Raw genomic sequence first — 56,013 nt, 5'->3', positions numbered from 1 at the left:
CGTCGGCCATGGCTGCCGGTCCGTCGATGACCAGGGACAGCAGGATCAGCGGGACCGGGACGACGAGGGCCGACCACACGGTCAGGGACAGGCCTCCGGTGGCACCCGAGGCGCGGGAGACGACGTTGCCGATCGCCCACATCAGGGCGCCCGTGAGGCACAGCGCCAGTGCGATCGCGGGGACGTGGCCACCGCGACCGACCCCGACGACGACCAGGCCGACCACGCCGAGCACCACGCCCGCCGTCTGCGCCCGGTTCGGCTTCTCCCGGAGCGCGACTGCCGCGATCACGATGGTGAGCACGACCTGCGCCTGCAGCACCAGTCCGGCGAGACCGGGCGGCATCCCGGCGTCCATCGCGACGTAGAGGAAACCGAACTGGCCCAGCGACATGAAGGCGCCGACGGCGGCGATGGTGCGCCAGCCGACCGGCGGCGGGTCGAGCAGGAAGACGGCCGGCACGATCACCGCGAGGAAGCGGGCAGCCAGGAACAGCAGCGGCGGCACCTCGCCCATGCCCCAGTCGATCACGACGAAGTTGAAGCCCCAGATCACGGCGACGAGGGCGGCGAGGGCCTGGTCCTTGCGAGTCACCTGATCAGCATGGCGGCGCCAACCGTGAAGCACCAGCGAATAGTTCTGCGCCTGATCATGTAGCGTTGCTGCATGATTGATCTGGATGCCCTGGCCGGCCTGCGCGCCGTCGCGACCCACGGCTCCGTGGTCGGAGCGGCCAGCGCGACCGGATTCACCCCGAGTGCGATCTCCCAGCAGGTCAAGCGCCTCGAGCGGCAGACCGGCGTCCCGCTCCTCGAGCGGGTCGGCCGGGGCGTGATGCTGACCAGTCACGGACAGCACCTTGTCGACGCCGGCGACCAGGTCCTCGCCGACCTCGAACGGCTGGAGGCCAACCTCCAGCAGCGCGCCGGCGTCGTCGCCGGCCGGATCCGTCTCGCTGCGTTCTCCACGGCGATGCGCGGACTGATCGCGCCGATCGCCCGGGAGCTCCGCGACGCCCACCCCGATCTCACCCTCACCCTCACCGAGCGCGAGCCGTGGGACGTCGTCGACCTCGTCGCGAGCGGTCAGGTCGAGCTCGGGATCGTGCACCGGTGGGGCGGGGTCGCGCTCGCCGTGCCCGACCACGTCGTCGCCACCCGCGTCGCCAGCGACGTCGCCGACCTCATCGTGCACCGTGACGACCCGCTCGCCCGGCGCTCGCGAGTGACCCCGCACGACCTCGGCGACGTCGGCTGGATCGCCACGCCCGAGGGCACCATCTGCCGCCAGTGGCTGTCCCGGATGTACGACGGCACCGGGCACCTGCCGCAGATCGCCCATGTCTCCGCCGAGTTCGACTCCCACCTCGCCCTGGTCGCCGCCGGGCTGGGGGTGGCCCTCATCCCACGGATGGGTCGGGCGCCGCTCGGGGCCGACCTGGTCGCCGTACCCGTCCACGACCCGGAGCCGATCCGTCTGGTCGACGCACTGCACCGGCGCACGATGGCCGACTCCCCGGCCGTCCAGGCGGTGCTGGCGGCCTTCGCCGGGCTCAGTCCTGCGGCGGGTCGATGACGGGCGGACCGGCGGGCGCGCTGACGGGCGTGGCGAAGGCAGCGTCCAGCACCTCACGCGCGAAGTAGGTCGCTCCGGCCACCGCCGCGGGCATCACGGCGATCCCGCCGAAGGGCACCAGGAAGCAGGCCTGCACGCTCACACCGAAGCCGAGCATCGCCCGGCGGTGCTCCTTCATCAGCGCCACCCGCGCAGCGCGGTCCATCCCGCGTGCCTCGAGCGGACGCGAGACGAGCTCCCCGGCGAGCAGCCGTCCGGCGACCACCAGGCCCAGCGCGGCGCCGACCACGGCGCCGACCAGCGGCAGGAGACCGATCGCGAAGACGAGGACGGCCGTCGCGATCCCCAGCACGACCAGGGTCAACCCGTCGACGATGCCGCGGATCCAGCCGACGCCCTTGTCGGGGACCTCGCCCCCCAGGGACAGCTCGACCTCCTTCCAGATCTTCTCGTAGAAGGGGTCGCCGACCGCGAGGGTCAGGCCCGTGAAGGTCACCACGGACAGCATCGCGGCCCCGACGAGGACGAGCACGAAGAGCACCCCGCGGAAGACGGACTGCACGGCGTCGTTCCAGTCGTCGGCGAACGGCGTCGCCCAGTCGATCGCGTCGTCGGCGTACATCACGAGCACGACCAGCAGGGCCATGATGAGCACCCCGACGATCAGGGCCGGGATGATGCCGAGCAGCATCAGCCGAGGGCGCTCCCGCCACAGGCGCATGCCACGGAGCAGGAACCTCGCTCCGTCACCGAAGCCCATGATCAGTACAACGCGGACGCGAGGGCCTGGCGGCCCTTGAGGACCCGCGGGTCGTCGTTGCCGACGGCGCCGAAGAGGCCGAGCAGGTGCTCGCGGACGCGGTCACGGTCCTTGCCCGCCGTACGCCGGATCAGCTCGACGAGGCGCGCGAAGGCGTCCTCGACGTGGCCGCCGAGCAGGTCGAGGTCGGAGACGAGGGTCTGGGCGTCGATGTCGTCGGGGCTGGCTGCGGCAGCGGCGCGGGCGGCGTCGAGGTCCGCGCCCTGGGTGCGCTGCAGCACCTTGGCCATCGCGAGCCCGGCAGCGGCCTCGTGATCGGCCGGGTTCGCGTCGACGAGCTTCTGGTACTCCGCGACCGCGCGGCCGATGTCGCCCTCGGCGAGGGCGTCCTGGGCGGGGGCGTAGCGCGGGTCCAGCTCCGGCTCGCCGTCCTCACCCTCGGCGGCGGCAGCGGTCGGGGCGCCGAACGCGTTGGGCTGGTGCCGTCCGGCGATGCCCTGCGAGGTGAGCTGCTGGGCGAGCTGGTTGAACAGGGCGCGGATGTCGTCGATCGGCGCGGCACCCGGGATCGGCTGGCTCGCCGGGCGTCCGTCGAGGATGACCAGCATCAGCGGCACCTGCGGGATCTGCATCGCCTGGGCGATCTGCGGCACGGCGTCGACGTCGATCGTGGCGGCCAGGAACCGGCCGTCGTACTCACCGGCGACGGTGGCGACGTCCTCGGCGAGCTGCTCGCTCTCCGGCGACTGGCTCGGTGAGTGGAAGACCAGCACGACGGGAGCCGTCATCGAGGCCTCGAGGACGCTCTGGAAGTTGGCCTCGTCGATGGCGACGGAGTACGCCGACCCGCCCCCGGCTGCGCTGGCACCGCCGCCACTCGGGGCACCCCCACCGGCTGGCGGCGCAGGCCGCGAGAGCGCCGAGAGGTCGATGGCTCCGGGACGGGAGAACGGCTGCTGCGTCATGGCGCCAATCCTACGAAGGGCCGCGCACCCCGGCTCAGTCGGGGACGCCTCAGTTCGGGACGCGGGGACCGCGCAGGCCTGCTCGCTGGACCACGCGCTGGATCGACAGGTCGCGTTCGTCGGGCCGACCGACGTACTTGATGTCGCGCAGGCCCTGCTCCTGCGCGGCCGACTCGAAGCAGAAGTGGCCGAAACCGAGGACGCGCCCGTGCAGCGGCTTCTTCACCGAGATGTCGAGGATCCGGCTGAGCGGCATCGTGGCCAGGCTCTGCGAGAGCACCCCGTGGACGCGGAACACCCGCATGTTCGTGATGACGAACCGGTCGCGGAGCACCGCGAGCCAGCCCCAGGACGCGTGGGACAGCAGGACCACCGCGACGATGATGAAGAACCAGCCGACCTCGACGGCCACGAACCAGCTGGCGACGAGCAGCAGCAGGGCGGCGATGCCCTCGGCGCCCGGGCGCAGGTAGGCGAACCAGTGGTGGGTCACCTCGTCGACGACGACCTCGCCCTCGTCACGCAGGAGGTGCTTGGAGATGTTGGGGTCGCCGAGGCGGAGCACGACGCTCGAGACGAAACTCATCGCGTACCCGCTCCGCTCCCGTGGGTCAGCCGAAGGCGCCGACGAAGTCGATGACGCCGGTGAATGCCTCGGTCGTGATGTCCCACCCGTTGGTGGCGGCGCTCTTCGAGGTCGTGGCCAGGCCGCTCGGGTCACTGAACATCCAGAACCCGAGGAACACGATCGCCACGAGGACGATCACCTTCTTGGCGTTCATGACGAGGGCGTCTCCATCCTGGTGCTGGCGTGCCGACAGCGGCACAGCTCGACACATTGGTACCAAACGCCCCATCTGTTGCGTGGGAGGCGCACCGTGCCGGCCCAGCCGTCAGCAGGTCAGGCGGGCCGTCAGGCGGGCGGGCAGGCGCCGGTCAGGCCGTTGCCAGCCGTGCCGGAGGGCACTCCCCCGCCGAGCCAGGCGTCGAAGAAGGCGTCGAGGTCCTCACCCGAGACGGTCTCGGCCAGCGCCTCGAACTGGGCGATCGCCACGTTGCCGTCGTGGTGGTCCGCGACCCAGGTCCGCAGCAGCTCGTTGAGATCGGCCACGCCGATCCGGCCCTGCAGGGCGGCCAGCACCATGGCACCGCGGTCGTAGACGGCCGAGTCGAAGATGTCGTCGCGCCCGGGGTTGCGCAGGTCCAGGGTCCACAGCGGCGAGGAGGCGAACCGGCAGCTGTCGTCGTACTGCCGCTTCAACCAGCTCTTCACCGACGGGCCGGTCCGGGCCGCGTCGTAGGCGACCTCCGCGAAGGTCGCGAAGCCCTCGTTGAGCCAGATGTCGCGCCAGCGACGCACCGAGACGCTGTCGCCGAACCACTGGTGGGCGAGCTCGTGCACGATCACGCCGGGATAGATCCACGAGCCGTACGTCGGTCGCGTCTGGTTCTCGAGCGCGAAGCCGACGGGGAGCTTGGTCACGACGCCGCCGGTCGTGGCGAAGGGGTAGTCGCCGAGCCAGTTCTCCAGCCAGTCCGTCATGTTCGCGGTGCGGCGCAGCATCTGCGTGGCGCGAAGCCGGTCAGCGCTGCCGAGCCGCTTCGAGACGAAGTTGTAGTAGCGGATCCCGTGGCCCGACAGCCCGGTCTCGCGCGCGAAGTCACCGGCAGCGAAGAAGGCGAGGTAGGTCGCCATCGGGTCCTTGGTCTGCCAGTGCGTCGTCGCCCGGGTGCCCTTGACGACCCGGCCGAGGTAGCGGCCGTTGCTCGCGACCAGCTTGTTGCGCGCCACGGTGACCCGGATGTCGAAGCGCGCCTTGTCGCTGGGGTGGTCGTTGGAGGGGAACCACCAGGGCGCCATGTGCGGCTGGTTCATGGTGACGACCTCCTGGCCGTCCGCCAGCCAGTTGGCCTCGCCTGCGTAGTCGTAGCGCGCGGGCTGGCCGCGATAGGTCAGCTCGACCCGGAAGATCGTCCCGCTCGCCACCGCCCTCGGCAGGGTCACCCGGACCTCGTGGTCCGTCGACCTGGTCGTCCGTGCGACGCGGCCGTCCACCTTGGCGCTGGTCACGGGCAGCAAGAGGTCGAGGTAGACGCTCGTGAGGTCCTGGGTGGCCCGCATCGTGACGACGGTGCGCCCGGTGAGCGTGCCCGAGGCGAAGTCGTAGTCGACGTTGACGTTGTAGTGCTGCGCGTCGGTGCCGCCGTTGCCGTCGTGGGGCCAGTAGCTGTCGATCCCCTTCGGCGACCCGACCGTCGACTGCCGCTCGGCCGCCGTCGAGGGGCCCGACAGGGCCGGGACCAGGAGGAGCAGGATCACCACGAGAACGGTCCGCCAGCGCATCGGCTCAATGTACGTGAAGAAAACCCGTTGCTCAGCCGAGTCGGGTCAGGGACCATCGATTCGTCGCCCGCACCAGCGGGCCCGTCGAGAGGAGCTGACATGTCCATGACTGTCGCCGGCCTGCCCGCAGACCGAATCCTCTCGACCCACAGGAGCACCCGAATTGTTCCCGGAGAACCTCTCCACCCAGCCTGATCGCGAGCTCGACCCCGAGCTCGACCCGCGTTTCGTCGTCGACTTCCAGGTCTACGACGACCTCGAGCCGGGCCAGCGATGGTCCACCTGGCTCGACGTCGAACCGCTCTCCCGCGGCCCCGAGCCACGGCCCGACTGGGTCGTGACCTCCCAGGGTGCGGTCGACACCGACCTCGGCATCCTCAAGACCGGCAAGGAGGCCGACGTCTTCCTGCTCGACCGCACCGACCCTCACGACCCGGTGCAGTCGGTGGTGATGGCGGCCAAGCGCTACCGCGCACCGGAGCACCGCACGTTCCACCGCGCGGCGTCGTACACCGAGGGCCGCAGCATGCGCCGATCCCGTGACGAGCGGGCACTCAAGCGCAAGAGCACCTTCGGTCGCGAGGTGGCGGCCGGCGAGTGGGCCGTGTCGGAGTGGACCGCCCTCAACCGGTGCTGGCAGCTGGGCCTGCCGGTGCCCTACCCGGTGCAGATCGAGGGCACCGAGATCCTGATGGAGTGGATCACCGTCGACGGTGAGACCGCACCCCGGCTGGCACAGACCCGGCCGGAACCGGGCCTGCTGGCGTCGTACTTCGAACAGCTGCGCGAGGCGATGGTGACCCTGGTCGGGGCCGGACTGGTGCACGGTGACCTGTCACCGTTCAACATCCTCGCCGCGGGCGAACACCTCGTCGTCATCGACCTGCCCCAGCTGGTCGACCTGGTCGGCAACGCGCAGGGCTTCGACTTCCTGCTGCGCGACTGCACCAATGTCTGCGACTGGTTCAACCGGCGCGGGCTGGCGGTCGAGGCCCAGGAGCTGTTCGGGGAGCTGATGGCGCACGCCTTCTGAGGCGCCTCAGGCCAGGAACGACCGCACCAGGTCGTGGTAGCCCGGCGGCTCGAGCAGGAACGAGTCGTGGCCCCACGGCGAGGCGACCTCGGTGTGGTCGACCTGGACGCCCCGCGCGGCGAGCTCGTCACGGATCCGCAGCGAGTGCGCGGTCGGGAACCGCCAGTCCGAGTCGAAGGAGACCAGCCGGAACCTCGTCGAGGGTACGACGTCCGGGTGCGCCCCGAAGGGATCGAAGTAGTCCATCGGACGGCTCAGGTGCAGGTAGGACAGCGCGTCGAAGCGCTGGAGGAAGCTCTCGCCCTGGTGCTGGAGGTAGTGCTCGACCTCGAAGTCGGCGTCGAGCCGGTGCTCACCGGGAGCGCCGCGTCGGTCGCGGCCGAACTTGTCCTCGAGCGAGCCGGGCGAGACATAGGTGATGTGCGCCATCATCCGGGCGATCTTCAGGCCGTGGTGCGGCTGGACACCGTGCTCGAAGTACCAGCCGCCACGGAAGTCGGGGTCCTCCATGATGGCCGCGCGCGCCACCGCGGAGAAGGCGATGTTCTCGGCGGTGAGCCGAGAGCTCGCCGCCACCATGACGGCGCGCTCGATCCGCTCGGGCTCCTGGAGGGCCCACTCCAGGACCTGCATCCCGCCGAGCGAGCCGCCGACCGCTGCATGCAGCCGGTCGATGCCCAGGTGGTCCAGGAGGCGTCGCTGCACGGCGACCAGGTCTGCCATCTCGAGGTCCGGGAAGTCCGGACCGTACGGCCGACCGGTGACCGGGTCGAGGGAGAGCGGCCCGGTCGTGCCGGAGCATCCGCCGAGCAGGTTGGAGCTGATCACGAAGAACCGGTCGGTGTCGACGGCCCGGCCGGGGCCGATGAGGTTGTCCCACCAGCCGGGCCGCCGCGCCCCCTGGTGGACGCCGGCGGCGTGGGCGTCGCCGGTGAGCGCGTGACAGACGACGACCGCGTTGTCCCGGCCCCGGGCGAGGCGGCCGTAGGTCTCGTAGGCGACCTCGACGTGAGGGAGCGCGCGACCGGTCGCCAGGACCAGCGGGTCGTGCTCGTCGGCGAGCACGACCCGCTGGGTCTCGACCTGTCCGTCCTTGGTCAACGCGATCGTCCGAGCGTTCTCACTTCGCTGCGGCGAGCGCTTGGTCGATGTCGGCGATGAGGTCGTCGACGTGCTCGATGCCGATCGAGAGCCGGACGAGGTCCTCCGGCACGCCAGCTGCCTCCAGCTCCTCGGGGGTCAGCTGCGAGTGGGTGGTCGTGGCGTTGTGGACGGCCAGCGACTTGGCGTCGCCGATGTTGACCAGGTGGCTGAACAGCCCGAGCGACTCGATGAAGCGCTTGCCGCCGTCGCGACCCGACTTCAGGCCGAAGGAGACCAGGCCGCCGTAGCCCCGTCCGGTGAAGTAGCTGTCCGCCACGGCCTTGGAGGGGTCGTCCTCCAGGCCGGGGTAGGACACCCAGGCGACGGCGTCGTGGGACTTCAGGTGCTGGGCGATGGTCAGCGCGTTCTCGCTGTGGCGCTCCATCCGGAGGTGGAGGGTCTCCAGCCCCTGCAGGAAGAGGAAGGAGTTCAGCGGTGCGATCGCGGCACCGGTGTTGCGCAGCAGGACGGTCCGGGCACGGATGATGTAGGCCAGCTCGCCGACGGCGTCCGTCCACACCACGCCGTGGTAGGCGCTGTCGGGCTGGGTGAGGCCGGGGAACCGCTCGGAGTGCGCCGCCCAGTCGAACTTGCCGGAGTCGACGATGATGCCGCCGATCGAGGTGCCGTGGCCACCGATGTACTTCGTCGCGGCGTGCACGGCGATGTCGGCTCCGTGGTCGAACACCCGGGCCAGGAGCGGAGTGGTCGCGGTCGCGTCGACCACGAGCGGGATCCCCTGCTCATGGGCGGCGTCGGCCCAGGCACGCACGTCCACGACGTTGACCTTGGGGTTGCCGATGGTCTCGGCGAAGACCAGCTTGGTCTTCTCGTCGACGTGCTTGGCGAGCTCCTCGGGCTTGTTCGGGTCGACGAAGCGGACCTCGATGCCGTACTGCGGAAGCGTGTGCGCGAAGAGCGCGAAGGTGCCGCCGTACAGGGTGGAGATCGCGACGATGTTGTCGCCGGTGTAGGTCAGGTTGAGGACCGCGTAGGTGATGGCGGCCGAGCCCGACGCCGTCGCCAGCGCGCCCACGCCGCCCTCGAGCTGGGTCATCCGGTCCTCGAACACCGACTGCGTCGGGTTCATGATGCGGGTGTAGATGTTGCCGGGCTCGGCGAGGGCGAACAGGTTGGCCGCGTGCTCGGTGTCGTTGAAGACGTAGGACGTCGTCTGGTAGATCGGCACGGCTCGCGAGTTCGTCGCCGGGTCTGCCTCCTCCTGGCCTGCGTGCACGGCAAGGGTCTCGGGACGGTAGGTCATCGTTCACTCCTGTCATCGGCGCCGCGTCGAGCGGGTGGTCAAAATGTACTGAGCGACTCGTCATTGCGGGACGCGTCCAGGTGGTGGGACCTCCACTACGGTGCGTACGTGAGGCCCACCCGTTCCCGAGGCGTCGTGGTCGAGTCCCGGACGCCGACCGACCAGCAGTGGCAGGACCAGGCCGGTGCCGCCGCCGAGGCCCACCTTCCCGGCCTCGACGTCAACCGCGGCACGCTCTACTCCCCCGCCGACCTGTACGACCGCCCCGGCTACGCCGACACCTTCGACGCCCGCGCCTACGCCTGGGCCCGCGAGGCGTGCACGCCGGCCGAGGCACTCGCCGAGGTGCTCCACGACCAGGCCATCGACAACGCGCTCGCCGCCTGGGTGCGCGAGCGGTCCCTGGTGGGAGTCATGGGCGGCCACGCCGCCGACCGCGGCACGCCGGGGTACGTCGACGCGGCGCGCCTCGGCGCGCTGCTCGGTCGCGGCCACGTCGTCGCCACCGGTGGCGGCCCGGGAGCGATGGAGGCGGCCAACCTGGGCGGCCGCTTCGCGACCACCTCGCCCGAGACCCTGACCGAGGCGCTGCGACTCGTCTGCGCCGTGCCGTCCTTCCGCCCGTCGATCGACGCGTGGGTCGAGGCCGCCCGCCGCGCCATCGAGCTCGCCTCGGAACCGGAGGCCTCGCTGGGCGTGCCGACCTGGCACTACGGGCACGAGCCGCCGAACCTGTTCGCGACCTCGGTCGCGAAGTACTTCCGCAACGCCCTGCGCGAGGCGATCCTGCTCCAGGTCTGCGACGCCGGGATCGTCTTCCTCCCCGGCGCCGGCGGGACCGTGCAGGAGGTCTTCCAGGACGCCTGCGAGAACTACTACGCCGCCGAGGAGGACGTCGCGCCGATGGTCCTGGTCGGGCGCGAGCACTGGACCGGGCACCTGCCGGCGTGGCCGCTGCTGCAGGCGCTGGCCCGCGGACGCGCGATGGAGGCGCACATCCACCTGGTCGACACCGTCGAGGAGGCCGCTGCGCTGATCGGCTGAGGGCAGCGGCGAACCGGTCAGGCTGCGCGAGCCCAGCGGGCAGCGCGCACCGCGGCGCGGGCGGCGTGCTCGTCGATCACGGCGCGGTAGTGCGTCAGGAGCTGTTCGTTGATCGCGGACCAGGAACGGTCCTGCACAGCGCGCAACGCGGTGACACCCATCCGTTGCCGCAGCGCGGCGTCGCCGACCAGGCGGTCCACGCTCGCCGCGAGGTCCGCCCCGTCCCCGGGCCGGTAGAGCAGTCCCGTCGCACCGTGGGCAACCACGTCCACCGGCCCTCCCGCCGCCGGGGCGATGACCGGGACGGAGGAGGCGAGTGCCTCCTGGGCCGACTGGCAGTAGGTCTCGTAGCGACCCGTGTGGACGAAGACGTCGAGCGAGGCGTAGGCGCGGCTCAGGTCGTCACCGTGCAGCAGGCCGAGGAAGCACGCCCGCTCCCCGAGCACGCCACGCAGGCGCTGCTCCTCGGGTCCGGCGCCGACCACGACGAGAGCCAGCCTGGGGTCGTCGGCGATGTGGGCGAGAAGGTCCAGCTCCTTCTCGGCGGCCAGCCGGCCGACGTACCCGACCAGGAGGCGGCCGTCGGGAGCCAGGCGCCTGCGCAGCTCCTCGTCACGGTGCCGCGGGTGGAAGGCGACGAGGTCGACGCCGCGTCCCCAGCGGTGGACGTCCGGGACGCCCAGCTCACGCAGCTGGTCGATGCTCGCGGTCGAGGGGGCGAGGGTCCGGTCGACGTGGTGGTGGATCCGACGGGTCAGCCCGGCCATCGCACGGGCGCCGCCGGGCAGGTCGTAGCGCTCGGCGAAGCCGACGAGGTCGGTCTGGTAGATCGCGACGGTGGGGATCCCGAGCTCCTCGGCCGCACGGGAGGCCTGGTAGCCGAGCGTGGCCGGTGAGGCGATGTGGACGACGTCGGGGCGGTACTCGAGCATCACCTGGCGCAGCCGGCGCCGGGTCTCCAGCCCCAGCCGGAAGTCCGGGTAGAACGGGAGGTTGGCGCCGCGGGCACGACGCACCCGGAAACCCGCATAGGTGTCCGGCCCGGTCGGGGCGACCAGCTGGGCCTGGTGCCCCTCGGCAGCCAGGTGCTCGAGCACCCGGCGCACGGAGTTGGTCACGCCGTTGACCTGCGGGAGGAAGGACTCTGACACCACCAGTACCCGGAGCTTCATGTCACGGACGCTAGGAGCGCGGTGACAACAGCCCGTCACGGGCAAAGGCGCGTCGGGCGACGGTCGGGTGAACGATCGGGGATCCGGAAAACCTTCACCAACCATGACGTGACCCAGGTCACCCGAGCGTCGTTGGCGCCTTGTGGAGATCTCTCGCCGTGACCTGATCCGGAACACCATCGCCGCCGGCGGCCTCGCCGCAGCGGCCACTGCCCTGCCCGGCGTCCTGCGCCCGGCCGCCGCCGGCGCGGCACCGAACGCCGTGCCGAGCGCGGTGCCGAGTGCTCTGCCGACCAACGGCACCGTCGCGACCACCTACGCGACCGGCACTCCGAACGCGAAGGGCTACGCGCCCGTCATCAGCGTCTCCGGCGAGGCGCACGGCGTCCGGTCCGGCCTGGGGGTGCTGGCCGACGACGCGCGCGCCGGTGTGCGCCAGGGCCTGCTGGCCTTCGTGCAGCTGAGCGACGTCCACATCGTCGACGCCCAGTCGCCGCTGCGACTGGAGTGGACCGACCGGCTCGACGACCCGAGCCCGCTGCCCGCGACCGGGCTGCTCTCCTCGTCGTACCGCGCGCAGGAGATGCTGACCGGCCAGGTGGCCGACTCGATGGTGCGCGCCATCAACCGGATCACCGAGGGTCCGATCACCGGCAAGCCGCTCGCGCTGGCGATCCAGACCGGCGACAACTCCGACAACTCCCAGCTCAACGAGATCCGCTGGAACATCGGGGTCCTCAACGGGGGTTCCGTCCGGGTCGACTCCGGCAACCTGAACAAGTGGGAGGGCGTCGCCGACAGCACTCCCGGCACCTACGACACGGCGTACTGGCACCCGCACGGCAACCCGCTGGGCAAGCAGGTCGACCGGCCGCGTGCCGAGTACGGCTTCCCCGTCGTCCCCGGTCTCCTCGACGCCGCCCGGCGCCCCTTCCAGGCCGAGGGCCTCGACATCCCGTGGTACTCCGTCTTCGGCAACCACGACGGCCTCGTCCAGGGCAACTTCCCCACCAGCACCCTGCAGCTCAACCTGCTGGCCCTGGGCGCCCTGAAGATCATCTCGCCGCCGCTCGGGCTCAACCCCGCACAGATCTTCGACGACCTGCTGAGCAACCCCGCCGCGCTGCTCACCAACCTGCTCGGCGGCGCCGGCAACACGATCGTGCGGGCCGTCCAGCCCGACCTCAACCGTCGCCTCCTGACCCGCAAGCAGGTCGTCGAGCAGCACTTCGTGCTCGGTGGCGCTCCCTTCGGTCACGGATTCACCGCCACCAACCGCGCGCAGGGCACGGCGTACTACCACTTCGACAAGGGCCCGTTCCGCTTCATCGTCATGGACACCGTCAACCCCAACGGGTACGCCGACGGGTCGCTCGACAAGACGCAGTTCACCTGGCTCTCGAACCTGCTCGCCCAGTCCGTCGGCAAGGCGGTCATGGTCTTCAGCCACCACACGTCCGACACGATGGGCAACCCGCTCATCCTCACCGGCGGCAGCCTCGACCCGCGCGTCACCGGCGGCACCGTGCTCACCAAGCTCCTCGAGCACCCGCAGGTCATCGCGTGGATCAACGGCCACACCCACACCAACAAGATCACGCCGCGGCCCCGCACGGGCGGTGGCGGACTGTGGGAGATCACGACCGCCTCGCACATCGACTGGCCGCAGCAGGCCCGGATCATCGAGATCGCCGACAACACCGACGGCACCCTGTCGATCTTCACCACGATGGTCGACCACGCCGGTCCCGACTCGGCCGGGGCCGGCACCGCGACGGCACCCCAGCTCGCCGGGCTGTCCCGTGAGCTGGCGGCCAACGACTGGCACGACCACAGCGGTGGCGTCGGCACCCCGGCCGACCGCAACGTCGAGCTGCTGGTGCCGAGCCCCCTGGTCTGAGCTCCCGGCTCGGGCCCAGCCCTGTGGGATCCTCGGGCATGACCACCGAGTCCCGCACCGGCATCGACCGCGCCCTGGTGCTGACCTACGCCGCCGTCGCCCTGCTGGCGTTCGTCAGCACCCAGATGACGCTCGTCGCCCACTTCGCCGACGGCCGCGGCCTCACCGACTTCGTCACCGACCCGCTGGAGACGCCCGCCGGTGTCTTCTTCGGGATCGACCTGCTCGCGGTCGCCCTCGTCGGCCTGGTCTTCATGCTGGCCGAGGCGCGTCGCATCGGACTGCGCCACGCGTGGATCTACGTCGCGCTGACCTTCCTCGTCGCGATCAGCGTGAGCTTCCCGCTGTTCCTGATGGCGCGGCAGCGCCACCTGGGCCACCGGGGCCACCTGGGCAGGGACGGCTCAGGTCACTCCGTGGCAGCGAGCTGACCGCAGGCGGCGTCGATCTCGTCGCCGCGTGTGTCCCGGATGGTGGTGCTGACACCCTTGGCCTCGAGGCGGCGTACGAACTCGTCGGTGTCCTTGTCGAACGAGCGGGTGTACTGCGAGCCGGGGACCTCGTTGAGCGGGATCAGGTTAACGTGGACCCAGCCGTGGCCGCGCTCGTTGAGCACGTCACCGAGCAGGTCGGCACGCCAGGCCTGGTCGTTGATGCCGCGCATCATGGCGTACTCGATCGAGACGCGACGCTTGGTCTTCTGGAAGTACTCGAAGGCCGCGTCGACGGTCTCCGCGACGGAGAACCGGGTGTTGATCGGCACCAGCTCGTTGCGCAGCTCGTCGTCGGGGGCGTGCAGGCTCAGCGCGAGGGTCACCGGGATGCCCTCGTCGGCGAGCTGCTTGATCCGCGGCACGAGGCCGACCGTGGAGACGGTGATGCCGCGCGCCGACATGCCGTAGCCGTCGGGGGCCGGCTCGGTGAGGCGTCGTACGGCGCCCACGACGGCCTTGTAGTTGGCCAGCGGCTCGCCCATGCCCATGAACACAACGTTGTTGACCCGACCCTCGCCACCGGGCACCTCGCCGCGCTCGAGGGAGCGGGCACCGGCGAGCACCTGCTCGACGATCTCCGCAGTCGACATGTTGCGCTGCAGGCCGCCCTGGCCGGTCGCGCAGAACGGGCAGGCCATGCCGCAGCCGGCCTGGCTGGAGACACACATGGTGGTGCGGTTCGGGTAGCGCATGAGAACCGACTCGACCAGGGCGCCGTCGAACAGCTTCCACAGGGTCTTGCGGGTCGTGCCTTTGTCGGCCTCGAGCACGCGCAGCGGCGTCATCAGGTGGGGCAGGAGCGCCTCGACCAGCTCGCCGCGCTGGGCGGCCGGGAGGTCGGTCATCTGCTCCGGGTCGTCGACCAGGCGCGAGAAGTAGTGGGTGGCGACCTGCTTGGCACGGAAACCCGGCAGGCCCATCTCGACCAGCAGGTCCTTGCGCTCGCCGGGAGTGAGGTCGGCGAGGTGCCGCGGCGGCTTCTTGCGTCCACGCGGTTCGGCGAGGACGAGGGGAAGCTGGCGGGGCCCCTCAGGCTGGTCGGACATCGCCGCCGATTCTACGCGTCGCGCTTGTACAGCACCCAAAGCACGAGAGCGGCGACACCCACCACCACGACGACCGTGGTGACCATGCCGAGCAGCATGTAACGCGCGAAACGCCGGGTGCGGTGGGGCACCAGCATCCCGATCGGCACGACCAGCAGCAGCACGACGAACGGGAAGAGCTCCTCGGCCCGCTCGTAGCCGGCCACGCTCTTGACGATCGTGGCGTACAGACCGGGGACCACGATCACCGAGACCATGCCGGTGAAGAAGCCCGCGAGCGGGAAGAAGACCGGGTGGCCCCGGTGGAACCAGTCGGGTCGACGGGACCGGTCGGTCGCGTCGTCCGTCTCGTCCGCGACGACGCGGCCCTCGGATACCTGCTTCATGTCGGGGCGATCGTATCCGGCAGGCGGGCGTCGCGGTGAAAGACCGGGCCACTGGCACGCCGGGCCCTGCTTCTGTGACAGTGGCCGGGTGAGCGAACCGCACCCCTCCCTGACCTACAGCAGCTATCTCGCGCTCGACGAGGTCCTCGCCGCGCAGCACCCACGTTCGGACGAGCACGACGAACTGCTGTTCATCGTGATCCACCAGGTCTACGAGTTGTGGTTCAAGCAGATGCTGCACGAGCTCACCGGACTGCAGCGACGCCTCGAGGCCGGCGACACCCCGCGCGCGCTCCACACCCTCGGACGGGTGCGCGCGATCCTCAAGGTCGCCGTCGCGCAGGTCGACGTGCTCGAGACGATGACCCCGCGCGAGTTCACCAGTTTCCGCGGGCGGCTGGACGCCTCCAGCGGCTTCCAGTCCGAGCAGTTCCGTGAGCTCGAGGCCACCCTCGGACGCCGGGACAGCCGGATGTTCGAGCACTACCCCGAGGGCAGCCCGGGCCGGGAGCGGATCGAGACCGCCATGGCCCGCCCGTCGGTCTTCGACTCCTACCTGCGCTACCTGCTCACCCAGGGCTACGCCGTGCCCGCTGGCGCGATCGAGCGCGACCTCACCCAGCCGTGGGAGCCATCGGAGGACGTGCAGCAGCTGCTGCTGGCGGCGTACGGCGACGAGGGCGGGGCCGCGCAGGTCGCCGAACGCCTGGTCGACCTCGACGAGGGCCTCCAGGAGTGGCGCTACCGCCACGTGAAGATGGTCGAGCGCACCATCGGCGCCAAGATGGGGACGGGCGGTTCCTCGGGAGCGCAGTACCTCTGGAGCACCGTCACCCACCAGCTCTTCCCCGACCTGTGGGCCATCCGGAGCCAGATGTGAGCCTGGCGGCCCACTACTCCCGTTTCCGGGTCGCCGAACGCCTGCTCCTCACCGGGCACAGCCACCAGGCCTGGCCGGACGTCGCCCGCGAGGGCGTGCTCGAGGCGTACGACGACGCCGCCCTCGCCGTCGGCGAGAAGTGGGGTCGCGCGGAGCTGCGCGCCGAACGGCTCCGCGACGGGGTTCGGGACCTGCTCGGGGACCCGTCCGGCGAGGTGGCCCTCGGCGGGAGCACTCACGAGCTGCTGATCCGCTTCCTGTCCTGCCTGGACCTCCGCACCCGGTCGCGGCTGGTCACCACGGACGGCGAGTTCCACTCGGCCCGTCGTCAGCTCGACCGCCTGGCCGAGTCCGGTGTCGAGGTCGTGAAGGTGCCGGCCGCACCGGTCGACACGCTCGCCGAGCGGCTGGCGAGCGAGGTGGACGGACGCACCGCGGCCGTCGTCGTCTCGTCGGTGCTGTTCGAGACCTCACTGGTCGTTCCGCACCTCGAGGCGGTGGCCCGCGCCTGTGCCCGGACCGGCGCCGAGCTGCTGGTCGACGCCTACCACCAGCTGGGCGTGATGCCCTTCGACATCAGCGCCCTCGCACTGGCCGACGCGTGGATCGTGGGCGGCGGCTACAAGTACCTCCAGCTCGGCGAGGGCAACTGCTTCCTGCGCCTCCCGGCCCACGCCGCCGGCCTGCGTCCGCTCGTCACCGGGTGGTACGCCGAGTCGGGCGACCACTTCGCCGGGGCGACCTACGACCCCACCAGCCACTACCGGGCCAGCCGGGTGCTCGACTTCTTCGCCACCCACGGCCTCACTCCCCCGGTGCTGCGCCGGACCGCACTGCACCAGCGCGGACTGCTGGCCGCGGAGTTCGACGCGCTCGGGCTCCCCGACGAGGTGGTCACCCGCGACCGCGACACCCCTGCCGAGGGGTTCGGTGGGTTCCTCGCGCTGACCAGTCCCCGTGCCGCCGAGCTCCAGGCAGCCCTGGCCGCGCGCGGGGTCAGCACCGACAGTCGCGGGCAGCACCTGCGGATCGGCCCGGCGCCGTACCTCTCGGACGAGCAGCTGAGGACCGCGATCGGCCTGCTCGGAGAAGTCGCGGCTCAGAAGACGGCGTAGTGCAGCAGCAACCAGATCGGGGCGATCGTGGCGAGCAGCGAGTCGAGCCGGTCCATCAGGCCACCGTGGCCGGGGATCACCTGGCTCATGTCCTTGATCCCGAGGTCGCGCTTGATGACCGACTCGCACAGGTCGCCGAGGGTCGCCATGACCACGGTGATCAGGCCGAGGGCCACACCGATCCACCAGTCGCCCTCGAGGAGGTACACGACCAGCGCCACACCGGCACCGACCGTGGCGATGGCCGAGCCGGCAAAGCCCTCCCAGGACTTCTTCGGCGAGATGACGGGCGCCATGGGGTGCTTGCCGAACAGGACGCCGGCGACGTAGCCACCGATGTCGGAGGCGATCGTGACCAGGATGAACGTCACGATGCCCTGGACGCCCTTGTCGTCGAGCCCGCCGCCCGTGCGGCCGCCCTCGGCGAGCATCAGCGCCACGAACGAGCCCAGGAAGGGCACGTAGACGAGCGCGAAGACCGAGGCGGTGGCGTTCTTGACGTAGCCGTCCACGCCACGGCGCAGCAGCCAGAGCATGATCGCCAGCGCGCTGACGGCCGTGGCGGTCACCAGGGCCGGCGCGCCCCACAGGTAGGCGACGACGACCATGACGACGCCACCCACCATGAGCGGCTGCTCGGGCAGGTCGATGTCCTTGGCGAGCAGGCCCTTGCGCAGCTCCCACACCGCCACGACCACGGCGATCGCGACGATCGCCATGAAGGCGGGCTTCCAGAACGCCAACGAGGCCGCGATCGCGCTCAGCAGCACGACCGCCGAGGCGACCGCAGCCTTGAGGTCGCGCCCGGCGCGCCCGTGGTCCTTCTTGGGCGCTGCCGGGGTCGGGGCCGAGGAGTCAGGCGGTGTCGACGATGACATGTGGGAATCGGGAGCGATCGAGGATCAGACCTCGAGCAGCTCGGCTTCCTTGAGCTTGAGCAGCTCGTCGATCGCGTCGGTGTGCTTCTTGGTCATGCCGTCGAGACGCTTCTCGGCGCCCGTGACGTCGTCCTTGCCGACCTGACCGTCCTTCTCGAGCTTCTCGAGGTTCTGCTTGGCCTTCTGGCGCACCTGGCGCACCGCCACCTTGCCGCCCTCGGACTTCTCCTTGGCCAGCTTGATGAACTCCTTGCGGCGCTCCTCGGTCAGCTCAGGGAAGACGCAACGCAGCTGCTTGCCGTCGCTGGAGGGGTTCACGCCCAGGTCGGAGTCGCGGATGGCGCGCTCGACGTTGCCGATGGCGCCGACGTCGAAGGGCGCGATGATGATCGTGCGCGCCTCGGGTGCCGTGAAGGACGCCAGCTGCTGGAGCGGCGTCGGGGAACCGTAGTAGTCCACCGTGATCTTGGAGAACATGCTCGGGTGGGCGCGGCCGGCCCGGATCGCGGCGAACTCCTCGCGGGTCGCCTCGACCGACTTGCCCATCTTCTGGTCGGCCTCGTTGAGGATGTCGTTGATCACCAGTTCTCCTTCGTGGTTCAGCCCGCGCTGACGCGCGTGCCGATCTTCTCACCCTGGACGACCCGCAGGATGTTGCCCTCGGGCTCCATGCCGAACACGATCATCGGCAGCTTGTTCTCGCCGCAGAGCGCGAACGCCGTCTGGTCCAGGATCCGCAGGCCCTGGCTGATGGCGTCGTCGTAGCTCAGCTCGTCGTACTTGGTCGCCGTGGGGTCGACCTTGGGGTCGGCGCTGTAGACGCCGTCGACGCCGCTCTTGGCCACCAGGACCACGTCACACCTGCTCTCCAGCGCACGCTGGACCGCGACGGTGTCGGTGGAGAAGTAGGGCATGCCCATGCCGGCGCCGAAGATCACGACGCGGCCCTTCTCCATGTGGCGGATCGCGCGGCGGGGGATGTAGGGCTCGGCGACCTGACCCATCGTGATGGCGGTCTGGACGCGGGTCTCGACGCCCAGCTTCTCGAGGAAGTCCTGGAGCGCGAGGCAGTTCATGACGATGCCGAGCATCCCCATGTAGTCGGCACGGACGCGGTCCATGCCGCGCTGCTGCAGCTCTGCGCCGCGGAAGAAGTTGCCTCCGCCGGTCACGACAGCGATCTGGACGCCTGCATCGACGACCTGCTTGATCTCACGGGCAACGGCCTGGACGACGTCAGGGTCGACACCGACCTTGCCACCTCCGAAGACCTCACCGGACAGCTTCAGGAGGACTCTCTTGTAGCCGGGCACCAGGGTCCTTCCATTCGACGTCGGGGAGCGCACCCGAGGTTACCGTGACGGGGTCGAGCGGCACCAATGCCCTTGCCCGTCACACACGGTCTCGTCAGCGGATTCGCTGCACCCTCGTCCGGAAGTTGCTGCTGTTGTCGCCGTCGATGTCGGAGTCACGCGTGCGGTTGATGTGATCGACCTTGTTCTCCCCGCCCTGCACGGGCTTGGGGTCGATGATCGTGTCCCGCTCGAAGGCATGTGACTTGTCGTTGTTGCGGTAGTAGCGATAGAAGGCCCAGTACGTCGCTGCGCCGCCGACCGGACCGGCTGCGAGGAGCCAGACCGGCGACTCGGACGCCTGGACGAGCGCGAGCACGATGTCGGCGCTCATGCCGTCGCCACCAGGAACGCGCCGGCGGCGCCCTCGAGGAAGGTGCCGACCGTGAAGGCCGCGAGGAGGAGCTTCGGCTGTGAGACCGGGATGCTGCCCATCGTCTCTCCCGTCCGTGCGTTGACCGCGATGTAGTGCAGGATGCCGTTGCTCTCCTGGCGGTAGGAGTAGAGCCACACGGGCAGGTACATCGAGATCCAGCGTGAACCACCGACGTCGATCTGCTCCTGCTCCCAGCGCACACCCCGGTCGAACCTGCCCAACGAGGCAGCCACCTCCGAGCGTCCGATCGAGAGCAGCTGGTCCTCCAGGACCGGCTGGAGCGCCTCCACGTTGACGTCACGCTTCTCGCTGGTGAACCCGACCAGGTAGCTGGCGTTCCACTTGACCGCGTTCTTCGTGTCGAACGGCAGGATCGTGTTGACGATGTTGTTGGTGTTCTCGCCGCTGAAGTCGGCGCGCTCCACCGATCCCTCGATGGTCAGGTCGTCGACCGTGAAGCTGACCTGGCGGGCCACCTGGTAGACGTCGGCGTCGTAGTAGGTGACGCGGTTGTCGCCCTGCTTCTCGGTCCAGCGCCGGGTCTCGATCTCGCCCTTGCCCCAGTACTGCGACTCGGCGCGCGCGTCGATGACGAGGTAGGGCAGGTAGACGCCCAGGACGTTCTCCGGGACGAACTCCTTCTTGAACCTCTTGTGCGCGAAGAGCCGTCGCTTGGAGGCGAACTCCCGGATCTTCTCGACCGCCTCGTCCTTGGTCAGCCGGAACGGAAGGACCGCGTCCGGAACCGCACCGTTGGGGATCTGCTGGTTGACGTTCAGCGTGTGGCGGCACCAGTGGCAACGCGCGTTGAGCGCATGGGCGGTGTCCACGACCACCTCGGCACCGCAGGCCTCGCACTTGAAGGTGACCATGTCGGCGGCATCGGCCTGGATGTCCTCCGCCCCGCTGGCGATGACGGTGCCCTCGAGGTCGTCGATGCCCTCACCGAGCCCGAACTCCTCCTCGACGCGGGCCTCGTGCCACTCGTTGCGGCAGAACAGGCACACGAGCATGCCGGTCGAGGCGCGCAGCCGCACGTCGCTCGACCCGCACTTCGGGCACCGGTTCAGCCCGTCCTTGAGCGATTCGTTGACGGTCTCGATGGTGGGTGTGGGCTCGGGCTCCGCCTTGGCGGCGGCGAGCTCCTCCTCCAGCGACATGGGCGGCCCGTCGAAGGTGGGCCGCTGGGGGTCCACGGACTCCTGTGACATGTCAGAGACCGAGCGCCTTCGCCTTTGCCGCGTCGTAGTCGGCCTGGGTGATCAGTCCGGCGTCGAGCATCTCCTTGGCCCGCTTGAGGACAGCCATCGGGTCGTCCGCAGCCGGAGCGGCGGGCGCCGCAGGAGCGGCAGGAGCCGCCGGAGCCGCGGGCGGCGGCGTCACGGGCTGCTGGAGGCCGCCCACCCCCATGCCACCGGTCGCCATGCCCATGCCGATCAGGCCACCGGGACCGGCGTTCTCGCCCGCGGCCTCGATGCCGGCGGCGACGGACGCCTGCAGGTTGGAGTTGCCGCGCGAGCCGGACAGTGCGTCGGCACGCTGGACGTTCTTGAGCAGCTCACGGGTGTTGGCGTCGTACTCGATGGAGATGATCGCGGTCTTGACGATCTCGATGCCGCGGTCGGTCCGCCACTGGTAGTTCTGCTCCACCGCGGCCGACAACGACTGCGCGAAGCCGATCGAGTCCTGCTGCAGGCGAGCGATCCGGTTCCCCTTGGCGGGGTCGTTGGTGTACATCGAGAAGGCCGGCGCGAGCGATCCGACGACCTCGTTGAACAGCTGCTCACCGGCGGGGTTGTCGATGTCGGTGAAGTCGAAGAAGGCCCGTCCGCCGATGACCTCGGCCGGCGCGAAGTTGCGCAGGAACGTCAGGGGGTCGGTGATCTTCAGCGTGTAGGTGCCGCGCGTGATGGCGCCGACCTGGGTGTTGAGGAACGCGTCGTCCCAGTAGATCTCCGACTGGGTGCCGAACTTGTTGTTGGGCAGCTCCTTGAGCGTCACGAAGACAGCCGTCTGCTGCGTCGAGGGTCGCCCGCCGAACTTGAAGCGCTCCCAGCTCTGCTTGATCACCGAGTCGACGAGTCCGCCGCCGGAGAAGACCGACTGGGAGGCCGGCTCGTCGGAGTTCCAGATGTAGGCGCCCGGCTCAGCGGCGAACCCGGTGAAGGCGCCGTCCTCGAGCAGGACGAGGCCGTAGCCCTCGGGGACGACGATCTTGGAGCCGTTGGTGATGACGCCGTCGGAACCGTCGGTGTTGCTGCCGCGGCCGGCGTTCTGTCCCTTGGCGACCGCAGGGAACACCGCGACGGTCGAGGTGATCCCGTCCGGGACACCGTAGAAGTCGAGCCACTGGTCACCGAGGGTGCCGCCGATGGCGCCGATCGCAGCCTGAATGAGTCCCACTTGTCGCTCTCCTTCACCTGACACGTTGATGCGCCCGCGAAAGCGCGGGGCGCACGTGACCGACACCTGTCCCTCTGCCGGGCTGGTCAAACCTACTCGGAGACAGCGACGGCCGGCACCACTTTCGTGGTGCCGGCCGCGCGGTGTGCTTCGTCAGCTGACGCTCAGGCGCCGACCTCGAAGCGGGCGAACCGCTTCACGGTGGTGCCGGAGGCGTCGAGGACGGCCTTGACCGACTTCTTCGACTCGGAGACCGACTCCTGCTCGAGCAGGACGATCTCGCGGAAGAACCCGCCGATGCGACCCTCGACGATCTTGGCGACAGCCGCTTCCGGCTTGCCCTCCTCGATCGTCTTCTTGGTGAGGACGTCCTTCTCGGCGGCGACGATGTCGGCCGGGACCTCGTCACGGGTGAGGTACTGCGCCTTGAGGGCAGCGACCTGCATCGCGGCACCGCGGGCAGCAGCCTCGTCGCCGTCGTAGGCGACGATGACGCCGACAGCCGGCGGAAGGTCGGCCGCACGCTTGTGCAGGTAGACCGCGACCGGACCGTCGAAGTAGGCGACGTTGCCCAGTTCGATCTTCTCACCGATGGTGATGGCCAGGCCCTGGACGACCTCGCCGACGGTGCTGTCCCCGAGGGGCAGCGCCTTGGCGGACTCGGTGTCGGTGGCCTTGCCAGCGTCGATCGCCTCGACGATCTGCTGGGCAGCGGCGATGAAGTCGGGGTTCTTCGCGACGAAGTCGGTCTCCGACTTCAGCTCGATGAGTGCCCCGCCGGCGCTGGCGACCAGACCGGAGGAGGCCTCGCGCTCGGCGCCACGAGCGGCCGCCTTGGCGGCGCCCTTGACGCGGAGCAGCTCGACAGCCTTGTCGAAGTCGCCCTCGGTCTCGTCGAGCGCCTTCTTGCAGTCCATCATCCCGGCGCTGGTCAGCTCCCGGAGCTTCTTGACGTCAGCAGCAGTGAATGCCATGAAATCCTCTATCGCTCTCGTACGTGGGTGAGTGGTTGCTCAGGCCTCGGCCGGAGCGTCGGCCGGGGTCTCCTCGGCAGCGGGAGTCTCCTCAGCAGCCGGGGTCTCCTCGGCAGCGGGGGTCTCCTCGACGACGGCCTCGGCCGCCTCGCTGGAGGCACCGATCGCCTCGGACGCCGGAGCGTCCTCGCCCGGCTCGCCACCGGTCGCCTCGACAGCGACCTTCTCGGCGTCACCCTCGAGGAGCTCGCGCTCCCACTCGGCCAGCGGCTCGGTCGCCGTGGCGGTGGCCGCACCGGCACCGGAGCGAGCCATCAGGCCCTCAGCGGCAGCGTCGGCGATCACGCGGGTGAGCAGGCCGACGGCGCGGATCGCGTCGTCGTTGCCCGGGATCGGGAAGTCGACGAGGTCCGGGTCGCAGTTGGAGTCCAGGATCGCGATGATCGGGATCCGCAGCTTGCGAGCCTCCTCGACCGCGAGGTGCTCCTTGTTCGTGTCGACGATCCACACGGCAGAAGGCGTGCGGGTCATCGAGCGGATGCCACCGAGGGTGCGGTCGAGCTTGACGTGCTCGCGCCGCATGAACAGCAGCTCCTTCTTGGTGCGACCCGAGCCGGCGACGGCGTCGAAGTCGACCTCGTCGAGCTCCTTCAAGCGGCTGATCCGCTGGTTCATGGTCTGGAAGTTGGTGAGCATTCCGCCGAGCCAACGCTGGTTGACGTAGGGCATGCCGACGCGGGTCGCCTGCTCGGCGATCGCCTCCTGGGCCTGCTTCTTGGTGCCGACGAACATGATCGTCCCGCCCTTGGCCACGGTCTCCTTGACGAAGGCGTAGCTGCGGTCGATGTAGGCCAGCGACTGCTGCAGGTCGATGATGTAGATGCCGTTGCGGTCCGTGAGGATGAATCGCTTCATCTTCGGGTTCCAACGACGGGTCTGGTGTCCGAAGTGGACGCCGCTCTCGAGGAGCTGGCGCATGGTCACGACAGCCATGATGTGGTTCTCCTGTGTGGTTTTCAGTTGGGCCTGTCGTCTGCGCGTGATCCGACTGCCTGATGCAGACTGTGAAGTCTGGGTCTCAGGCGGACTGAGGATCGACGCCCACGGGCGGATGAGTCCCGACAGGGACTCGTCGTGGTCTGCGGACGAGCGAATTCCGGTCCAGGGCGGACCGGTCCCGCCAGCGTACGGCGTTCGACGCCTGCCGGACCAATTCGGGCCACCAGCCGTCCACACGGGCGTCGGGGGCGTCGGTTGTCCACAGGCAACGCCGTCCGGGTCGGCTGCGGGCTCCGCGGGGCGCAGGATCGGGGGATGCGCCCGTTCCACCGCACGTTCCTCCTCCTGCTGAGCGTCCTGCTGCCCGTCCTGCTGACCCTCTGCCCCGCCGGAGCCCGGCCGGTGCTCGATGACGACCCGGTCGGGACCTGGCCCCTGCGCACGCACCCGGGCGACCCCGAGGTGGTGCGGCGATTCGAACCGCCCGCCGGCCCCTACGGCCCGGGCCACCGCGGAGTGGACCTTGCCGCACGGGTCGGCCAACCCGTCCTGGCCGCGCTTCCGGGCCGGGTGAGCTTCGCCGGCCGGATCGCCGGTCGCGGGGTGGTCGTGGTGAGCCACGGCCCGACGCGCACGACCTACGAGCCGGTCGCTGCGGAGGTGGGCGTGGGGACGACCCTCGCCGCCGGCGAGGCCCTGGGTCACCTGGAGCTCGTCGGCTCCCACTGCTTCCCGCGTGCCTGTCTGCACTGGGGGTGGGTGCGGGGCGAGACCTATCTCGATCCCCTGCGCCTGGTCGGCGCCGGGCCGGTCCGCCTCCTGCCGCTGTGGCGACTCACGCCCGCGGGTGGGCCTGCTGGTAGGCCTTTCGGAGGCGGTCCGTGGTGACGTGGGTGTAGCGCTGGGTGGTCGCCAGCGAGGCGTGGCCCAGCAGCTCCTGGACGGAGCGGAGGTCGGCTCCGCCCTCGAGGAGGTGGGTCGCGGCCGTGTGGCGCAGTCCGTGCGGACCGAGGTCCGGGGCGCCCGGGACATCGGCCAGGCGGCGGTGGACGAGGGTGCGGACCGCGCGCTGGTCGATCCGACCGCCGCGGGCGCCGAGGAAGAGGGCCGGCCCGGAGCCCGGCCGTGCCAGGTCCCCGCGACCTGATGCCAGCCAGCGGTCCAGCGCGGCGGCGGCGGGGTGGCCGAAGGGCACGGTCCGCTCCTTGCGACCCTTGCCGAACACCCGCACCACGTTGCGGTCCCGGTCGACGTCGTCGATGTCGAGACCGCACAGCTCGCCGACCCGCATGCCGGTCGCGTAGAGCAGCTCGAGCATCGCCACGTCCCGGATCCCGCCGGCGCTGCCGTCGTCGGCCAGTGCGGCCGCGGTCGCGATCAGCTCCCGCGCCTCGTCGACCCGCAGCACCTCGGGCAGCGTGCTGTGGGCCTTCGGGGAGCCCAGTGCCGCACCGGCATCCACCGGTGCCCTGCCGGTCCGGGCGAGCCAGCCGGTGAACACCCGTGCGGCCGTGGCCCGCCTGGCGATGCTGGTCCGGGACAGTCCGCTGCTCTGCTGGCGGGCCAGCCAGCTGCGCAGGCTGCGGAGGTCGAGGTCGGCGACGTCGTCGATCCCGAGCCGGGCAGCGTGGTCCAGCAACGAGGAGATGTCGCCCAGGTAGGCCCGGATCGTGGCCGGTGAGAGGTCCCGCTCGGCGCTGAGGTGGCGCTCGTAGTCGGCGAGGGTCCGCGACTGCGCCTCGGAGAGCTCACCGCGCTGCTCGCTCGTCTGCTCGGCCACGCCCTGATCGTATGCCGCGGACCGCCTCGTCAGGTCCGACCGAGCCGGGTCACCCGCCAACCGGTCGGGCACAGCTCGACCAGGCCGTCCTCCTCCATGCCCGCGAGGAGCCGGTCGGCCTCCATCACACCGATGCCCGCGACGAGGGCCACCGACTCCGACGGCGCCGGGGCGGCCACCGGCACGGCATCGAGCACCTGTCGGGCCCGCACCGAGAGATGGTCGCGCGGCTCCTCCGGCCCTCGGGGCTCGGCGACGAGGTCCTGGCCGGACGCCCCCACCATCTCGAGCACGTCCTCGCCTCCCGTGACCAGTGCCGCACTGCCTCGGCGGATCAGCTGGTGCACGCCCTCGGACGCCGCGCTGTCCAACGGGCCCGGTGTCGCCATCACGGCCCGGTTCAGGCGTTCGGCCCAGTTGGTGGTGTTGAGCGCACCGCTGCGCACCGCCGCCTCGACGACGACGGTGCCACGGGCGAGAGCCGCGATCAGGCGGTTGCGGGCGAGGAACCTGATCCGGAAGGGCGATGACCCCGGTGGCGACTCCGAGATCACCGCGTGGTGCTCCGCGAGGTGCTCCAGGAGCTGCCGGTGCGCGGCGGGGTAGGACCGGTCCACCCCGCAGGCCAGCACCGCGACGGTGGGGGCACCAGCACTGATCGCTCCCCGGTGCGCGGCATAGTCGATGCCGAAGGCGGCCCCGCTGACGATCGGGCGACCCGCGCTGCCCACCACGGCGGCGAGGTCCGAGGCCACCAGGTCGCCGTAGGTCGTGGAGGACCGGGAGCCGACCACGGCCACCGACTCCCCCAGCCCGTCGAGCCGCAGAGGTCCCCGAACCCACAACCCCACCGGCACGCCGCCGCGCCCCTGGAGGACCCCGGCGCCGGCGAGATCGTCCAGCTGCGCCGGCCACTCCCGGTCCCCGGGGATGACGAACCTGATCCCCCGCTGGGCGGCGTGGTCGAGCACCTGCTGCGGGGCGACCGAGGCGAGCCGCCCGGCGGCCGCCGTGAACTCCTCCCTCAGCTCGGGCCGGGTGCGCAGCACCCGGAGGAACTCGGTCGGGCCGAGCTCGCGGACCAGCCCGAGCGAGCGGAGGTCCCCCGGTTCGGCCACCAGGTTGATCGTGGCACGGGCCAGTCGTTCGTCCTGGTCGTTCACGCGACCCCCCGGGAACCGCAGACGGTGCGCAGGTCGAGTGCCTGGCCCTTGCGGAGCCTCAGCGCCACGCCGACCTCCTCGAGCCCGGGCTCGACCTCACCGCCGCTGCGCACGGAGCGGAGGTCGGCCACGGTCCAGGCCAGCCGCTGCACCCGCACGGCGCCGCGCGCGCTCAGCCGCCCGGCGTGGGTCTCGTTGTCGATCAGCTGTTTGCCGGCCTGAGCCACCGGCCAGGTGTCCTTGAGGCGAGGGCTCGGGATCTGGGAGTTGAGCCGCCAGCCGTGGTCGGCGAACCGGGACCGCTGTCGTTCGCGCGCCGCCGCGACCCGCACCCGGACGTCCTGTGACGTCTCGGCCGGCTGGAAGGGGTCGTGGCTGGCGGGTGATGCCGGCTGCACGTGGCGCAGGACATCGATCCGGTCGGCGATCGGCCCCGACAGACGCGACTGGTAGCGGCGGCGCACCGTCTCCGGGCAGGTGCAGCTGTTGGTGCGGGCGTTGGCCGTCCAGTTGCCGCACGGGCACGGGTTGCTCGCCACCACCAGCATCCCGCCCGCGGGGAGGGTGATCGACTCGTCGCGCCGGGCGATCGTGATGTCGCCGTTCTCGAGCGGTTGACGGAGCGCCTCGATCACGTCGGAGCGGAAGAGCGGGAACTCGTCGAGGAAGAGCACCCCGCAGTGCGCCCGGGAGATCTCCCCCGGCTGGACCCGGCCCTGGCCTCCGCCGATCACGCTGGCCTTGCTGGCGTCGTGGTGCGGCGCCGCGAACGGAGGACGCCGGATCATCCCCTGCCCCGGGCCGAGGGCGCCGGCCAGGGAGTGCAGGGCGGTCAGCTCGAGGGACTCCTCGGCGGTGAGGTCCGGGAGGATCGTCGGGATCCGCTCGGCCAGGCTGGTCTTGCCGCACCCCTTGGCACCCGAGAGCATCAGGGCGTGCCCACCGGCGGCGGCCACCTCCGCGGCGTACCTCTCGTCCAGCATCCCGCGCAGGTCGGCCAGGTCGACGTCGTCGAGACGACCCGAGCCCCGCCAGTGGAGCAGGTGGGCACCTGAGGCGGCCGCGACCGGTGGGGCGTCGGGCGGGACCTCGCCAGCGAGGACCGCGACCACCTGCGCCAGGGAGCGGACCCCGATGACCTCCACGCCGGGCACGAGCTGGGCCTCCTCGGCCTGCGGCTCCGGCACGACCACGCGGCGCACGCCGCGGGCAAGTGCAGCGAGCACCATCGGGAGCACGCCCACCGCTGGGCGCAACCCTCCGGCGAGCGTGAGCTCGCCGATGAAGGCCGTCCCCGCGATCTGGGGATGCTCCACCTGCCCGGTCGCGGCCAGCACGGTGAGGGCCATCGCGAGGTCGAAGTGCGTCCCGGTCTTGGGCAGGTCCGCCGGCGAGAGCAGGATCGTCGTCCGCAATGCGGAGGGCCACCTGAGGTCGCTGTTGACGATCGCCATCCGGACCCGGTCCAGGCCCTCCCGCAACGCGGCATCGGCACGGCCGATGACGACGACCCCGGCCTGGCCGCTGGACGCGTCCGCCTGGACGTCGATGAGGTGGCCGCGGGCACCGTCGAGGGCGACGCAGTGCGTCGTCGCGAAGGCCATCAGAACACGCCTCGCACGTGGTCGACCGTGGCTGCGCCGCGACGGGGAAGCAGCACCGCGACCAGGTCGATCCGGATCCCCGCAGGGGTGATCCCACGCTCGAGCGACCACCGCTCCCCCAATCGCTTGAGGCGGTCGAGCTTGGCGTCGGTGAGGGCTTCGTGGGGGGTCCCGGCGACGAGGCTGGTGCGCGTCTTCACCTCGCACACCACGAGGGTGTCGCCCTCGCGGAGCAGGAGGTCGATCTCGCCCTGGGAGCAACGCCAGTTGCGCTCGAGCAGGGTCATCCCCAGCGCTCCGAGGTGGCGTGCGGCCAGTTCCTCGCCGTACGCGCCGATCGCCCGGCGGGCCTGTGCTGTGGTCGTCATGGGGCCAGCCTCGTGGCCAGACCCGACCGCACGCCGTACGACGTGGGTCGGCCTGTGCACCACGCCGCTCATCCCCAGGCGCAGCGTCAGCAGGTGGCCGTCGCGAGCACCACCGTGACCTGTGGGGTCAGCCGACCAGCTTCGGGGAGTCGCACTTCGGGGTGCGGAACTTGTAGATGTCCGCACCGCTGAGGTCGATGCCCAGCGTGTTCAGCAGCGGGCTGAGCAACACGGTGTCGAGGCTCTGGATCAGCGGGTTCACCAGACCGGACAGCAGCCCGTTGACCACCGGCGCCAGCACGATGCCGACCGGTAGACCGATCAGCGCCAGACCGGAGGTGTTGACCGTCAGGGTGGGCAGTCCGCCGCTGCCCGAACCGATCGTGCTGGGCAGCTCGTAGTCACCGTCACTGGTGATCTCGATGTTGGCCGTGCCGGAGGTCGTGGTGGAGCCCTTGATCGTGATCGGGCCGCCGATGACCGGGATCCGGATGCCGAGGATGTTCGCGAACACCGTGATCTGCAGCCTCAGGTCGACGTTCAGCAGACCGTCCGAGACGACGATGGTCAGCCCGGTCGGCGAGCACCGCACGTCGGTGAGCTGGCCGCGCGCCTGGGCGACGCTGATCGAGCCGCTCAGGGCGACGTTGGTGCCGGCCAGGCCGAGGTTGAGGTTCAGCGCGTTGGCCGACAGGTTCACCCGCACCTGGGTCGACTCGGCGGTGACCTGGTTCTTGCGACCGCACCCCAGCGTGGGGGCCTCGATCGCGCTGAGGTTGACCCCGACGTTGGCGAGCGGGCCGAGGTTGACGTTGGCCTGCGGCACGACGAGAGCGTTGTGCCCGGTCGCGGCGGCCGCCGCAGCGGTCACCAGGTCGAGCAGGTTGAGGTCGGCGTCCAGCCCGTTCGATCCACCGGTGCCCAGGTTGATCAGGTCGCCCGCGTTGAGGTTCATGTCCTCGACACCGACGGCCAAGGCCTGCAGCAGGCCGACGTAGGCGGCGTTGCCGTTCTGGCTGAGGACCTCCGCCGTGGCGAGGTAGAAGTCAGCGAGGCTGAGCAGCTGACCGCCCTCGATCAGCGCGCCCAGGGTGCCGACGCCGACATTGGCTCCGATCAGGTCGAGGAGGCTGACGTCGGCGTTGGCGAGTCCGTTGTAGTCGATCGCGCTCACGTTAATGTTGCTGCCCAGTGCACCGAGCAGCGGTCCGAGGATCGGGGACGAACCCGTGTCGACGCGCGCGGCGTACGAGCCGATCGCGAAGCACGCGCCCCCCTCCGACTGCGCGATCGCCGCGCGGCCGGCGTCCCCCTGGGCGACACCCGTGACGCCACCGAAGGCGAAGTCGACACTGGTCGTTGCGGTGACCTTGACGGCAGTGGGCGTCGAGGTGCCGAGGTTGGTGACGAACTCGCCGTCGACCATCTTGCCCAGGTCCCACTCGAGGTCGGGAGCCGCGCCGACGGTGTCGTCGTTGCGTGCGACGCTCTTGGCCATCTCGGCGTTCAGCACCCCGGCCAGCGCGGCCTCGCTGCGGCCGTCGAGCTGGCGCGCGAGATCGAGGGCGACAAGATCGGCCAGGGCCTGCATGTCGCGGCGTGCCGTGCGTTGCATGCCGAGGTCGACGGCGAAGGCGGCGATCGCGACCAGGATGAGGGTGATGCCGACACCCATGATGACGGCGACGACGCCGCGCTCGTCACAAGCACGGCGTGCGGCGATCCGGGCGGGCAGTCGCCGCAGGTTCATCAGCTGACCCTCGCCACGGCGGAGTAACGCAGGTTGTCAGGCAGGACGATGCCGACCCCGGGGACCGGGAGGAGCGGGTTGTCGGCGTAGTTGTAGTCGATGGTGACCGTGACGCAGCGGACCGAGGCGGCCTCGCCGGCGCAGGTCGCGATGCTCACGGCGCAGGTCCCGACGCCACCGCCGTCGCGGGACAGGACGCCACCGGCGCAGGTGACGCCGTAGCTCTCGAGGGCCTCGTTCATCGCGGCGAGCGCGTCGGGCTGCTGGTCGGCATCGCGCTGCGCGACGGCCGCGGCGCGGGCGCCCTCGGCAGCGGCCTGGCTGATCGCCTGCCGGAAGCTGAGCATGTAGCCGTAGCTGATGATGCCGAACACCAACAGCAGCAGGATCGGCATGATCAGCGCGAACTCGACCGCGGCCGCTCCACGTCTGTCACGCAGCACGCGAGCGCGCCCCCACAGCACACAACGCCTCATCGGCCGGCCTCCCCGCCCTAGCTCCCATGACGCCTCCCGAGTGGCGATGGATCGAAGGATAGTGGTCATCTTCACAACGAGGGAACCGATCCCGGGTGATTGTGTCCGTTGGAGGTGGTGCGCCTAGTCCGAACGGACTAGTCATGCCGAAGCCGCTCCCCGTCCACCTCAACCCACCAGTCGGGGGCGGGCGCAGGTGGCGCCGACGGCGTACACATCAGCCCCCGCGAGGCGGAGCCCGATCATCCGCGCGACCGGTCCGATGAACTGCTGGTTGATGTTGGCGATCAGGGGCGTGAGGGTCTTCTCGACGAATCCCTTGCCGGTCGTCACGAGGGCCTGGACGATCAGGTTCGTCACCGCGGTGACGCCGGCGAGCTGGGCGTTCTTGCCGTTGAGCTTCACGGACTTGACCGTCGGCACGATCGCGGCCGCGTCGAGGTGGATCGAGGAACCCGTCGAGACCGGTGTCTCGTCGTTCGGGGGGATCCTCAGGTCGGCCCGACCGGAGCCGGCCGTCGCGTTGGCGCCCACCCGCAGCTCGACCTCGACCTCGAGCGAGATCTTGCTGCCGAGGGTCAGGATGTTCCCGAGCAGGTTGGTCAGCACCGAGGTGAGCCCCAGCCCGAGCAGGTCGGTCAGCTTGACGTCGGCAGCGACCGACACGTCCGAGCGGAGCTGGTACGACGCCAGGCCGGTCGTGACGCCGACACTCATCGTCGTCGGGTCGGCCACCGTGTTCGCGCCACAGTGCACCTGCGGGGGCGCGATGAGCTGGCCGGTGCCGTTGCCGGCGGAGATCTGGAGGGTGCCTGTGCCCTTGGGCGTCTGCAGGGTGCCCAGCCCGGCGATGTTGAGACTGGGCATGTTCGTGAAGGTCACCCCGACCGACCCGTCGAGCTGCGCGATGTCGGCGTGGGCGTCGGGCGAGTTCGGGACACCACAGGCGAGCTCGGCGGCGGAGACGAGGTTGATGCCACCGGTGAACTGGAAGCCCACACCCGGCACGTGCGCCTGGATGTTGGGCACGCCCAGGAAGTGCTGGCCGTCGGCGAGCCGCGCGGAGCCGACGATGTCGAGCACGTCGAGCCCGACCTCCATCGCGGCGCGGTCGGTGGGCGCGACGTGGAGGGCGTCGGCGAGCATGATCGAGCCGACCGTCGCGGTGACCGTCGAGGACAGGACCGAGCCCAGTGCCTGGATCGCCAGGGAGTTGCCGCCCTCGGCCTGGAGCGCCTCGATCATGGCCAGGACGAGGTTGGAGTAGGTGATGCTCGAGGACAGCAGGCCCTCGGGGCTGCCGAAGACCGAGGTCGCCGCGATCTGGGCGAGCGTCAGGTCCGCGTCGGCCAGTCCTCGGTAGCTGACCAGGTCGAGGTTGACGCCCAGCAGGTCGTTGAGCGGCGCGAGCACGGTGCTGTCCGCGGCGCGGATGGCCGCGACGAAGGTGCCGAGGCGGAAGCAGGCGGTCGAGGAGGCCTCGGCCGCGGCCTCGCGCGCCGCAGCACCCGAGTCGTTCCCGGTCACGGCCGCGAAGGCGAAGTCGACGTCGGTCTCCGCGACGACGCTCACGGCCGACGGGACGCCGGCGTCGATCGGTTCGAAGCCTTCGTCGCCCACCACTCCGACCTCGTACTCGATCTCGGGGTCCTCGCCGACAGAGCTCGCGTTCCGCTCGAGGCTCTCCGTGAGGGCTGCGTCCAGGACCGGTGCCAGCTGGGCGACCGTACGACCGTCGAGCTGGCGCGCCAGGTCGAGTGCGACCAGGTCGGCAAGCGCCTGCATGTCCGCCCGGGCGACGCGCTGGAGGCCGAGGTCGACGACGAAGGCCGAGCTGCCCATCAGGACGGCGAGCATGGCCACCATGAACAGCGTGACACTTCCCCGCTGCTCCCTGCGCCGATCCTGCGGACGCCGTGGCCACATGGCGGCCTCCCCCGATGCCGTTGCGCGACGAGGGCGATCGACATGCCGTCCTCAGGGAACAGTTCGGCACGGTCCGGCCCGCACCCGAGCGACCGGAGAGAATTCAGGACGAAGGTCCCTCAGGACTTGGGCAGCTCGATGTCGGAGGTCGCGAGCTCCTCGACGTTGACGTCCTTGAAGGTCAGGACCTTCACGTTCTTGGCGAAGCGTGCCGGGCGGTACATGTCCCACACCCACGCGTCGGCGATGGTGACCTCGAAGAACACGTCGGTGCCCTCCGAACGGGCCTTCACGTCGACCGAGTTGCACAGGTAGAACCGGCGGTCGGTCTCGACGACGTACTTGAAGATGCCGACGACGTCGCGGTACTCCCGGTAGAGGTTCAGCTCCTGCTCGGTCTCGTACTTCTCGAGGTCCTCGGCGCTCACGATCCGAACTCTAGCCCGGCGTCCACCGGCTCGTCCGCCAGCGGCTCGAGACCCGCCGCGCGTCGTACGTTCACGAACCGCATCCGGTGCACCGGACAGGGTCCGTGGAGGTCGAGCGCCGCCGTGTGGGTGGCGGTGATGTAGCCCTTGTGCGTCCGGAAGTCGTACGCCGGCCACTGGCTGTCGAGGTCCACCATGAGGCGGTCCCGCGTGACCTTCGCCAGCACGGACGCCGCGGCGACGCAGGCCGCCACCCGGTCACCCTTCCAGACCGCCAGACCGGGCGCGCCGAGCCCGTCGACGGGGAACCCGTCGGTCAGGACGTACGCCGCCGGGACGGCCAGCTTCGCCACGGCCCGCCGCAGGGCCTCGACGTTCGCCACGTGCATGCCCAGCCGGTCGCACTCGTCGTGGGACACCACCACCACCGACCAGGCGATCGCGCGCCGCACGATCTGGTCGTAGCACCGCTCGCGGGCCGCAGCGGTGAGCAGCTTGGAGTCGGCCAGGCCCGGGATGATGCCGGCCCTGCCCGGTGGCAGGATCGCCGCACCGGCGACGAGCGGACCCGCACAGGCGCCGCGGCCGGCCTCGTCGACACCGGCGATCGGCTCCAGCCCGTGGCGGCGCAGCGCACGCTCGTAGCCGTAGATGCCGGCATCACGGCGCACCGTGGCTCCGCGGGGCAGGGTCGACATCGCAGGTCAGCTCGCCCCGAGCGCGCCGGCCTTCTCGGCCTTGTCGACGAGCTCGGCGGACGGCTTGCCCGGGACGTCCTCGAACACCTCGGGGCGGCTGATCCAGCTCCAGCGGTCGCGCGGCCAGATCAGCGTGAACACCTTGCCGACGACCAGGTCGACGTCGACCCAGGGGCTCTGGGTGCACGGGTCGTCGTCGACGCTGCACAGGTGCGCACGGGAGTCGGCCGAGTGGCCACGGTTGTCCCCCAGCACCAGCAGCTTGCCGACCGGGATCGGACCGATGGTCCAGGAGCAGGGGCGGGCGAGCGCGCTGTCGCGCTCGGTGATGAAGTCGTCGACCGGTGCATTGCAGGAGCCCGGGTCGGGACCGAGGTAGTCCGACTCGTCGACGGCCTCGCCGTTGATCTCGATGCGGCCCTCGGCGTCGCAGCACACGATGACGTCGCCCTCGGTGCCGATCACCCGCTTCACCAGGTGTCCGCCGGTCGGGTAGAGACCGACCTTGGAGAGCACGCTGGCCAGTCCGGTGGGGCCCTGGTTGTCTGCGGCACCGAGCCACTGGCCCGGGTCGCGGAACACGACGACGTCGCCCCGCTGGGGCTCGCCCCCGAACCAGTACGAGACCTTCTGCACCAGGATCCGGTCGTTCTCGACCAGACCCGGCTCCATGGACTCCGAGGGGATGTAGAACGCCTGGACGAACAGGGCCTTGATGACCACCGCCAGACCGAGCGCCACGGCGAGCAGCAGGATGCTCTCCTGCCAGACCGGCAGGTGCTTGCGGACCGCCGTGCGCTTCCTGTCACCCCGGTGCGCGGCTTCGCCCGTGGCGTCAGCAGCAGCGGCGGGGCGCTCAGGCGCCGTGTCGTCGGTGGTCACGATGGTCGAGTCTAGGCACGATGCCATGAACGAACGCACGAAGGCCCGGCCGAACGGCCGGGCCCTCGTGGGGTCGTACGGGGTGAGCGTGTGCTCAGAACTCCCGACGCTCCTTGATCTTGGCCTTCTTGCCCGTGAGGTTGCGCAGGTAGTAGAGCTTCGCGCGTCGGACGTCACCACGGGTCACGATCTCGATCTCCTCGAAGATCGGGGAGTGCAGCGGGAAGGTCCGCTCGACACCGACGCCGAAGGACACCTTGCGGACCGTGAACGTGCGGCCGACACCCGAACCGTGGATGCGGATCACGACGCCCTGGAAGATCTGGACACGGGAGCGGCTGCCCTCGACGACCTTCACGTGGACCTTGATGGTGTCACCGGCGCGGAAGGCGGGGACGTCCTCACGCTTGAGCGCGTTGCCGAGCTCGGTGACGAGGGCAGGACTGGGGTTGGTCATGATTCTCCTCGCGAATGCCACAGGTCAGCCGCGGAACTAGTGATGGATCAGATGGGTGGTGCGGGCGGCGCGGTCGACGATTCCCCCGTGGCAGAGGCGTCCGCGACACCGACAGAGGATCTTCCCACACCCGGACGACCCCGTGGAAATCGCGACCGGTGACGCGCGAACCGGGACAATGGGCACCATGACGGAACCCGCCGAGCCCCACGACTGGGCTCCGCACACCTTCGAGGTCCGCCCCTGGCGGCAACGAACGGCGCGCGGCCCGCGGGCGGACCGCCTGCTGCGCGAGGTCACCGTGGCGCTACCGGCCCACATCCGCGACCTCGACCACGCGATGGACCGCCCGCTCCGGGCGATGACCACGGCCAGCGCCGGCGACCTGAGCCACCTCGACCTGGTCCACGGACGCACCCTCAGCGGACTCAACCACCTGCAGCTGCGCACCGAGTCCGTCGACTCCTCCAAGATCGAGAACGTCGACGCGAGCCTGGCCGACTACGGCCGGGCAATGCTCGGCGAGGGCGCCAACGCCTCGGCCGTCTCCATGGCCTCGGCCACGGCGGCCCTCACCCGGATGATCCGTGACGCCGACACCACCCGCTCGATCCGGTCCGAGGCGATCCTGCAGGCCCATCACGACCTGTTCCGTCGCAACCCGGAGGAGTCCCACCGCGCGGGCAGGTTCCGAACCACCCAGAACTGGGTCGGGGGCAGCGGCTACTCCCCCATCGGAGCACTGCACGTCCCGCCGCCGCCCGAGACCGTGCCGGGCTACCTGGAGGACCTGTTCGCGTTCGCCAACCGCGACGACGTCCCCGCGGTTGCGCAGGCGGCGATCGTACACGCGCAATTCGAGTCCATCCACCCGTTCATCGACGGCAACGGACGGATCGGCCGCGCACTGATCCACGCGGTCCTGCGACGGCGCCGGGCCAACCGCCACCTCACCGTGCCGATCGCCTCGGCCCTGGTCGCCCACCGCGACTCGTACTTCGAGGCGCTCAACGACTACCGGGCCGGCAACGCGGGAACGATCGTGGCCATGCTCGCCACGGCGGTGCGCATCGCCACTGCCGAGTCCTGGGTGACCGCCACCAACATCCTGGCGGTCCGCGAGCGCTGGGGCGCCCTCCTGCCGGAGCTGCGGCCCGGCCAGCCCGGCTTCCGCCTGCTCGACCTGCTGGTCGAGGAGCCGATCCTCAACGCGGGCCTGGTCGCCGAGCGCCTGGGCCTCGGGCTCGACGCCGCGGGTGACCTCATCGGGGTCGCCGTCGACGCGAAGGTGCTGCACAGGGCCCCCAGGTCGCGCCGGGCGCCGGTCTGGCTGGCCGCGGACCTGCTCGGCGAGATCGAGGACCTCAGCGACCGGATCCAGGCCTCCAGCCGCCGCCTGCGGAACTGACAACAGGCCCGCCCCGGACGAACCGGGACGGACCTGCTGTGTGCTTCGAGCGATCAGTCGAGCGCGTAGCCCTCGCCGTGGAGCGCGAGGTCCAGACCGGCGACCTCGTCCTCCTCCTTGGCGCGGAACCCGATCGTCTTCTCGATCGCCATGGCGAAGATGAACGACACGGTGAACGAGAACGCGATCACGGTGATCGAGGAGAGCAGCTGGGCGAGGAACAGCTTGGTCTCGCCACCGAAGATCAGGCTGCCACCGGTGAGCGCCTCGGCGCCGAAGATGCCGACCCACAGGCAGCCGATGAAACCGGCAACCAAGTGGATGCCCACGACGTCGAGCGTGTCGTCGAATCCGAGCTTGAACTTCAGGTCGACGGCGAAGGCACAGATGGCACCAGAGACGAGGCCGAGGACCAGTGCCCAGACAGGCGTCACGAAGGCACAGGCCGGCGTGATCGCGACGAGGCCGGTGACGATGCCGGACGCAGCGCCGACAGCGGTGGCCTTGCCGTCCTTCAGGCTCTCCACGACGATCCAGCCGAGCAGGGCTGCGGCCGGGGCGACGAGGGTGTTGAAGAAGATCAGCGAGGTCTGGCCCTCGTCAGCACCGAAGACGCCGGTGTTGAAGCCGTACCAGCCGAACCACAGGATCGCGGCACCGATGAGCACGAGCGGGACGTTGTGCGGAACGGCCTCCTCCTTGGAGAAGCCGACCTTGCGCTTGCCGAGGACCAGCGCGAGAGCGAGAGCAGCAGCACCGGCCGACTGGTGGATCACGGTTCCACCGGCCCAGTCGAGAGCGCCCTGACCCAGGCCCCAGACGTCATTGGCGAGCCAGCCGTAGAAGTTGCCCTCGGCGTCGAAGCCCCAGATCCAGCGGAACGTCGGGAAGACGACGAAGGTGGTGAACAGCGAGGCGAAGAGCATCCACGGCCAGAAGCGGGCACGGTCGGCGACGGCTCCCGAGACCAGCGCGACGGTGATGATGCAGAAGGCGACGACGAAGGCATGTCCGCCGAAGGCGTTGGCTGCTTCGCCGCCCCCGACACCGGTCATGAGGTCACTCATGCCGAAGTCCTCGAACGGGTTGCCGAACAGCTTGCTGCCGCCGCTCGTGCCCTGTCCGGCGATGCCGGTGCCACCGATGAGCAAGTACAGGATGGTGACGACCGCGATGGAGCCGAAGCTCAGCATCATCATGGACACGACGGACTTCTGCTTCACCAGGCCGCCATAGAAGAACGCCAGTCCAGGCGTCATGAAAAGCACGAGTGCAGCGCAAATCAGCTGCCACGAAAGTTCGACAGACATGCAGGTCCTCACAAGTCTCGGGAGAGTGGGGAGGCGGCTGAGCAACGTTGCTTGCCGCGTCTGCGTCGATACTTGCGAGCCGTCGTTTCGCCGAGGCGAGGGCTTCGTTTCGGAGTTGTTACAGGTTCGCTATATGTGTGTCAGCGTCGTGAACGCTGGCTCACGCACGTCTCTTGGTGAGGACGACGGCGCCCGGAGGGGCCGTGAGATCGCCCCGCAGTCGGAACCCGGCCTTCTTGTACATCCGCTGGTTCCGCTCGCTGGCCACCCCCGTGAACAGGACGTACGACGTCGCCCGCTCGGGCGCGACCGCCTGGATGTGGTCCAGCAGCACCCGGCCCAGGCCGGAGCCCTGCAGGTCCGGCGCGACCATGATCCGGCCGATGTCCCAGGCGCCGTCGTCCTCGAGCCGGCCCCGCACGGCCCCGACCAGGCGACCGGCACGGCGCACCACCCAGGTGTCCCACACCCGGAGCCAGGCCACGACGTCGTCGTACGACTCGTGGAGGGCGGGGATGTCGAGCGAGTCGTTGGCGAGCGCCTCCTGGACCCAGCAGGCGCGCTGGAGGACGAGCAGCTCGGGAGCGTCGCCGGCGACCGCTCGCACGATCGGGCTGCCGTCGTCGAGCACCGATGGGTGCAGGAGGTCCGGGCGGCGGGCGGCGGTACGGCGAACGGCCTGGTCGTGGCGCCAGGCGGCGACCTTGGCGTGGTCACCGGAGCGGAGCACGGCCGGCACCTCGTGGCCGCGCCATTCCGGCGGCTTGGTGTAGACGGGGTACTCGAGCAGGCCACCCTCGGCGTGGGACTCCTCGACCAGCGACTCGGCATTGCCCATGAACCCGGGGATCAGGCGGACCACGGCCTCGGTGATGGCGAGGGCCGCCACCTCTCCCCCGTTGAGGACGTAGTCGCCGAGGCTGATCTCGCGCACCTCGCCGTGCTCGCGGGCGTGGTCGATCACGCGCTGGTCGATGCCTTCGTAGCGACCGCAGGCGAAGACCAGGTGCTCCCGGGTGGCCAGCTCCTCGGCGAGGCGTTGGTCGAAGGGCTCGCCCGACGGCGTGGTGAAGACGATCGTCGTCCCCGGGCCGGTCAGCTCGTCGAGCACCTCTCCCCACGGCTCGGGCTTCATCACCATGCCTGCGCCGCCGCCGTACGGCGTGTCGTCGACCCGGTGGTGCCGGTCGTGGGTGTGGGTGCGCAGGTCGTGGACCCGGAACTCCACGAGGCCCTTGTCGGCAGCCTTGCCGGCCAGCGAGAGATCGAGCGGAGCGAAGAAGTCCGGGAAGATCGTGACGTAGTCGAGGATCATCCCTCGGTGGCCCCGTCCTCCGGGCCCTGCTCGTCCTCGAAGGGTGTCACCAGGCCGGGACGGTCCGCGATCACGACCCGTCCTCCGGCGACGTCGACCTCGGGCACGAGCGCGGCCACGAAGGGCACGAGGGTGTTGCGCCCCTCCGGCGTGCGGATCTGGAGCAGGTCCTGGGCGCCGTGCACCAGCCCGGTCACCTCGCCGAGGTGGGCACCCTCGAGGTCGTACGCCGCGAGGCCGATCAGCTGGTGGTCGTAGAACTCCTCGGGGTCCTCCGGCACCTCGTCGAGCGACACCGTCGCCCGCAGCACGACGCCCCGGGCCGCCTCGGCGGCGTTGCGGTCGTCCAGCTCGGCGAAGGTGACGAGCAGGGTGCCCTGGTGCCAGCGGGTCCGGTTCACCGTCATGGTGCGGGCGCTGAAGGCAGAGCCGCGCGGCGCCTCCGCGAGGAGAACGGCCCCGTCGACGTAGCGACGGTCCGGCTCGTCGGTGCGCACGTCGACGGTGACCTCACCACGAATTCCGTGCGGCTTGCCGATCCGACCGACGACGACCTCCATGCTGCTCTCCACGGTCCGAGATTAGGGCGTTCGGTGCGGGAACGACGAACGGGCGCCTCCCCGGAGGGAGGCGCCCGTTCGGTTGGTGCGTACTAGCGCCGGTCGGTGTCGACGAAGTCGACCCGGGTGCCGCTGTTGCCAGCGATGGCGGAGATCACGGTGCGGAAGGCGGTCGCCGTGCGGCCGCCCCGACCGATCACCTTGCCGAGGTCGTCGGGGTGGACCCGGACCTCGAGCACCGCGCCGCGGCGCAGCTGCTTGTCGCGCACGACGACGTCATCGGGGTGTTCGACCACTCCGCGGACGAGGTGCTCCAGCGCGTCAGCCAGCACGATCAGGCCTCGGCCTTCTCGTCGGACGCGGCCTCGGCGGCGGGCGCCTCGGCAGCAGCCGGCTCCGTGGCGGGGGTCTCCTCGGCAGCGGCCTCGGCCGGCGCCTCCTCGACCTTGTCAGCAGCCTTGTCGGCAGCCTTGTCCTCGACCTTGTCGGCCTTCTTCTCGGCCTTCTTCTTGGCGGTCGTCGCGGAAGCCTTGGGCTCGTTGGCGACCTCCTTCAGGGCCTCGTTGAAGATCTCGAGCTTGTCGCGCTTCGGCTCCTTGACCTTGAGGGTGCCCTCGGCGCCCTCGAGACCCTTGAACTTCTGCCAGTCACCGGTGATCTTGAGGATGACGGCAACGGCCTCGGACGGCTGCGCGCCGACGCTGAGCCAGTACTGGGCCCGCTCGGAGACGACGTCGATGTACGACGGGTCCTCCTTGGGGTGGTACTTGCCGATCTCCTCGATCACGGCGCCGTCGCGCTTCTTGCGCGAGTCGACGATGACGATGCGGTACTGCGGGACCCGGACCTTGCCCAGGCGCTTCAGACGAATCTTGACGGCCACGTTTGTGGTGTCTCCTTGAGGACTTGTGATGGGTGAGGCGCGGACGACCAGGTGGGGAACACCGGCGCCCGGCTTCGGATGGGTCCTGCATCCACCGGTTGAGAGGGACCGGAAGAGGCAGAACTCAGTCTTGAAGTCTGCCAGACGTGGAGGCGTGGGGAGAAATCACGCCACCTGTCGGCCACGCAGGACGACGTGGGACGGCTCCAGCAGCACGGAGAGGTCCTCGACCGGGTTGCGCGGGTAGACCACGAAATCAGCCGGATCCCCCTCGCTGAGGCCCGGGTTCCAGCCCAGCCACGCGCGAGCGCGCCACGAGGCGGCGCCGAGGACGTACTCGTTGGACAGCCCCATCGCGGCCATGGCCCGGATCTCCTCGTGCAGCACCCCGTGGCGTGCCGAACCGCCCCCGTCGCTGCCGACGTAGAGCGCGACGCCTGCGTCGTGGGCGTTCATCAGGACCTCGCGGCGGCGGGCGAAGAGGCGCTCCATGGAGGTGGAGTACGCCGGGAACTTGTCGCGTCCGGCGGAGGCGAAGCCCGGGAACTTCGAGGTCTGCAGGACGGTCGGGACCAGCGCGACCCCGCGAGAGACCATCTGCTCGACGTGCTCCGAGGTCAGCCCGGTGCCGTGCTCGATGCAGTCGATGCCGGCGTCCAGCAGGGGCGCGATCGACTCCTCGCCGAAGCAGTGGGCGGTGACCTTCGCCCCGTGGGCGTGGGCCACCCCGATCGCGGCCGCGACCGCATCGGCCGGGAAGGACGGCGCCAGGTCGCCCGACTCACGCGAGATCCAGTCCCCGACGAGCTTCACCCAGCCGTCGCCGTTCTGCGCCTGCTCGGCGACGACGTCGGCCAGGGCATCGGGCTCGACCTCGTGGCCGTAGTTCTTGATGTAGCGGCGGGTCCGGGCGACGTGGCGCCCGCACCGGATGAGGCGGGGCAGGTCCTCCCGGCCGTGCACCCAGCGGGTGTCCGCCGGGGAGCCGCAGTCCCGCGTCAGCAGGACACCGTTGTCGCGGTCCAGGATCGCCGTGCGCTCGATCTCCTCGTCGCTGACCGCTCCCCCGTCCTCGAGGCCGAGGTGGTTGTGGGCGTCGACCAGGCCGGGGACGATCCAGCCCTCACCGGCCGTCTCGGCGCCCGTCGGCCGCTCATGGGTGATCCGTCCGTCGAGCACGTAGACGTCCCGCACCTCGCCGTCGGGCAGGACCGGACCGGAGAATCGCAGCGCACTCACGCTGAGGAAACTACCCGGCTCAGAGCCTCGAGATCAGCCAGGTCGGCGACAGCGTCGTCGCCCCGACCCCGTGGACGCGTGCGTCCAGCGCGCGATCGGCGGTGACCACGACCACGCGGCCGCCCCTCTCGGCGGCCCTGCGTGCCTCCGCGACGATCGTCGCGTCGCCGTCCCTGGCCGCGTGCACCGTCTGCACGTGGGCGTCCCGGCCGGCACGGACCCCGCCCTTGGCCTGCCCCTCGAGGACGAGGACGACGACGTCGTACTCGATGTCGGCGACGAGGAGCTGCTCGTGGAGTCGCTGGGCGGCGCCTGCGCGGTCCTTCCACCAGCCGTCCGGGCGAGCACCGACGACGTTCGCGCCGTCGACCACCAGGACGCTCCCGGCGGGTCTCACGGTCGGGTCGTCCCACCGCCGGCCGCGGTCCGCGGCTGGAGGAGGCCGAGCTCCCAGAGCGCGAGCTGGAGCGCGACGAACTGTCGCCGGTCGAGGGTGATGTCGAGGCGCTTGCGACGTGGCCCCTGCGTCCACCCCGACCACGTGGAGCGCACCGAGCCGCCTGCCCGGCAGTGGACCGTGATCCGGCGACGGCCAGCACGCAGCTGCAGGTAGGTTCCGATGCGGGCATCGACGCTGGCGTAGCTGTCGTCGTTGCCGGAGTTCCCTGACGGGCGGCTCTCCCAGGCGCTGCCCAGCACGACACCGTCGAGCGAGCGCAGCCGGCGACGGCCCAGGCCGAACGAGTGCCGCAGCAGTGCGCCGTGGGCGTCGAGCCGCAGGCGTCCCGGGAACAGCGGAGCACCCCAGGCCACCGCAGCCCAGACGATCATGGACGTCGCCAGCAACAGGCCCGAGCCGATGATGATCCGGTCGTCCTCCTTGCCCGACATCACGGTGTACGCCGCCGCAGCGATCGCCCCGAGGATCGCCAGACCGAGCAGTCGACGCGACCCGACCCGCTCCCGGCCACCCCAGCGGGACCCGTGCGCCGCCGCCTCGAGTCCCCCGGCGTGGGTCTTGGCGAGGTGGCGCTCCAGGTTGGCGCCCTTGACCTCGGCGACGCAGATCGGGCAGGGCAGGGGTCCGTCCGGCCGCTCGAGCGACAGGCGGCGCGCCCGCTCCATGGTCGTCACGGGCAGGTCACTTCAGGAACTTCGAGAAGTCCTTCGGCAGCTGCAGGTTCTCGGCCGCGGCCTCGTAGTCGACGTCCTCGCCGATGCCGAACGGGTTCGGCGTCGCCTGGTCGGCCTTCTCCTTGGCAGCAGCCGCCTCCTGCGCGGCCTTGGCGGGGTTGCCCGAGCGACGCTGGCCGCCCTTGCTCTTCGCCTTCTGCTTCTGCTTCTGGGTGACGCGCTTGCCGCCGCCCGGTCCGCCCATGCCGGGGATCCCGGGCATGCCCGGCATGCCGCCGCCGCGGGCCATCTGCATCATCATCTTGCGGGCCTCGAAGAAACGGTCGACCAGACCGTTGACGTCGGAGACCGCACGGCCCGAACCCTTGGCGATGCGGGCCCGGCGCGAACCGTCGATCATCTTCGGGTTGGCGCGCTCGGCCGGCGTCATCGAGCGGATGATGGCCTCGACGCGGTCGATCTCGCGCTCGTCGAAGTTCTCGAGCTGGTCCCGGATCTGACCCATGCCCGGGAGCATCTTGAGGATGCTGGTCATCGAGCCCAGCTTCTTCAGCTGCTGCATCTGGGCAAGGAAGTCGTCGAGGGTGAAGTCGCCGCCGGTGAGCTTCTCGGCGGCGCGCATCGCCTCGTCCTGGTCGAAGGCCTTCTCGGCCTGCTCGATCAGGGTCAGGACGTCGCCCATGTCCAGGATGCGCGAGGCCATCCGGTCCGGGTGGAAGACGTCGAAGTCGGTCATCTTCTCGCCGGTGGAGGCGAACATCACCGGTCGGCCGGTCACCTGGCGGATCGACAGGGCGGCGCCACCGCGGGCGTCGCCGTCGAGCTTGGTGAGGACCACGCCGTCGTACCCGACACCGTCGAGGAAGGCCTGCGCGGTCGTCAGCGCGTCCTGGCCGATCATCGCGTCGACGACGAAGAGGACCTCGTCGGGCTGGACCGCGTCGCGGATCCCGATGGCCTGCGACATCATCTCCGTGTCGACACCGAGGCGACCCGCGGTGTCGACGATGACGACGTCGTGCAGCTTGCGCTTCGCCTCCTCGATCGAGGCCCGGGCCACGGCCACGGGGTCACCCGCGCCGTTGCCCGCCTCCGGCGCGAAGACCGGCACGCCGACCTTCTCGCCATTGACCTGGAGCTGCTGGACCGCGTTGGGCCGCTGGAGGTCGCAGGCGACCAGCATCGGCGTCTTGCCCTGCTCCTTGAGCCAGAGGGCGAGCTTGGCGGCGAGGGTCGTCTTGCCGGCGCCCTGGAGGCCGGCGAGCATGATCACCGTCGGCCCGGTCTTGGCGTACCGCAGGCGGCGGGTCTCGCCGCCGAGGACGGTGACGAGCTCCTCGTTGACGATCTTGACGACCTGCTGCGCGGGGTTCAGCGCACCGCTGACCTCCACGCCGCGGGCGCGCTCCTTGACCGCGGCCACGAAGTCCTTGACCACCGGCAGAGCGACGTCGGCCTCGAGCAGCGCGATCCGGATCTCCCGGGCGGTGGCGTCGATGTCGGCCTCGGAGAGCCGTCCCTTGCCGCGCAGGTTCTTGAAGGTCGCGGTCAGGCGATCGGAAAGTGTGGCGAACAAGAGCGTTGCGTCCTCGTCGGATTCGTCGGATTCGTCGGTGGAAGTGAAGTCTTCGAACACCGATCGTAGCCGTGCGGGCCCTCAGGCCCGACGTCTGCGGTGGACGTCCGAGGGTACTGCGCTGGGGCTGAGCACCTGCGCAGTGGTCGGGAGTGCCATCGGGGGCACCCCGCCGGGTCAAGGAGGATCCACATGGCGACCACCACATCCGTACGACGCCCCGGTGGCCCGCGCCGCCGGTTCACACCGGCCGGCATTGCACTCTGGGGCAGCATCGCCCTGGTCGGTGCGGTCTGCTGGACGGTGCTCGCCCTGTCCCGCGGGGAGGAGGTGTCGGCGCTCTGGATCCTGTTCGCCGCGCTGGCGTCGTACGCGATCGCCTACCGGTTCTACGCCCGCTTCATCGCGAACCGGGTGCTCGGGGTCGACGACACCCGGGCCACCCCGGCCGAACGGCTCGAGAACGGTCAGGACTACGACGTCACCGACCGCCGGGTGCTCTTCGGACACCACTTCGCGGCCATCGCCGGGGCCGGACCGCTCGTCGGGCCGGTCCTCGCGGCGCAGATGGGCTACCTCCCGGGGACGATCTGGATCATCGTCGGGGTGATCCTGGCCGGCGCCGTGCAGGACATGATGGTGTTGTTCTTCTCGATGCGCCGCGACGGCAAGAGCCTGGGCCAGATGGTGCGCGACGAGATCGGCGTGATCGGTGGCACGGCCGCCCTGATCGCGGTGTTCGCGATCATGATCATCATCCTGGCCGTCCTCGCCCTGGTCGTCGTCAACGCCCTCGCCGAGTCCCCGTGGGGCGTCTTCTCGATCGGCCTGACCATCCCCATCGCTCTCTTCATGGGCTTCTACCTGCGCTACCTGCGCCCCGGTCGGGTGAGCGAGACGACCGCGATCGGCGTCGCCCTGCTGCTGCTCGCGATCATCGTCGGCGGCTGGATCGACGACACCGGCCTGGGTGAGACCCTGACCCTGTCCCACGAGACCCTCACGATCTGCCTGATCGTCTATGGCTTCATCGCCTCGGTCCTGCCGGTCTGGATGCTCCTCACCCCGCGCGACTACCTCTCGACCTTCATGAAGGTCGGCGTGATCGTGCTCCTCGCCGTGGGCCTGCTGCTCGCGCGACCGGCCCTGCAGAACGAGGACGTCACGAGCTTCGCGCTGGACGGCGACGGGCCGGTGTTCGCCGGCAAGCTCTTCCCGTTCGTCTTCATCACCATCGCGTGCGGCGCGCTGTCCGGCTTCCACGCGCTGATCTCCTCGGGCACCACCCCGAAGATGATCGCCAAGGAGGGCCAGGTCCGGATGATCGGCTACGGCGGCATGCTGATGGAGTCGTTCGTCGCGATCAGCGCCCTCATCGCCGCCTGCGTCATCGACCAGGGCCTCTACTTCGCCATGAACAGCCCGGCAGGCGCCACCGGCGGCACGGCCGCCTCCGCCGCGGAGTTCGTCGGGACGCTCGGCTTCACCATCTCCCCCGACACCCTCACCCAGGCGGCTGCGGCCGTCCAGGAACCCAGCCTCGTCTCGCGGACGGGAGGTGCCCCCACACTGGCGGTCGGCATCTCCACGATCTTCACCGATGCGTTCGGCGGCGGGCTCGCCGCCTTCTGGTACCACTTCGCGATCATGTTCGAGGCGCTCTTCATCCTGACCGCCGTCGACGCGGGCACCCGGGTCGGCCGCTTCATGCTCCAGGACACGATCGGCAACTTCTGGCCGCGCTTCGGCGACACGTCCTGGAAGCCCGCCGCGTGGGGTGCCAGCGCCGTCGTCGTCGCCGCGTGGGGCTACATGCTCTACGTCGGCGTGACCGATCCCCTCGGCGGGATCAACCAGCTGTTCCCGCTGTTCGGCATCAGCAACCAGCTGCTCGCCGCGATCGCGCTGTGCCTGTGCGTGACGCTGATGCTCAAGCACGGCAAGGCGCGCTGGGTGTGGGTCCCGCTGGTCCCGCTCGTGTGGGACCTGGTCACCACGATGACCGCGTCGTGGCAGAAGGTGTTCTCCGACAATCCCGCGATCGGGTACTTCGCCCAGGCCGACCGCTACCGCGACGCCCGCGATGCCGGCGAGGTGCTGGCTCCGGCCAAGGACGTCGGCCAGATGGACCAGGTCATCACGAACTCGACGACCAACGGCGTGCTCCAGCTGAGTTTCGCCGTGCTCGTCATCGTCGTGGTCGCGAACGCCCTCGTCGTGTGGGTCCGGGCAGTGCGCGCCGGCAGCCTGCCCACGACCGAGGTTCCCGCGACGCCGTCGAAGATCGTGGCGCCGGCCGACTTCTTCGCCACGGCGGAGGAGAAGGCGGCGCAGCGGGAGTGGGAGGAGTCGCAGCTCTCGGGGAGTCCCCGATGAGTGCGGTGCTCCGGGTCTGGCGGGGCGTGCGGTGGTACGTCCGCGAGATGACCGGCGAGGCGCGCTGGGACGAGTACGCCGCCCGGTGCGCCACCGAGGGCACCGAGCCGATCAGCCGCAGGGCCTGGGAGCGTCACCGGGCCGACGAGCGGGAGCACCGCCCGCAGTCGCGCTGCTGCTGACCAGCGCCGACCCGGCTCAGGAGCCGGTGATCGCCTCGCGCACGGCGTGGGCCGCCTCGGCGGCGCGCGTCTCGGACAGGGCGCCCGCGGATGCCTCCTGGACGTAGAACACGTCGACCGCCTGGGGGCCGAGGGTGGAGACGTGCGCGGAACGCACCGTCACCTCCATCGCAGCGAGTGCGGAGCTGACGAGATAGACGACCCCGACCCGGTCGGCGGCCCGGACCTCGATGACGGTCGCGTGGTCGCTGGCCTCGGGGCGTACGACGACGGTGGGAGCCAGGCCGCCCACGACGAGGTCACGGGGAGCCAGCCGTGTGGCGGGCTCGACCCGGCGTGCGGTGATCGCCTCGAGCTGGTCGCGCAGCGCGCGTGCGTCGTGGAAGTCGTCGGCGACGTCCCAGACCGAGACCGCGAACTCCCCCTGCGACCAGATCCGTGCCGCGCGGACGACGACCCGCCGCAGGGCGAACATCGCCGCGACGTCGGCGAGCAGGCCCACGCGGTCCGGCGCCACCGTGGTGACGCGCGCGCCGTCGCCGACCTGGTCGACGGTGATCGAGATGCCGCCGGCCAGAGTGACCTCGGGGACCTCGATCTCCTCGACGCTGAACGGCGGCGGCACGGTCCCCTGCTCGAGCTGGACCCGGGCGCGTCGAGCGAGGTCGAGGATCAGCCCGGCCCGCCACGAGGACCACGCCTTGGGCGAGGCGGCCTTGGCGTCCGCCTCGGTCAACGCCGCCAGCAGCGCCAGCGCCTCGGGTGTGGAGATGTGCTCGGTGAGTGCGTCGAGGGTGGCCGGGTCGTCGGGGTCGCGGGTGGTGGCGATCTCGGCGAGCAGGAGGTGCCAGCGCACGAGCTGGCTGATCAGGTCGACCTCGTCGGGCGCGAACCCCATCCGGGTGGCGATCTCCCGGGCGATCGGTGCACCGGCGACGCTGTGCTCGGTGAGACCGCCCTTGCCGATGTCGTGCAGGAGCGCGGCGACGACGAGGACGTCGGGGCGCGACACCCCCCTGATCAGGGCGGCGGCCTCGACGCACGTCTCCACGACGTGTCGGTCGACGGTGAAGCGGTGGATCACCGACGCGTGGGGCAGCAGCCGGATCCGCTCCCACTCGGGCAGGATCCGGTCCAGGGCACCGGTCTCCTCCAGGGTCTCCCAGACTCCGAGCAGACCGGGACCGGCGGCCAGCAGGCGCACCATCTGCTGACGCGCCTCGTCGGGCCAGGGATTCGGCAGCGGCGGACACTCCCGCACCAGGCGGGCGGCGGTGGGCGGCGCCAGCACCACGTCGCGCGTCGCGGCCTCGGCGGCCGCGCGGAGCAGCAGCACCGGGTCGGATCCCGGTCGGGCGCCCTTGTCGAGGACGACCTCGCCCTTGGACAGCGCCACCCCCCGCGCGATCCGGTCCAGCTCAGGACGGCGCGGCTTGGTGGCGGGGGTGCGGCGCAGGACGTCGTCCGTGCGTCGCCAGGCGAGCCGGGACAGGTGGGTCAGTCGACGCCCGAGCTCGCGGACGTGACGCTGGGCAGCGCGTTCGTCAGCCAGGTCGAGGCCCTCGGCGAGCAGGCCCCAGTGCTCCGGCGCGATCCGGTCGGTCGCCCGGCCGGCCGCCTCGTGCAGGACGTCGCGCACGTCGAGCAGCTGCATCCGGCATCGCTCGAGGTCGGCCGCGGGCACGTCGACCAACCAGGTCGCGGTCAGGCTCTTGAGAACGGTGGCATCTCGCAGGCCGCCCTCCGACTCCTTGAGGTCCGGCATCGACAGGTGGGCGAGCTCACCGACCAGGCGGTGCCGGCTGAGCACCATCTCGCGCAGCTCCGGCAGCCGCGACCGGGCCTGGCGCCGCCACTGCGCCAGGATCGTGGTGCGGAGCTGGATGGCCAGGCTGTAGTCGCCGGCGACGTGCCGCACGTCGAGCAGCCCGGAGGCCACCCGGACGTCGTTCTCGGCCGCGGTCAGCATCTCGGGCAGCGAGCGAACCGAGTGGTCCAGCTTCACCCCGGAGTCCCACAGCGGGTACCAGACCTGTCCCGCGAACTCGGTCCACCACTCCCCCCGTTCCTCGGCGACTCCGTCGGCCGAGACGAGGACGACGTCGAGGTCGGAGAAGGGCGCCATGTCACCACGACCGAAGCCACCGACCGCGACGAGAGCGACCCCGCTGTCGGGGCCGCCCGCGTCGTCGTACGCCTTGCCGCAGAGGGCGTCAATCGCAGAAGTACGGGTGACGCGATCAGCGGCGGTCATCTTCTGGTTCGGCCCGGTCCCGCGTCAGACCGCGGACGAACCGGTGTCGCCCGTGCGCACGCGCACGACCGACTCCACGGGCGTCACCCAGATCTTGCCGTCGCCGACCTTGCCGGTCTGCGCAGCCTTGGTGATCGTCTCGACGATCTGCTCCACGTCGTGGTCGTCGGCAACGATCTCGATGCGCACCTTCGGCACCATCGCGATGTCGTACTCGGCACCCCGGTAGACCTCGGTGTGCCCCTTCTGGCGACCGTAACCACTGACCTCGCTGACCGTCATGCCATTGACACCGACGGACTCCAGGGCCTGCCGGACGTCCTCCCACTTGTGTGGCTTCACCACCGCGCTGATGAGCTTCATGAGTGCATGCTTCCAGTACCGGGGCCGAAATGGGGGCGGGCACCGCCGGTGATGTTCAGGTCGTACGCCGTCTCGGCGTGGATCACGAGGTCCACACCGGCCACCTCGTGGTCCGGGTCGACCCGGAAGCCGATGGTCTTCTCCAGCAGCCACACCAGCAGCGCGGTCGCCGTGAAGGAGTACGCCAGGGTCGCCCCGGCCGCCACGAGCTGCTTGCCGAGCTGGTCGGCACCGCCGCCGTAGAAGAGGCCGTCGACGCTGGTCACCGACGACGACGCCAGGAAGCCGATCAGGATCGTGCCGACCAGGCCACCGACGAGGTGGACGCCGACGACGTCGAGCGAGTCGTCGTACTTGAAGTGGTACTTCAGGCCGACGGCCAGCGCACAGATCGCACCAGCGACGAGACCGACCGCCATGGCGCCGATCGGGGTCACCGAGCCGCACGACGGGGTGATCGCGACCAGTCCGGCGACGACGCCGGAGGCGGCACCGAACGAGGTGGCGTGGCCGTCGCGGAAGCGCTCGACCGCGAGCCAGGCCAGCAGGCCCGTGCACCCGGCGAGGAGCGTGTTCACGAAGACGATCGCGGCCGTGTTGTTGGCCGCGAGGGCCGAGCCGGCGTTGAAGCCGAACCAGCCGAACCACAGCAGGCCGGCGCCGAGCATGACCAGGGTCAGGTTGTGCGGCTTCATCGGCTCCCGGCCGAAACCGACGCGGCGGCCCAGGACGAGGGCGGCCGCGAGGCCCGCCGCACCGGAGTTGATCTCGACCGCGGTGCCACCGGCGAAGTCGAGGGCGCCGAGCTCGTTGGCCATCCAGCCGCCGACGTGCTCACCGGAGCTGAAGTCGAAGATCCAGTGCGCAACCGGCGCGTAGACCAGGACGGTCCACAGGCCGGCGAAGAGGAGCCAGGTGCCGAAACGGGTGCGGTCCGCGATCGCACCGGCGATCAGGCCGACGGTGATCACCGCGAAGAGGCCCTGGAAGGCCGCGAAGAGGCTGATCGGGTACGCCGCGTCGGGATCCGGCTCGAGCATGCCCCGGAACCCGGCGTACTGCGTCGGGTCACCGACGAGGCCACCACCGAGGTCGTCGCCGAAGGCGATCGAGTAACCCACCAGGACCCACACCACCATGACCACGGCGAGGGCACCGAAGACCATCATGATCATGTTGAGGACGCTCTTGGAGCGGACCATGCCGCCGTAGAACAGGGCGAGGCCCGGAGCCATGAGCAGGACGAGGGCCGAGGCGGCGAGCAGCCAGGCCGTGTCACCGGCGGCGGTGCTCACGTCGGTGCTGGCGGCGGCGGTCACCACGGCAGGAGGCAGGAACAGTTCAGGCATCCGAAAACTGTGCGGTCGCATTGTTACCGGCGTGTAACAGGTCTTCCGTGGCGCGTTACACGACGGTGAATGAGCCCTCCCCGCACCCGGTCACGGCGGACCGGGTACGGCGAGCGGACTCAGATCGCGGCCGTGTCCTTGTCTCCCGTGCGGACCCGGACGACGGTCTCGATCGGGCTCACCCAGACCTTGCCGTCACCGATCCGGCCGGTGTGGGCGGTCTTGGTGATGATCCCGACGATGTCCTCGGTGTCCGGGTCGTCCACCACGATCTCGATGCGGATCTTGGGCACGAGCGCGATGTCGTACTCGGCGCCGCGGTAGACCTCGGTGTGGCCCTTCTGACGGCCGTAGCCGCTGACCTCGCTCACCGTCATCCCGGTGACGCCGAAGGTCTCCAGTGCCTCGCGGACGTCCTCCCACTTGTGCGGCTTGATGACCGCCGTGACCAGCTTCATGGGCTCTACCTCTCGGTTGCGGTGGGGGTGAGGACCGAGGCACGGCGGGCTCCGCCGCCGGTGCCGAAGTCGTAGGCCGACTCGCCGTGCTCGATGAAGTCGATGCCCTCGACCTCGTCCTCCTCGTCGAGCCGCAGCCCGATCGTGTACTTGAGGGCGAGACCGATGACGAGGGTGGCGATGCCCGACCAGACGATGGCGTAGAGCGCGACGGCCACCTGGACCACCAGCTGCTCCGCGCCGCCCCCGGTGAGCAGTCCGCCGCTGTTCGAGGCGAGGAAGCCGACACCCACGGTGCCGACCAGGCCACCGACGAGGTGGACACCGACGACGTCGAGGGAGTCGTCGTAGCCGAGCTTGTACTTGAGGCCGACCGCCAGCGCGCAGAGACCACCGGCGACCAGGCCGAGCACCATCGCGCTCCACGGAACGAGGTTGCCGCAGGCCGGGGTGATCGCGACCAGGCCGGCGACGACGCCCGAGGCGGCACCCAGCGAGGTGCACTTGCTGTCACGGAGCTTCTCGACCAGCAGCCAGCCCATCATCGCTGCGCAGGTGGCGAGCGTGGTGTTGAGCCAGACCAGGCCGGTCTCGGTCGTGTAGTCGTCCAGGTTGACGATCGAGCCGACGTTGAAGCCGAACCAGCCGAACCACAGCAGGCCGGCGCCGATCATGGTCAACGTCAGGTTGTGCGGCTTCATCGGCTCCTTGCCGAAGCCGATCCGCTTGCCCACGAGCAGGGCCAGGACCAGACCGGCGACACCGGCATTGATGTGCACGACCGTGCCGCCGGCGTAGTCGATCGGCGCGAACTCGGCACCCTCGGGGCCGGAGAACAGGAGGTCGGCCAGACCGCCCTCGACGCCACTGAGGAATCCGCCGCCCCACACCTGGTGGGCGAGCGGGAAGTAGGACAGCGTCACCCAGATGGGCAGGAACACCAGCCAGGCCGAGAACTTCAACCGGTCCGCGACCGCGCCGCTGATCAGGGCCGCGGTGATGACCGCGAAGGTGAGCTGGAAGGCCACGAACACGTAGTTGTCCGGCAGCGTCTTCTCGAGCCCGAACTGGTTGAACGGATCGGAGAAGAGCTTCGCGAACTCCTTGCCGGTGGTGCCGTCCACGTCGCCGTACGTCGTGCTGTACGTCATCGACCAGCCCCACAGGGCGTAGACGATGCCGACCACGCCGAGGGCGCTGAAGGACATCATCATCATGTTGAGGACCGACTTGGTGCGGCTCATCCCGCCGTAGAACAACGCCAGACCGGGCGCCGTCATCAGCAGGACCATCGAGGCCGACACCAGCATCCAGGTGTAGTAGCCGTTTTCCATGCCCCGAACACTGCTGGGGCTTGATTTCGACGCGCGCGGCGTCGTGTTTCAGCCGTGTAACGACTCTCCTGCGGGCGTTACGTCGCCATGACGCAGGCCGACCACCAGCTCAGCTCAGGAGTGCGTCGACGAACGCGGCGGCGTCGAACGGTGCCAGGTCGTCGGGGCCCTCTCCCAGTCCGACCAGCTTCACCGGGACGCCGAGCTGGCGCTGCACGGCGATGACGATGCCGCCCTTGGCGGAGCCGTCGAGCTTGGTCAGCGCGATGCCTGTGACGTCGACGGCCTCGGAGAACACCTTGGCCTGGATCAGGCCGTTCTGGCCGGTGGTCGCGTCGAGCACGAGGAGCACCTCGGTGACGGGGGTCTGCTTCTCGATGACCCGCTTGACCTTGCCGAGCTCGTCCATCAGGCCCTGCTTGTTCTGGAGTCGACCGGCGGTGTCGACCACGACGGTCTGCACGCCGCTCGCCATGCCCTGCTTGACCGCGTCGAACGCGATGCTGGCCGGGTCGCCGCCCTCGGGCCCACGGACGACCTCGACGCCGACGCGCTCACCCCAGGTCGTGAGCTGGTCGGCCGCGGCCGCGCGGAAGGTGTCCGCGGCGGCCAACAGGGCTGTGCGCTCGTCGGCGACCAGGATCCGGGCGATCTTGCCGACGGTCGTGGTCTTGCCGGTGCCGTTGACGCCGACGACGAGGACCACGCCCGGGGCACCGCCCTCACCGCTGACCTTGAGGGCGCGGTCCATCGACGGGTCGACGAGGTCGATGAGCTCCTCACGCAGCACGGCGCGGGCGTCGGGGACCTGACCGCCCTCGATCCGGAGCCGGGTCCGGAGCTTCTCGACGAGCTCCTGCGTCGGGGCGACACCGATGTCGGCACTGATCAGCAGGTCCTCGATCGCCTCCCAGGTGTCCTCGTCCAGCTTCTCGCGGCTGAGCAGGCCGAGCAGCCCGCGCCCGAGTGCGTTCGACCCGGCGAGGCGCTGGCGCAGCCGGACCAGACGGGACCCGGACTTCTCCGGGATGTCGAGGGACGGCGCGGCAGGCTCCAGAGGCGCCTCGACCTCGACGGTCTCCGGCGCGGCGGCCCCATCGGGCTCGACGCTCGGCGTCGGGCGGGCGATGACGTCGCTCGACGCATCCTCCGGGAGTCCGCGGCCGCGGACCCGCGTGGTGACGAAGCCAGCGACGGCGAGCACGCCGATGACGGCGACACCGATGACGAGATAGAGCCATTCCTGCATGGGGCCCATCCAATCAGGCGAACGTCACTGCAGGCGGAGCAGGTCGCGCTCGTCGTCCTCGATCACGGGCGCGGCGTCGGCGGCCTTCGCCATCGCGTCCCCCAGCCACGGGACGACCGGAACCGATTCACCCCGGTGGGGGTAGGCGACGTAGAGGACCACCACACCGGAGACGGCGAGACTGAACAGGATGGCCAGCGCTACGAACAGCACTTCGACTCCTCCGAGTAGGGATCGAGCATTGCTCCCATCCTGCCTCGGACCTGGTGACATCCCGCAACCGGCGACACCGCATCCGCTCACCGGGAGGCCGAGGTCACACGACGAGCGGGGTGACGGCCTCGCGGATCACGTCCGGGACCGGGACGACCGGTCGCGCGGGATCGGTGTTGTCGACGTACACGTGCACGAAACGGCCCTCCGCGCACGCGAGCGCGCCCTCACCCTCGGGGTCGCCCTGGAAGAGGCCGACGCGGTAGATCACCGAGGACGACCCCAGCCGCTCCACCGCCAGGCCCATCTCGATCGGACGCGGGTAGCCCATCTCGGCGAAGTAGCGGCACGACACCTCGGCCACCACGCCGATCGCGGGCAGGGTGCGGATGTCGACCCCCGTCTCGTCGTGGAGGTGGACGTTGACGGCGGTGTCGATCAGGTCGAAGTAGCGCGCGTTGTTGAGGTGGCCGTAGACGTCGTCGTCGGACCAGCGCGTCGTCGCCGTGCGCCAGGCCTTGTACGACGCCCGGTCGGGCCGGCTCCGATCGGGCCCGGCTGCCGGAGCGCTCACGCGGTCTCCCGCCGGAGCCGCTGGCTGATCACGGCCGAGACGCCGTCACCGCGCATGGTGACGCCGTACAACGCGTCCCCGACCTCCATCGTCCGCTTCTGGTGTGTGATGACGAGCAGCTGGGAGTTCTCGCGCAGTTCCTCGTAGATCTCGAGCAGGCGGCCGAGGTTGACGTCGTCCAGGGCCGCCTCGACCTCGTCGAGGATGTAGAACGGCGAGGGGCGTGCCTTGAACAGCGCGACCAGGAAGGCCACGGCGACCAGCGAGCGCTCGCCACCGGACAGCAGAGAGAGGCGCTTGACCTTCTTGCCGGGCGGGCGGGCCTCGACCTCAATGCCCGTCGTGAGCATGTTGGACGGGTCGGTGAGGACGAGTCGGCCCTCGCCGCCCGGGAAGAGTCGCGCGAAGGTCTGGTCGAACGCCTTGGTGACGTCGGCGTAGGCCTCGACGAAGACCTGCTCCACCTTGGTGTCGACGTCCTTGACGATGTCGAGCAGGTCCTTGCGGGTCGCGCGCAGGTCCTCGAGCTGCTCGGAGAGGAACTGGTGACGCTCCTCCATCGCGCTGAACTCCTCCAGCGCGAGCGGGTTGACCTTGCCC

The 56,013-nt window shown here is 70.3% G+C and carries 59 protein-coding genes (2 of these 59 cut by a window edge); 11 read left to right on the top strand and 48 right to left on the bottom strand.

Annotated features, from left to right (window positions below; translation table 11 throughout):
- Positions 1-595 carry the 5' portion of an EamA family transporter gene (locus tag ASE01_RS12235; protein ID WP_056751681.1) on the bottom strand. The gene continues 338 nt to the left of window position 1, outside the view, so the window shows 595 of its 933 coding nt (coding positions 1-595); the start codon lies at positions 593-595; its stop codon lies beyond the left edge, outside the window.
- Between the two features lie 72 nt (positions 596-667).
- On the opposite strand from ASE01_RS12235, the gene ASE01_RS12230 reads away from it, so the two are divergent.
- Complete coding sequence (locus tag ASE01_RS12230) at positions 668-1,576, top strand: LysR family transcriptional regulator (protein WP_056751676.1); 909 nt, start codon at positions 668-670, stop codon at positions 1,574-1,576.
- On the opposite strand, the gene ASE01_RS12225 is transcribed toward ASE01_RS12230, so the two are convergent.
- The 5 genes from ASE01_RS12225 to ASE01_RS12205 form a co-directional block, all read right to left on the bottom strand.
- On the bottom strand, positions 1,554-2,336 hold the full coding sequence (locus ASE01_RS12225) for an EI24 domain-containing protein (RefSeq protein WP_056751673.1): 783 nt from the start codon (positions 2,334-2,336) through the stop codon (positions 1,554-1,556). The genes ASE01_RS12230 and ASE01_RS12225 overlap by 23 nt on opposite strands.
- Before the next feature lie 2 nt (positions 2,337-2,338).
- Positions 2,339-3,301: a co-chaperone YbbN gene (locus ASE01_RS12220; RefSeq protein ID WP_056751669.1), complete on the bottom strand. Its 963-nt coding sequence runs from the start codon at positions 3,299-3,301 to the stop codon at positions 2,339-2,341.
- Between the two features lie 49 nt (positions 3,302-3,350).
- Positions 3,351-3,887, bottom strand: coding sequence for a PH domain-containing protein (locus ASE01_RS12215; protein WP_056751665.1), 537 nt, complete (start codon positions 3,885-3,887; stop codon positions 3,351-3,353).
- 25 nt (positions 3,888-3,912) lie between these two features.
- Entirely contained in the window at positions 3,913-4,083 is a 171-nt protein-coding gene (locus ASE01_RS12210) for a hypothetical protein (protein WP_157537296.1), read from the bottom strand.
- Positions 4,084-4,214: 131 nt separating this feature from the next.
- On the bottom strand, positions 4,215-5,645 hold the full coding sequence (locus ASE01_RS12205) for a M1 family metallopeptidase (RefSeq protein WP_056751660.1): 1,431 nt from the start codon (positions 5,643-5,645) through the stop codon (positions 4,215-4,217).
- Between the two features lie 163 nt (positions 5,646-5,808).
- Here ASE01_RS12205 and ASE01_RS12200 point away from each other — a divergent pair, with 163 nt between their 5' ends.
- Positions 5,809-6,678, top strand: coding sequence for a serine protein kinase RIO (locus ASE01_RS12200; protein ID WP_056751657.1), 870 nt, complete (start codon positions 5,809-5,811; stop codon positions 6,676-6,678).
- A 6-nt stretch (positions 6,679-6,684) separates the two neighbouring features.
- Here ASE01_RS12200 and metX read toward each other — a convergent pair whose 3' ends face one another.
- Together metX and ASE01_RS12190 are read right to left on the bottom strand one after the other, a co-directional pair.
- Entirely contained in the window at positions 6,685-7,779 is a 1,095-nt protein-coding gene (gene metX, locus ASE01_RS12195; protein ID WP_056751653.1) for a homoserine O-acetyltransferase MetX, read from the bottom strand.
- Positions 7,780-7,798: 19 nt separating this feature from the next.
- Positions 7,799-9,085, bottom strand: coding sequence for an O-acetylhomoserine aminocarboxypropyltransferase/cysteine synthase family protein (locus ASE01_RS12190; RefSeq protein ID WP_056751650.1), 1,287 nt, complete (start codon positions 9,083-9,085; stop codon positions 7,799-7,801).
- A gap of 108 nt (positions 9,086-9,193) precedes the next feature.
- Here ASE01_RS12190 and ASE01_RS12185 point away from each other — a divergent pair, with 108 nt between their 5' ends.
- A complete protein-coding gene (locus ASE01_RS12185) occupies positions 9,194-10,129 on the top strand; it encodes an LOG family protein (protein WP_157537294.1) in 936 nt (311 codons plus the stop codon).
- 17 nt (positions 10,130-10,146) lie between these two features.
- Here the strand turns inward: ASE01_RS12185 and ASE01_RS12180 are convergent, their stop codons facing one another.
- Positions 10,147-11,301 (bottom strand): glycosyltransferase family 4 protein, encoded by a 1,155-nt coding sequence (locus ASE01_RS12180; RefSeq protein WP_056751643.1) that lies wholly within the window; start codon positions 11,299-11,301, stop codon positions 10,147-10,149.
- 142 nt (positions 11,302-11,443) lie between these two features.
- Here ASE01_RS12180 and ASE01_RS12175 point away from each other — a divergent pair, with 142 nt between their 5' ends.
- Together ASE01_RS12175 and ASE01_RS12170 are read left to right on the top strand one after the other, a co-directional pair.
- Positions 11,444-13,201, top strand: a complete 1,758-nt coding sequence (locus tag ASE01_RS12175) for a TIGR03767 family metallophosphoesterase (RefSeq protein ID WP_056751639.1) — start codon at positions 11,444-11,446, stop codon at positions 13,199-13,201.
- Between the two features lie 38 nt (positions 13,202-13,239).
- Positions 13,240-13,632 carry a DUF2834 domain-containing protein gene (locus tag ASE01_RS12170; RefSeq protein ID WP_056751636.1) on the top strand — a complete coding sequence of 131 codons (393 nt, stop codon included), beginning with the start codon at positions 13,240-13,242 and terminating at the stop codon, positions 13,630-13,632.
- On the opposite strand, the gene rlmN is transcribed toward ASE01_RS12170, so the two are convergent.
- Both rlmN and ASE01_RS12160 read right to left on the bottom strand, forming a co-directional pair.
- Complete coding sequence (rlmN, locus tag ASE01_RS12165) at positions 13,611-14,741, bottom strand: 23S rRNA (adenine(2503)-C(2))-methyltransferase RlmN (RefSeq protein ID WP_056751633.1); 1,131 nt, start codon at positions 14,739-14,741, stop codon at positions 13,611-13,613. The genes ASE01_RS12170 and rlmN overlap by 22 nt on opposite strands.
- 11 nt (positions 14,742-14,752) lie before the next feature.
- A complete protein-coding gene (locus ASE01_RS12160; RefSeq protein ID WP_056751630.1) occupies positions 14,753-15,127 on the bottom strand; it encodes a hypothetical protein in 375 nt (124 codons plus the stop codon).
- Positions 15,128-15,215: 88 nt separating this feature from the next.
- Here ASE01_RS12160 and ASE01_RS12155 point away from each other — a divergent pair, with 88 nt between their 5' ends.
- Together ASE01_RS12155 and ASE01_RS12150 are read left to right on the top strand one after the other, a co-directional pair.
- Positions 15,216-16,007, top strand: a complete 792-nt coding sequence (locus tag ASE01_RS12155) for a tryptophan 2,3-dioxygenase (RefSeq protein ID WP_056751627.1) — start codon at positions 15,216-15,218, stop codon at positions 16,005-16,007.
- Entirely contained in the window at positions 16,004-17,122 is a 1,119-nt protein-coding gene (locus tag ASE01_RS12150) for an aminotransferase class V-fold PLP-dependent enzyme (protein ID WP_200958824.1), read from the top strand. Before ASE01_RS12155 ends, ASE01_RS12150 begins: the two co-directional genes overlap by 4 nt.
- Here ASE01_RS12150 and ASE01_RS12145 read toward each other — a convergent pair.
- From ASE01_RS12145 to rpsB, 8 genes are all read right to left on the bottom strand, one after another.
- Positions 17,107-18,000: a phosphatidate cytidylyltransferase gene (locus ASE01_RS12145; RefSeq protein ID WP_056751621.1), complete on the bottom strand. Its 894-nt coding sequence runs from the start codon at positions 17,998-18,000 to the stop codon at positions 17,107-17,109. The genes ASE01_RS12150 and ASE01_RS12145 overlap by 16 nt on opposite strands.
- A 24-nt stretch (positions 18,001-18,024) precedes the next feature.
- Positions 18,025-18,579, bottom strand: coding sequence for a ribosome recycling factor (gene frr / locus ASE01_RS12140; RefSeq protein WP_200958842.1), 555 nt, complete (start codon positions 18,577-18,579; stop codon positions 18,025-18,027).
- Positions 18,580-18,599: 20 nt separating this feature from the next.
- Positions 18,600-19,313, bottom strand: coding sequence for a UMP kinase (gene pyrH / locus ASE01_RS12135; protein ID WP_056751613.1), 714 nt, complete (start codon positions 19,311-19,313; stop codon positions 18,600-18,602).
- 94 nt (positions 19,314-19,407) lie between these two features.
- Positions 19,408-19,686, bottom strand: coding sequence for a hypothetical protein (locus ASE01_RS12130; RefSeq protein WP_056751610.1), 279 nt, complete (start codon positions 19,684-19,686; stop codon positions 19,408-19,410).
- Positions 19,683-20,939, bottom strand: coding sequence for a TFIIB-type zinc ribbon-containing protein (locus ASE01_RS12125; RefSeq protein WP_056751605.1), 1,257 nt, complete (start codon positions 20,937-20,939; stop codon positions 19,683-19,685). The genes ASE01_RS12130 and ASE01_RS12125 overlap by 4 nt, the downstream gene beginning before the upstream one ends.
- A 1-nt stretch (position 20,940) precedes the next feature.
- Positions 20,941-22,131 carry an SPFH domain-containing protein gene (locus ASE01_RS12120; protein WP_056751600.1) on the bottom strand — a complete coding sequence of 397 codons (1,191 nt, stop codon included), beginning with the start codon at positions 22,129-22,131 and terminating at the stop codon, positions 20,941-20,943.
- 164 nt (positions 22,132-22,295) lie between these two features.
- A complete protein-coding gene (gene tsf / locus ASE01_RS12115; RefSeq protein ID WP_056751597.1) occupies positions 22,296-23,105 on the bottom strand; it encodes a translation elongation factor Ts in 810 nt (269 codons plus the stop codon).
- Between the two features lie 39 nt (positions 23,106-23,144).
- Complete coding sequence (rpsB, locus tag ASE01_RS12110; protein WP_056751593.1) at positions 23,145-24,098, bottom strand: 30S ribosomal protein S2; 954 nt, start codon at positions 24,096-24,098, stop codon at positions 23,145-23,147.
- 321 nt (positions 24,099-24,419) lie between these two features.
- On the opposite strand from rpsB, the gene ASE01_RS12105 reads away from it, so the two are divergent.
- Positions 24,420-24,992, top strand: a complete 573-nt coding sequence (locus tag ASE01_RS12105) for a M23 family metallopeptidase (protein ID WP_056751590.1) — start codon at positions 24,420-24,422, stop codon at positions 24,990-24,992.
- Here the strand turns inward: ASE01_RS12105 and ASE01_RS12100 are convergent.
- The 11 genes from ASE01_RS12100 to rplS form a co-directional block, all read right to left on the bottom strand.
- Positions 24,940-25,884: a tyrosine recombinase XerC gene (locus ASE01_RS12100; protein WP_056751586.1), complete on the bottom strand. Its 945-nt coding sequence runs from the start codon at positions 25,882-25,884 to the stop codon at positions 24,940-24,942. The genes ASE01_RS12105 and ASE01_RS12100 overlap by 53 nt on opposite strands.
- A gap of 29 nt (positions 25,885-25,913) precedes the next feature.
- A complete protein-coding gene (gene dprA / locus ASE01_RS12095) occupies positions 25,914-27,047 on the bottom strand; it encodes a DNA-processing protein DprA (RefSeq protein WP_056751583.1) in 1,134 nt (377 codons plus the stop codon).
- The gene (locus tag ASE01_RS12090) at positions 27,044-28,651 is read right to left on the bottom strand and encodes a YifB family Mg chelatase-like AAA ATPase (protein WP_056751579.1); all 1,608 of its coding nucleotides are present in this window, start codon (positions 28,649-28,651) and stop codon (positions 27,044-27,046) included. The genes dprA and ASE01_RS12090 overlap by 4 nt, the downstream gene beginning before the upstream one ends.
- Positions 28,651-29,019 carry a YraN family protein gene (locus ASE01_RS12085; RefSeq protein ID WP_056751576.1) on the bottom strand — a complete coding sequence of 123 codons (369 nt, stop codon included), beginning with the start codon at positions 29,017-29,019 and terminating at the stop codon, positions 28,651-28,653. Before ASE01_RS12085 ends, ASE01_RS12090 begins: the two co-directional genes overlap by 1 nt.
- A gap of 127 nt (positions 29,020-29,146) precedes the next feature.
- Entirely contained in the window at positions 29,147-30,769 is a 1,623-nt protein-coding gene (locus ASE01_RS12080) for a pilus assembly protein TadG-related protein (protein ID WP_056751572.1), read from the bottom strand.
- Positions 30,769-31,212 (bottom strand): TadE/TadG family type IV pilus assembly protein, encoded by a 444-nt coding sequence (locus ASE01_RS12075; protein ID WP_056751568.1) that lies wholly within the window; start codon positions 31,210-31,212, stop codon positions 30,769-30,771. The genes ASE01_RS12080 and ASE01_RS12075 overlap by 1 nt, the downstream gene beginning before the upstream one ends.
- Positions 31,213-31,413: 201 nt before the next feature.
- Entirely contained in the window at positions 31,414-33,171 is a 1,758-nt protein-coding gene (locus tag ASE01_RS12070; protein WP_157537290.1) for a pilus assembly protein TadG-related protein, read from the bottom strand.
- 119 nt (positions 33,172-33,290) lie between these two features.
- The gene (locus tag ASE01_RS12065) at positions 33,291-33,599 is read right to left on the bottom strand and encodes a DUF2469 domain-containing protein (protein WP_028655836.1); all 309 of its coding nucleotides are present in this window, start codon (positions 33,597-33,599) and stop codon (positions 33,291-33,293) included.
- Positions 33,596-34,297, bottom strand: a complete 702-nt coding sequence (locus ASE01_RS12060) for a ribonuclease HII (RefSeq protein WP_056751561.1) — start codon at positions 34,295-34,297, stop codon at positions 33,596-33,598. Before ASE01_RS12060 ends, ASE01_RS12065 begins: the two co-directional genes overlap by 4 nt.
- A gap of 6 nt (positions 34,298-34,303) precedes the next feature.
- Positions 34,304-35,179, bottom strand: a complete 876-nt coding sequence (gene lepB / locus ASE01_RS12055) for a signal peptidase I (protein ID WP_056751557.1) — start codon at positions 35,177-35,179, stop codon at positions 34,304-34,306.
- A 94-nt stretch (positions 35,180-35,273) separates the two neighbouring features.
- The gene (gene rplS, locus ASE01_RS12050; RefSeq protein ID WP_056751552.1) at positions 35,274-35,636 is read right to left on the bottom strand and encodes a 50S ribosomal protein L19; all 363 of its coding nucleotides are present in this window, start codon (positions 35,634-35,636) and stop codon (positions 35,274-35,276) included.
- A gap of 187 nt (positions 35,637-35,823) precedes the next feature.
- Between rplS and ASE01_RS12045 the strand changes: the two genes are divergently transcribed.
- Positions 35,824-37,044 (top strand): Fic family protein, encoded by a 1,221-nt coding sequence (locus tag ASE01_RS12045; protein ID WP_056752197.1) that lies wholly within the window; start codon positions 35,824-35,826, stop codon positions 37,042-37,044.
- 53 nt (positions 37,045-37,097) lie between these two features.
- Here the strand turns inward: ASE01_RS12045 and ASE01_RS12040 are convergent, their stop codons facing one another.
- The 9 genes from ASE01_RS12040 to ffh all read right to left on the bottom strand — a co-directional run bounded on the left by ASE01_RS12040 (position 37,098) and on the right by ffh (position 45,061).
- The gene (locus tag ASE01_RS12040) at positions 37,098-38,354 is read right to left on the bottom strand and encodes an ammonium transporter (protein WP_056751548.1); all 1,257 of its coding nucleotides are present in this window, start codon (positions 38,352-38,354) and stop codon (positions 37,098-37,100) included.
- A gap of 160 nt (positions 38,355-38,514) precedes the next feature.
- Positions 38,515-39,669, bottom strand: coding sequence for a tRNA (guanosine(37)-N1)-methyltransferase TrmD (trmD, locus tag ASE01_RS12035; RefSeq protein ID WP_056751545.1), 1,155 nt, complete (start codon positions 39,667-39,669; stop codon positions 38,515-38,517).
- Positions 39,666-40,229, bottom strand: a complete 564-nt coding sequence (gene rimM, locus ASE01_RS12030) for a ribosome maturation factor RimM (RefSeq protein ID WP_056751540.1) — start codon at positions 40,227-40,229, stop codon at positions 39,666-39,668. Before rimM ends, trmD begins: the two co-directional genes overlap by 4 nt.
- A 92-nt stretch (positions 40,230-40,321) precedes the next feature.
- Complete coding sequence (locus ASE01_RS12025; RefSeq protein ID WP_056751537.1) at positions 40,322-40,561, bottom strand: RNA-binding protein; 240 nt, start codon at positions 40,559-40,561, stop codon at positions 40,322-40,324.
- Between the two features lie 2 nt (positions 40,562-40,563).
- Positions 40,564-41,112, bottom strand: coding sequence for a 30S ribosomal protein S16 (gene rpsP, locus ASE01_RS12020; RefSeq protein ID WP_056751533.1), 549 nt, complete (start codon positions 41,110-41,112; stop codon positions 40,564-40,566).
- A gap of 165 nt (positions 41,113-41,277) precedes the next feature.
- Entirely contained in the window at positions 41,278-42,351 is a 1,074-nt protein-coding gene (locus tag ASE01_RS12015; RefSeq protein ID WP_056751531.1) for an amidohydrolase family protein, read from the bottom strand.
- Positions 42,352-42,370: 19 nt separating this feature from the next.
- A complete protein-coding gene (locus ASE01_RS12010; RefSeq protein ID WP_056751528.1) occupies positions 42,371-42,748 on the bottom strand; it encodes an NYN domain-containing protein in 378 nt (125 codons plus the stop codon).
- Positions 42,745-43,485, bottom strand: coding sequence for a hypothetical protein (locus ASE01_RS12005; RefSeq protein ID WP_056751524.1), 741 nt, complete (start codon positions 43,483-43,485; stop codon positions 42,745-42,747). Before ASE01_RS12005 ends, ASE01_RS12010 begins: the two co-directional genes overlap by 4 nt.
- A gap of 7 nt (positions 43,486-43,492) precedes the next feature.
- Positions 43,493-45,061 carry a signal recognition particle protein gene (gene ffh, locus ASE01_RS12000; RefSeq protein WP_056752195.1) on the bottom strand — a complete coding sequence of 523 codons (1,569 nt, stop codon included), beginning with the start codon at positions 45,059-45,061 and terminating at the stop codon, positions 43,493-43,495.
- A 192-nt stretch (positions 45,062-45,253) separates the two neighbouring features.
- On the opposite strand from ffh, the gene ASE01_RS11995 reads away from it, so the two are divergent.
- Both ASE01_RS11995 and ASE01_RS11990 read left to right on the top strand, forming a co-directional pair.
- Complete coding sequence (locus tag ASE01_RS11995; RefSeq protein ID WP_056751521.1) at positions 45,254-47,437, top strand: carbon starvation CstA family protein; 2,184 nt, start codon at positions 45,254-45,256, stop codon at positions 47,435-47,437.
- Positions 47,434-47,619: a YbdD/YjiX family protein gene (locus ASE01_RS11990; RefSeq protein ID WP_056751517.1), complete on the top strand. Its 186-nt coding sequence runs from the start codon at positions 47,434-47,436 to the stop codon at positions 47,617-47,619. The genes ASE01_RS11995 and ASE01_RS11990 overlap by 4 nt, the downstream gene beginning before the upstream one ends.
- A gap of 16 nt (positions 47,620-47,635) precedes the next feature.
- On the opposite strand, the gene ASE01_RS11985 is transcribed toward ASE01_RS11990, so the two are convergent.
- From ASE01_RS11985 to smc, 9 genes are all read right to left on the bottom strand, one after another.
- Complete coding sequence (locus tag ASE01_RS11985; protein ID WP_056751513.1) at positions 47,636-49,873, bottom strand: [protein-PII] uridylyltransferase; 2,238 nt, start codon at positions 49,871-49,873, stop codon at positions 47,636-47,638.
- Between the two features lie 24 nt (positions 49,874-49,897).
- Positions 49,898-50,236 carry a P-II family nitrogen regulator gene (locus ASE01_RS11980; protein ID WP_056751510.1) on the bottom strand — a complete coding sequence of 113 codons (339 nt, stop codon included), beginning with the start codon at positions 50,234-50,236 and terminating at the stop codon, positions 49,898-49,900.
- Positions 50,233-51,585, bottom strand: coding sequence for an ammonium transporter (locus ASE01_RS11975; RefSeq protein ID WP_082606000.1), 1,353 nt, complete (start codon positions 51,583-51,585; stop codon positions 50,233-50,235). Before ASE01_RS11975 ends, ASE01_RS11980 begins: the two co-directional genes overlap by 4 nt.
- A 119-nt stretch (positions 51,586-51,704) precedes the next feature.
- On the bottom strand, positions 51,705-52,043 hold the full coding sequence (locus ASE01_RS11970) for a P-II family nitrogen regulator (RefSeq protein ID WP_056751506.1): 339 nt from the start codon (positions 52,041-52,043) through the stop codon (positions 51,705-51,707).
- 5 nt (positions 52,044-52,048) lie between these two features.
- Complete coding sequence (locus ASE01_RS11965) at positions 52,049-53,377, bottom strand: ammonium transporter (RefSeq protein ID WP_056751503.1); 1,329 nt, start codon at positions 53,375-53,377, stop codon at positions 52,049-52,051.
- Positions 53,378-53,486: 109 nt separating this feature from the next.
- Positions 53,487-54,626 carry a signal recognition particle-docking protein FtsY gene (gene ftsY, locus ASE01_RS11960; protein ID WP_056751500.1) on the bottom strand — a complete coding sequence of 380 codons (1,140 nt, stop codon included), beginning with the start codon at positions 54,624-54,626 and terminating at the stop codon, positions 53,487-53,489.
- A gap of 24 nt (positions 54,627-54,650) precedes the next feature.
- The gene (locus ASE01_RS11955; RefSeq protein ID WP_056751497.1) at positions 54,651-54,839 is read right to left on the bottom strand and encodes a hypothetical protein; all 189 of its coding nucleotides are present in this window, start codon (positions 54,837-54,839) and stop codon (positions 54,651-54,653) included.
- A gap of 103 nt (positions 54,840-54,942) precedes the next feature.
- Complete coding sequence (locus ASE01_RS11950; protein ID WP_056751493.1) at positions 54,943-55,413, bottom strand: acyl-CoA thioesterase; 471 nt, start codon at positions 55,411-55,413, stop codon at positions 54,943-54,945.
- Positions 55,410-56,013: the 3' end of a chromosome segregation protein SMC gene (smc, locus tag ASE01_RS11945; RefSeq protein WP_056751491.1), read on the bottom strand. Its footprint extends 3,005 nt past the window's final position; the window shows 604 of its 3,609 coding nt (coding positions 3,006-3,609); its start codon lies off the right edge, out of view — the gene reads right to left on this strand; its stop codon occupies positions 55,410-55,412. Before smc ends, ASE01_RS11950 begins: the two co-directional genes overlap by 4 nt.

The sequence above is a fragment of the Nocardioides sp. Root190 genome (assembly GCF_001428565.1).
Classification (GTDB): domain Bacteria; phylum Actinomycetota; class Actinomycetes; order Propionibacteriales; family Nocardioidaceae; genus Nocardioides.
The sequence above is the reverse complement of the archived record's forward strand: the minus strand, read 5'-3'. Positions and strand labels throughout refer to the sequence as shown.

Excerpts from the sequence above, each read along its gene's own strand:
- ASE01_RS12230 (WP_056751676.1), top strand. The coding sequence starts at position 668 with ATGATTGATCTGGATGCCCTGGCCGGCCTGCGCGCCGTCGCGACCCAC.
- ASE01_RS12225 (WP_056751673.1), bottom strand. The coding sequence starts at position 2,336 with ATGGGCTTCGGTGACGGAGCGAGGTTCCTGCTCCGTGGCATGCGCCTG.
- ASE01_RS12220 (WP_056751669.1), bottom strand. The coding sequence starts at position 3,301 with ATGACGCAGCAGCCGTTCTCCCGTCCCGGAGCCATCGACCTCTCGGCG.
- ASE01_RS12215 (WP_056751665.1), bottom strand. The coding sequence starts at position 3,887 with ATGAGTTTCGTCTCGAGCGTCGTGCTCCGCCTCGGCGACCCCAACATC.
- ASE01_RS12210 (WP_157537296.1), bottom strand. The coding sequence starts at position 4,083 with ATGAACGCCAAGAAGGTGATCGTCCTCGTGGCGATCGTGTTCCTCGGG.
- ASE01_RS12205 (WP_056751660.1), bottom strand. The coding sequence starts at position 5,645 with ATGCGCTGGCGGACCGTTCTCGTGGTGATCCTGCTCCTCCTGGTCCCG.
- ASE01_RS12190 (WP_056751650.1), bottom strand. The coding sequence starts at position 9,085 with ATGACCTACCGTCCCGAGACCCTTGCCGTGCACGCAGGCCAGGAGGAG.
- ASE01_RS12180 (WP_056751643.1), bottom strand. The coding sequence starts at position 11,301 with ATGAAGCTCCGGGTACTGGTGGTGTCAGAGTCCTTCCTCCCGCAGGTC.
- ASE01_RS12170 (WP_056751636.1), top strand. The coding sequence starts at position 13,240 with ATGACCACCGAGTCCCGCACCGGCATCGACCGCGCCCTGGTGCTGACC.
- rlmN (WP_056751633.1), bottom strand. The coding sequence starts at position 14,741 with ATGTCCGACCAGCCTGAGGGGCCCCGCCAGCTTCCCCTCGTCCTCGCC.
- ASE01_RS12160 (WP_056751630.1), bottom strand. The coding sequence starts at position 15,127 with ATGAAGCAGGTATCCGAGGGCCGCGTCGTCGCGGACGAGACGGACGAC.
- ASE01_RS12145 (WP_056751621.1), bottom strand. The coding sequence starts at position 18,000 with ATGTCATCGTCGACACCGCCTGACTCCTCGGCCCCGACCCCGGCAGCG.
- ASE01_RS12130 (WP_056751610.1), bottom strand. The coding sequence starts at position 19,686 with ATGAGCGCCGACATCGTGCTCGCGCTCGTCCAGGCGTCCGAGTCGCCG.
- ASE01_RS12125 (WP_056751605.1), bottom strand. The coding sequence starts at position 20,939 with ATGTCACAGGAGTCCGTGGACCCCCAGCGGCCCACCTTCGACGGGCCG.
- tsf (WP_056751597.1), bottom strand. The coding sequence starts at position 23,105 with ATGGCATTCACTGCTGCTGACGTCAAGAAGCTCCGGGAGCTGACCAGC.
- rpsB (WP_056751593.1), bottom strand. The coding sequence starts at position 24,098 with ATGGCTGTCGTGACCATGCGCCAGCTCCTCGAGAGCGGCGTCCACTTC.
- ASE01_RS12105 (WP_056751590.1), top strand. The coding sequence starts at position 24,420 with ATGCGCCCGTTCCACCGCACGTTCCTCCTCCTGCTGAGCGTCCTGCTG.
- ASE01_RS12090 (WP_056751579.1), bottom strand. The coding sequence starts at position 28,651 with ATGGCCTTCGCGACGACGCACTGCGTCGCCCTCGACGGTGCCCGCGGC.
- ASE01_RS12085 (WP_056751576.1), bottom strand. The coding sequence starts at position 29,019 with ATGACGACCACAGCACAGGCCCGCCGGGCGATCGGCGCGTACGGCGAG.
- ASE01_RS12080 (WP_056751572.1), bottom strand. The coding sequence starts at position 30,769 with ATGAACCTGCGGCGACTGCCCGCCCGGATCGCCGCACGCCGTGCTTGT.
- ASE01_RS12070 (WP_157537290.1), bottom strand. The coding sequence starts at position 33,171 with ATGTGGCCACGGCGTCCGCAGGATCGGCGCAGGGAGCAGCGGGGAAGT.
- ASE01_RS12060 (WP_056751561.1), bottom strand. The coding sequence starts at position 34,297 with ATGTCGACCCTGCCCCGCGGAGCCACGGTGCGCCGTGATGCCGGCATC.
- rplS (WP_056751552.1), bottom strand. The coding sequence starts at position 35,636 with ATGACCAACCCCAGTCCTGCCCTCGTCACCGAGCTCGGCAACGCGCTC.
- ASE01_RS12045 (WP_056752197.1), top strand. The coding sequence starts at position 35,824 with ATGACGGAACCCGCCGAGCCCCACGACTGGGCTCCGCACACCTTCGAG.
- ASE01_RS12040 (WP_056751548.1), bottom strand. The coding sequence starts at position 38,354 with ATGTCTGTCGAACTTTCGTGGCAGCTGATTTGCGCTGCACTCGTGCTT.
- trmD (WP_056751545.1), bottom strand. The coding sequence starts at position 39,669 with ATGATCCTCGACTACGTCACGATCTTCCCGGACTTCTTCGCTCCGCTC.
- rimM (WP_056751540.1), bottom strand. The coding sequence starts at position 40,229 with ATGGAGGTCGTCGTCGGTCGGATCGGCAAGCCGCACGGAATTCGTGGT.
- ASE01_RS11995 (WP_056751521.1), top strand. The coding sequence starts at position 45,254 with ATGGCGACCACCACATCCGTACGACGCCCCGGTGGCCCGCGCCGCCGG.
- ASE01_RS11990 (WP_056751517.1), top strand. The coding sequence starts at position 47,434 with ATGAGTGCGGTGCTCCGGGTCTGGCGGGGCGTGCGGTGGTACGTCCGC.
- ASE01_RS11985 (WP_056751513.1), bottom strand. The coding sequence starts at position 49,873 with ATGACCGCCGCTGATCGCGTCACCCGTACTTCTGCGATTGACGCCCTC.
- ASE01_RS11980 (WP_056751510.1), bottom strand. The coding sequence starts at position 50,236 with ATGAAGCTCATCAGCGCGGTGGTGAAGCCACACAAGTGGGAGGACGTC.
- ASE01_RS11975 (WP_082606000.1), bottom strand. The coding sequence starts at position 51,585 with ATGCCTGAACTGTTCCTGCCTCCTGCCGTGGTGACCGCCGCCGCCAGC.
- ASE01_RS11970 (WP_056751506.1), bottom strand. The coding sequence starts at position 52,043 with ATGAAGCTGGTCACGGCGGTCATCAAGCCGCACAAGTGGGAGGACGTC.
- ASE01_RS11965 (WP_056751503.1), bottom strand. The coding sequence starts at position 53,377 with ATGGAAAACGGCTACTACACCTGGATGCTGGTGTCGGCCTCGATGGTC.
- ftsY (WP_056751500.1), bottom strand. The coding sequence starts at position 54,626 with ATGCAGGAATGGCTCTATCTCGTCATCGGTGTCGCCGTCATCGGCGTG.